Source organism: Kordiimonas lipolytica, from assembly GCF_042651265.1.
GTDB classification, from domain to species: Bacteria; Pseudomonadota; Alphaproteobacteria; order Sphingomonadales; family Kordiimonadaceae; genus Kordiimonas; species Kordiimonas lipolytica.
Genome location: NZ_JBHSCR010000013.1, coordinates 1 through 56,399 on the forward strand (window position 1 = coordinate 1; position 56,399 = coordinate 56,399).

At 57.3% G+C, this 56,399-nt stretch carries 53 protein-coding genes and 1 tRNA gene (1 of these 54 running past the window's edge); 28 read left to right on the forward strand and 26 right to left on the reverse strand.

What is annotated here, in order from left to right:
• Positions 1–339 precede the first annotated feature (339 nt).
• Positions 340–1,515 (reverse strand): BaiN/RdsA family NAD(P)/FAD-dependent oxidoreductase, encoded by a 1,176-nt coding sequence (locus ACFO5Q_RS11740; RefSeq protein ID WP_068148734.1) that lies wholly within the window; start codon positions 1,513–1,515, stop codon positions 340–342.
• Positions 1,516–1,760: 245 nt separating this feature from the next.
• Here ACFO5Q_RS11740 and ACFO5Q_RS11745 point away from each other — a divergent pair, with 245 nt between their 5' ends.
• Positions 1,761–4,073, forward strand: coding sequence for a methyl-accepting chemotaxis protein (locus ACFO5Q_RS11745; protein ID WP_068148738.1), 2,313 nt, complete (start codon positions 1,761–1,763; stop codon positions 4,071–4,073).
• Between the two features lie 371 nt (positions 4,074–4,444).
• Here the strand turns inward: ACFO5Q_RS11745 and ACFO5Q_RS11750 are convergent, their stop codons facing one another.
• The gene (locus ACFO5Q_RS11750; RefSeq protein ID WP_068148741.1) at positions 4,445–4,840 is read right to left on the reverse strand and encodes an energy transducer TonB family protein; all 396 of its coding nucleotides are present in this window, start codon (positions 4,838–4,840) and stop codon (positions 4,445–4,447) included.
• 297 nt (positions 4,841–5,137) lie between these two features.
• Between ACFO5Q_RS11750 and ACFO5Q_RS11755 the strand changes: the two genes are divergently transcribed.
• Positions 5,138–5,227, forward strand: a tRNA-Ser gene (locus ACFO5Q_RS11755).
• A 163-nt stretch (positions 5,228–5,390) separates the two neighbouring features.
• Here ACFO5Q_RS11755 and ACFO5Q_RS11760 read toward each other — a convergent pair.
• From ACFO5Q_RS11760 to ACFO5Q_RS11770, 3 genes are all read right to left on the reverse strand, one after another.
• Entirely contained in the window at positions 5,391–7,661 is a 2,271-nt protein-coding gene (locus ACFO5Q_RS11760; RefSeq protein WP_068148744.1) for a GumC family protein, read from the reverse strand.
• Positions 7,662–7,688: 27 nt separating this feature from the next.
• The gene (locus ACFO5Q_RS11765) at positions 7,689–8,240 is read right to left on the reverse strand and encodes a polysaccharide biosynthesis/export family protein (RefSeq protein WP_231727268.1); all 552 of its coding nucleotides are present in this window, start codon (positions 8,238–8,240) and stop codon (positions 7,689–7,691) included.
• 77 nt (positions 8,241–8,317) lie between these two features.
• Positions 8,318–9,610, reverse strand: a complete 1,293-nt coding sequence (locus ACFO5Q_RS11770; protein ID WP_068148750.1) for an outer membrane beta-barrel protein — start codon at positions 9,608–9,610, stop codon at positions 8,318–8,320.
• A gap of 313 nt (positions 9,611–9,923) precedes the next feature.
• On the opposite strand from ACFO5Q_RS11770, the gene ACFO5Q_RS11775 reads away from it, so the two are divergent.
• From ACFO5Q_RS11775 to ACFO5Q_RS11800, 6 genes are all read left to right on the forward strand, one after another.
• Positions 9,924–10,679, forward strand: a complete 756-nt coding sequence (locus ACFO5Q_RS11775; RefSeq protein ID WP_068148753.1) for an SDR family NAD(P)-dependent oxidoreductase — start codon at positions 9,924–9,926, stop codon at positions 10,677–10,679.
• Positions 10,680–11,147, forward strand: coding sequence for a MarR family winged helix-turn-helix transcriptional regulator (locus ACFO5Q_RS11780; protein WP_068148756.1), 468 nt, complete (start codon positions 10,680–10,682; stop codon positions 11,145–11,147). It begins immediately after the preceding gene.
• A gap of 11 nt (positions 11,148–11,158) precedes the next feature.
• Entirely contained in the window at positions 11,159–11,968 is an 810-nt protein-coding gene (locus ACFO5Q_RS11785) for an enoyl-CoA hydratase family protein (protein WP_068148759.1), read from the forward strand.
• Complete coding sequence (locus ACFO5Q_RS11790) at positions 11,968–13,152, forward strand: acyl-CoA dehydrogenase family protein (protein ID WP_068148761.1); 1,185 nt, start codon at positions 11,968–11,970, stop codon at positions 13,150–13,152. The genes ACFO5Q_RS11785 and ACFO5Q_RS11790 overlap by 1 nt, the downstream gene beginning before the upstream one ends.
• Before the next feature lie 34 nt (positions 13,153–13,186).
• Positions 13,187–14,785: an AMP-binding protein gene (locus ACFO5Q_RS11795; RefSeq protein WP_231727269.1), complete on the forward strand. Its 1,599-nt coding sequence runs from the start codon at positions 13,187–13,189 to the stop codon at positions 14,783–14,785.
• Positions 14,786–14,922: 137 nt separating this feature from the next.
• Positions 14,923–15,234, forward strand: coding sequence for a GIY-YIG nuclease family protein (locus ACFO5Q_RS11800; protein ID WP_068148764.1), 312 nt, complete (start codon positions 14,923–14,925; stop codon positions 15,232–15,234).
• A gap of 242 nt (positions 15,235–15,476) precedes the next feature.
• Here ACFO5Q_RS11800 and ACFO5Q_RS11805 read toward each other — a convergent pair whose 3' ends face one another.
• The 3 genes from ACFO5Q_RS11805 to ACFO5Q_RS11815 all read right to left on the reverse strand — a co-directional run bounded on the left by ACFO5Q_RS11805 (position 15,477) and on the right by ACFO5Q_RS11815 (position 18,136).
• Positions 15,477–16,235, reverse strand: a complete 759-nt coding sequence (locus tag ACFO5Q_RS11805) for a hypothetical protein (protein ID WP_068148766.1) — start codon at positions 16,233–16,235, stop codon at positions 15,477–15,479.
• A 299-nt stretch (positions 16,236–16,534) separates the two neighbouring features.
• The gene (locus ACFO5Q_RS11810) at positions 16,535–17,233 is read right to left on the reverse strand and encodes a hypothetical protein (RefSeq protein WP_068148769.1); all 699 of its coding nucleotides are present in this window, start codon (positions 17,231–17,233) and stop codon (positions 16,535–16,537) included.
• A gap of 297 nt (positions 17,234–17,530) precedes the next feature.
• Complete coding sequence (locus tag ACFO5Q_RS11815; RefSeq protein ID WP_068148772.1) at positions 17,531–18,136, reverse strand: hypothetical protein; 606 nt, start codon at positions 18,134–18,136, stop codon at positions 17,531–17,533.
• Between the two features lie 310 nt (positions 18,137–18,446).
• Between ACFO5Q_RS11815 and ACFO5Q_RS11820 the strand changes: the two genes are divergently transcribed.
• The 4 genes from ACFO5Q_RS11820 to ACFO5Q_RS11835 all read left to right on the forward strand — a co-directional run bounded on the left by ACFO5Q_RS11820 (position 18,447) and on the right by ACFO5Q_RS11835 (position 22,713).
• Positions 18,447–18,875 (forward strand): acyl-CoA thioesterase, encoded by a 429-nt coding sequence (locus ACFO5Q_RS11820; protein WP_068148775.1) that lies wholly within the window; start codon positions 18,447–18,449, stop codon positions 18,873–18,875.
• Positions 18,872–19,273, forward strand: coding sequence for a RidA family protein (locus ACFO5Q_RS11825; RefSeq protein WP_068148779.1), 402 nt, complete (start codon positions 18,872–18,874; stop codon positions 19,271–19,273). The genes ACFO5Q_RS11820 and ACFO5Q_RS11825 overlap by 4 nt, the downstream gene beginning before the upstream one ends.
• A 3-nt stretch (positions 19,274–19,276) precedes the next feature.
• Entirely contained in the window at positions 19,277–21,616 is a 2,340-nt protein-coding gene (locus tag ACFO5Q_RS11830; RefSeq protein WP_068148782.1) for an oxidoreductase, read from the forward strand.
• An 83-nt stretch (positions 21,617–21,699) separates the two neighbouring features.
• Positions 21,700–22,713, forward strand: a complete 1,014-nt coding sequence (locus tag ACFO5Q_RS11835) for an NAD-dependent epimerase (RefSeq protein WP_068148786.1) — start codon at positions 21,700–21,702, stop codon at positions 22,711–22,713.
• On the opposite strand, the gene ACFO5Q_RS11840 is transcribed toward ACFO5Q_RS11835, so the two are convergent.
• A complete protein-coding gene (locus tag ACFO5Q_RS11840; protein ID WP_068148788.1) occupies positions 22,701–23,792 on the reverse strand; it encodes a glycosyltransferase family 4 protein in 1,092 nt (363 codons plus the stop codon). The two genes, ACFO5Q_RS11835 and ACFO5Q_RS11840, sit on opposite strands and share 13 nt — an antisense overlap.
• Positions 23,793–23,798: 6 nt before the next feature.
• Positions 23,799–24,779 carry a UDP-2,3-diacylglucosamine diphosphatase gene (locus ACFO5Q_RS11845; RefSeq protein ID WP_082719935.1) on the reverse strand — a complete coding sequence of 327 codons (981 nt, stop codon included), beginning with the start codon at positions 24,777–24,779 and terminating at the stop codon, positions 23,799–23,801.
• A gap of 202 nt (positions 24,780–24,981) precedes the next feature.
• On the opposite strand from ACFO5Q_RS11845, the gene ACFO5Q_RS11850 reads away from it, so the two are divergent.
• Positions 24,982–25,419 (forward strand): hypothetical protein, encoded by a 438-nt coding sequence (locus ACFO5Q_RS11850; protein ID WP_156431982.1) that lies wholly within the window; start codon positions 24,982–24,984, stop codon positions 25,417–25,419.
• 150 nt (positions 25,420–25,569) lie between these two features.
• Here ACFO5Q_RS11850 and ACFO5Q_RS11855 read toward each other — a convergent pair whose 3' ends face one another.
• Both ACFO5Q_RS11855 and aceB read right to left on the reverse strand, forming a co-directional pair.
• The gene (locus tag ACFO5Q_RS11855; RefSeq protein WP_068148795.1) at positions 25,570–25,803 is read right to left on the reverse strand and encodes a hypothetical protein; all 234 of its coding nucleotides are present in this window, start codon (positions 25,801–25,803) and stop codon (positions 25,570–25,572) included.
• A 140-nt stretch (positions 25,804–25,943) separates the two neighbouring features.
• Positions 25,944–27,590 carry a malate synthase A gene (gene aceB / locus ACFO5Q_RS11860; RefSeq protein WP_068148799.1) on the reverse strand — a complete coding sequence of 549 codons (1,647 nt, stop codon included), beginning with the start codon at positions 27,588–27,590 and terminating at the stop codon, positions 25,944–25,946.
• A 180-nt stretch (positions 27,591–27,770) separates the two neighbouring features.
• On the opposite strand from aceB, the gene ACFO5Q_RS11865 reads away from it, so the two are divergent.
• From ACFO5Q_RS11865 to ACFO5Q_RS11900, 8 genes are all read left to right on the forward strand, one after another.
• Positions 27,771–29,207 carry a helix-turn-helix domain-containing protein gene (locus ACFO5Q_RS11865; protein ID WP_068148802.1) on the forward strand — a complete coding sequence of 479 codons (1,437 nt, stop codon included), beginning with the start codon at positions 27,771–27,773 and terminating at the stop codon, positions 29,205–29,207.
• Between the two features lie 52 nt (positions 29,208–29,259).
• Positions 29,260–29,736 (forward strand): hypothetical protein, encoded by a 477-nt coding sequence (locus ACFO5Q_RS11870; protein WP_156431983.1) that lies wholly within the window; start codon positions 29,260–29,262, stop codon positions 29,734–29,736.
• 216 nt (positions 29,737–29,952) lie between these two features.
• Positions 29,953–30,318: a DUF4870 family protein gene (locus ACFO5Q_RS11875; protein WP_068148808.1), complete on the forward strand. Its 366-nt coding sequence runs from the start codon at positions 29,953–29,955 to the stop codon at positions 30,316–30,318.
• 212 nt (positions 30,319–30,530) lie between these two features.
• Positions 30,531–31,925 carry an L-serine ammonia-lyase gene (locus ACFO5Q_RS11880; RefSeq protein WP_068148811.1) on the forward strand — a complete coding sequence of 465 codons (1,395 nt, stop codon included), beginning with the start codon at positions 30,531–30,533 and terminating at the stop codon, positions 31,923–31,925.
• A 40-nt stretch (positions 31,926–31,965) separates the two neighbouring features.
• Positions 31,966–33,648, forward strand: coding sequence for an AMP-binding protein (locus tag ACFO5Q_RS11885; protein ID WP_068148815.1), 1,683 nt, complete (start codon positions 31,966–31,968; stop codon positions 33,646–33,648).
• 121 nt (positions 33,649–33,769) lie between these two features.
• A complete protein-coding gene (locus ACFO5Q_RS11890) occupies positions 33,770–35,923 on the forward strand; it encodes a calcium-binding protein (protein ID WP_068148818.1) in 2,154 nt (717 codons plus the stop codon).
• A gap of 38 nt (positions 35,924–35,961) precedes the next feature.
• Positions 35,962–38,316 carry a calcium-binding protein gene (locus ACFO5Q_RS11895; RefSeq protein ID WP_068148821.1) on the forward strand — a complete coding sequence of 785 codons (2,355 nt, stop codon included), beginning with the start codon at positions 35,962–35,964 and terminating at the stop codon, positions 38,314–38,316.
• A 70-nt stretch (positions 38,317–38,386) separates the two neighbouring features.
• Positions 38,387–38,767, forward strand: coding sequence for an MGMT family protein (locus tag ACFO5Q_RS11900; RefSeq protein ID WP_082719922.1), 381 nt, complete (start codon positions 38,387–38,389; stop codon positions 38,765–38,767).
• 71 nt (positions 38,768–38,838) lie between these two features.
• Here the strand turns inward: ACFO5Q_RS11900 and ACFO5Q_RS11905 are convergent, their stop codons facing one another.
• The 4 genes from ACFO5Q_RS11905 to ACFO5Q_RS11920 form a co-directional block, all read right to left on the reverse strand.
• Positions 38,839–40,950, reverse strand: coding sequence for a TonB-dependent receptor (locus ACFO5Q_RS11905; protein ID WP_068148824.1), 2,112 nt, complete (start codon positions 40,948–40,950; stop codon positions 38,839–38,841).
• Positions 40,951–41,009: 59 nt separating this feature from the next.
• Complete coding sequence (locus ACFO5Q_RS11910) at positions 41,010–41,402, reverse strand: DUF2946 family protein (protein WP_068148827.1); 393 nt, start codon at positions 41,400–41,402, stop codon at positions 41,010–41,012.
• Positions 41,403–41,510: 108 nt separating this feature from the next.
• A complete protein-coding gene (locus ACFO5Q_RS11915; RefSeq protein ID WP_082719923.1) occupies positions 41,511–44,714 on the reverse strand; it encodes an efflux RND transporter permease subunit in 3,204 nt (1,067 codons plus the stop codon).
• Positions 44,711–45,892 carry an efflux RND transporter periplasmic adaptor subunit gene (locus ACFO5Q_RS11920; protein WP_068148830.1) on the reverse strand — a complete coding sequence of 394 codons (1,182 nt, stop codon included), beginning with the start codon at positions 45,890–45,892 and terminating at the stop codon, positions 44,711–44,713. The genes ACFO5Q_RS11915 and ACFO5Q_RS11920 overlap by 4 nt, the downstream gene beginning before the upstream one ends.
• 299 nt (positions 45,893–46,191) lie before the next feature.
• On the opposite strand from ACFO5Q_RS11920, the gene ACFO5Q_RS11925 reads away from it, so the two are divergent.
• From ACFO5Q_RS11925 to ACFO5Q_RS11940, 4 genes are all read left to right on the forward strand, one after another.
• Positions 46,192–46,512 (forward strand): 2Fe-2S iron-sulfur cluster-binding protein, encoded by a 321-nt coding sequence (locus ACFO5Q_RS11925; protein ID WP_068148834.1) that lies wholly within the window; start codon positions 46,192–46,194, stop codon positions 46,510–46,512.
• A gap of 54 nt (positions 46,513–46,566) precedes the next feature.
• A complete protein-coding gene (locus ACFO5Q_RS11930) occupies positions 46,567–47,949 on the forward strand; it encodes a leucyl aminopeptidase family protein (RefSeq protein ID WP_068148838.1) in 1,383 nt (460 codons plus the stop codon).
• Between the two features lie 95 nt (positions 47,950–48,044).
• Entirely contained in the window at positions 48,045–48,386 is a 342-nt protein-coding gene (locus ACFO5Q_RS11935) for a MarR family transcriptional regulator (protein ID WP_068149142.1), read from the forward strand.
• Complete coding sequence (locus tag ACFO5Q_RS11940) at positions 48,379–49,239, forward strand: C40 family peptidase (protein WP_068148844.1); 861 nt, start codon at positions 48,379–48,381, stop codon at positions 49,237–49,239. The genes ACFO5Q_RS11935 and ACFO5Q_RS11940 overlap by 8 nt, the downstream gene beginning before the upstream one ends.
• Before the next feature lie 61 nt (positions 49,240–49,300).
• Here ACFO5Q_RS11940 and ACFO5Q_RS11945 read toward each other — a convergent pair whose 3' ends face one another.
• Positions 49,301–49,885 carry a c-type cytochrome gene (locus ACFO5Q_RS11945; protein WP_068148847.1) on the reverse strand — a complete coding sequence of 195 codons (585 nt, stop codon included), beginning with the start codon at positions 49,883–49,885 and terminating at the stop codon, positions 49,301–49,303.
• Between the two features lie 320 nt (positions 49,886–50,205).
• Here ACFO5Q_RS11945 and ACFO5Q_RS11950 point away from each other — a divergent pair, with 320 nt between their 5' ends.
• The 3 genes from ACFO5Q_RS11950 (at position 50,206) to ACFO5Q_RS11960 (ending at position 52,710) form a co-directional block, all read left to right on the forward strand.
• Positions 50,206–51,069, forward strand: coding sequence for a prephenate dehydratase (locus ACFO5Q_RS11950; RefSeq protein ID WP_068148851.1), 864 nt, complete (start codon positions 50,206–50,208; stop codon positions 51,067–51,069).
• 79 nt (positions 51,070–51,148) lie between these two features.
• Complete coding sequence (locus ACFO5Q_RS11955) at positions 51,149–51,979, forward strand: substrate-binding periplasmic protein (RefSeq protein ID WP_082719925.1); 831 nt, start codon at positions 51,149–51,151, stop codon at positions 51,977–51,979.
• A 38-nt stretch (positions 51,980–52,017) separates the two neighbouring features.
• Positions 52,018–52,710: an aspartate/glutamate racemase family protein gene (locus ACFO5Q_RS11960; RefSeq protein WP_068148857.1), complete on the forward strand. Its 693-nt coding sequence runs from the start codon at positions 52,018–52,020 to the stop codon at positions 52,708–52,710.
• Here ACFO5Q_RS11960 and ACFO5Q_RS11965 read toward each other — a convergent pair.
• From ACFO5Q_RS11965 to coaBC, 9 genes are all read right to left on the reverse strand, one after another.
• On the reverse strand, positions 52,707–53,096 hold the full coding sequence (locus tag ACFO5Q_RS11965) for a hypothetical protein (RefSeq protein ID WP_068148860.1): 390 nt from the start codon (positions 53,094–53,096) through the stop codon (positions 52,707–52,709). The genes ACFO5Q_RS11960 and ACFO5Q_RS11965 overlap by 4 nt on opposite strands.
• Positions 53,093–53,494, reverse strand: coding sequence for a hypothetical protein (locus ACFO5Q_RS11970; protein ID WP_068148862.1), 402 nt, complete (start codon positions 53,492–53,494; stop codon positions 53,093–53,095). Before ACFO5Q_RS11970 ends, ACFO5Q_RS11965 begins: the two co-directional genes overlap by 4 nt.
• 35 nt (positions 53,495–53,529) lie before the next feature.
• Positions 53,530–53,772: a hypothetical protein gene (locus ACFO5Q_RS11975; RefSeq protein ID WP_068148865.1), complete on the reverse strand. Its 243-nt coding sequence runs from the start codon at positions 53,770–53,772 to the stop codon at positions 53,530–53,532.
• Between the two features lie 108 nt (positions 53,773–53,880).
• Positions 53,881–54,303, reverse strand: a complete 423-nt coding sequence (locus tag ACFO5Q_RS11980) for a DsrE family protein (RefSeq protein WP_068148867.1) — start codon at positions 54,301–54,303, stop codon at positions 53,881–53,883.
• Positions 54,303–55,070 (reverse strand): HesA/MoeB/ThiF family protein, encoded by a 768-nt coding sequence (locus ACFO5Q_RS11985; protein WP_068148870.1) that lies wholly within the window; start codon positions 55,068–55,070, stop codon positions 54,303–54,305. The genes ACFO5Q_RS11980 and ACFO5Q_RS11985 overlap by 1 nt, the downstream gene beginning before the upstream one ends.
• 6 nt (positions 55,071–55,076) lie before the next feature.
• Entirely contained in the window at positions 55,077–55,544 is a 468-nt protein-coding gene (locus ACFO5Q_RS11990; protein ID WP_068148873.1) for a cytochrome c, read from the reverse strand.
• A gap of 23 nt (positions 55,545–55,567) precedes the next feature.
• Positions 55,568–55,831: a hypothetical protein gene (locus tag ACFO5Q_RS11995; protein ID WP_068148877.1), complete on the reverse strand. Its 264-nt coding sequence runs from the start codon at positions 55,829–55,831 to the stop codon at positions 55,568–55,570.
• Positions 55,832–55,834: 3 nt separating this feature from the next.
• Positions 55,835–56,299, reverse strand: a complete 465-nt coding sequence (gene dut, locus ACFO5Q_RS12000; protein WP_068148880.1) for a dUTP diphosphatase — start codon at positions 56,297–56,299, stop codon at positions 55,835–55,837.
• 5 nt (positions 56,300–56,304) lie between these two features.
• Positions 56,305–56,399: the final stretch of a bifunctional phosphopantothenoylcysteine decarboxylase/phosphopantothenate--cysteine ligase CoaBC gene (coaBC, locus tag ACFO5Q_RS12005; RefSeq protein WP_068148883.1), read on the reverse strand. The gene runs 1,108 nt beyond the window's last position; the window shows 95 of its 1,203 coding nt (coding positions 1,109–1,203); its start codon lies off the right edge, out of view; it ends in the stop codon at positions 56,305–56,307.

Genomic DNA, 56,399 nt, shown 5'->3' on the forward strand with positions numbered 1-56,399 from the left:
TTCCTTACGTCACTTCAAATGAAATCAAAATCCTCTCTTATGCAATTGCCTTCTTTGGCCCCATAAGCCCTGACGGGGAACAGTGACTTGAGTTGTCGGTAGCGCCCCATGATACCTGCCTCCTCCGCTTGGAAGAGTATCAGAAGCGACATTAATTTTCATTCTTTATTCTAAATATATGAATTTATTTTCAAACTATATTAATAATTTTCAAACTTTATTGTTCTTAAACAAAAGGGTTATACTTTTTACGCCAATCCAGAGACCAAAGCCTGTCCGTATTCGAACACAGTTTGTGTTCGTTTTCGGACAGTTTGACAGCGGTGAACCGCGCTATTCTCAAAGATACTGGGCCGCCGCCCAGCCGCTGGACCAGGCCCACTGGAAATTATAGCCGCCCAGCCAACCGGTCACATCCACGCATTCGCCTATGAAATAGAGCCCCGGTTGCTTTTTGGCTTCCATGGTTTTGGAGCTGAGCTCGCTGGTGCTGATGCCGCCACGTGTGACCTCGGCTTTCTTGAAGCCTTCAGTGCCGCTGGGCACCACGTGCCATCGACTGCAGCGGTCACTGATGGCCTGCAACTGTTTGTTCGACAGGCTGCCAAGCGGGCCTGGCCAGTCTAAAGCGATGGCCTCAGCGAGCCGCGACGGTAACTTCTCCGCCAAAAGCGTCTTGAGCGCCGTCTTCGGCCGACTGTCCCGCGCTGCACGCAGCCAGTCAAAGCTATCTCCAAGGTCGGGCAGCAGGTTGATGGTGACAGCCTCACCCGGATGCCAATAGCTGGAAATCTGCAGGATGGCAGGGCCTGACAGGCCCCTGTGAGTAAAAAGAAGGGCTTCGCGAAAGCTCGTCCGCCCGCACGACACGACAGCGTCTGCGGCCACACCTGCGAGCGGCTTCATGAAATCGAGGTCTGCATCCGAAAAGGTGAAAGGCACAAGCGCCGCTTCTGGGGCCTCTACTTCCAGCCCGAACTGCTTGGCAATATCATAGGCGAAACCTGTTGCGCCCATTTTGGGGATGGACAGCCCGCCTGTCGCGACCACAAGGCTTGGAGCCTCAAACTCTCCCGCTGTTGTGGCCACGCGGTACGTTCCGGCATCCAATGAAACTTTCTCAACTTTTGTTCCGGTGAGTATCTTTGCGCCGTTCTGGTGGCATTCATCTGTCAGCACCTTCAGGATACGGCCCGCGCCCTGGTCGCAAAAAAGCTGTCCCAGCGTCTTTTCATGCCAGGTCACACCATGAGTGGCGATCATGCTGATAAAATCCCATTGGGTATACCGGCTGAGCGCCGATTTGGCGAAATGTGGATTGTGACTGATGTAGGCGTTCGGACCCGCATCCTCATTGGTAAAATTACAGCGCCCGCCACCTGAAATCAGAATTTTTGCGCCAAGCGCCTTGTTGTGTTCCAGCAACACAACCCTGCGTTCACGGGACGCAGCCTCACGCGCGCACATCAGGCCCGCGGCACCACCACCAATGATTATGGCATCGAATCCGGTCATTCACGTCCGCCTTTGGGCATAAGAAGCGCTTAAATCCTTAAAATCTCCGCCTTTTTATCGAACGCAGCTATTGATAACAAGAATATTGGCGTTACTATCCGCATACGGGGGAAGGGTGAATTCATTTTTCATCCAAAACAGGCAAAGCCTTTAAGGTTCATTAACTGTGATATGCAATGAATCGGATTGGTTTAGCTTAAATTTTCATAGTCGGGTTCTCTGATTTGTAGAGGGGCAGTTTAAAAATGGCCGCGCAAGATTCCAGCAACGTGCTTCAAAGCCTTACCCAAGGCAAAGTTTTCAGCATTCGCAACCTTCTGTTGTTTGTGACCGCTATATTGATGGCGATGATCATCTGGCTGACGGTTGGGCGGATTTTTGATGCCTCGGACAACAGCGCTCGCGCAAAAAACGCGATGGAAGTGAACCAGTTGATCGACAGCATATCGACACTGAAGCTTGCCCTTGCGGATGAACGCAGCCTTGCAAATACGGCCTATGGCTTCAGAACCGAAGCCGATGACTTCTTCCCGACTCAGATTGCTGAACAACGTAAAGATATCGACAGTGCGTTCAGCGAAATCCAGACACGCCTGCCGGATGTTCCTGAATTTGACAACCCATCAGGCAACGAGACGATCTTCGCCTCCGTCAACCAGCGTTTTGGTGCGGCGAAGACGGCCTTTTTCAAAGCGCATGAAAGCTACATGGCAATGCGTCCTCAGCTGGATGCGGATTTGGACAGGATTTCCTCTGACCGAGAACTTCGGGGGCGCGATGTCACCAATGCCATCAACGATGTTATTGAGACGGCAGCCGATCTGCGCGCGATCCTTGAAAATAACTATGACTTTGGCGACGACCGGATTTCGAAAGTTATTCAGCTGAAGCATAATCTCTGGTCGATGATCGAGTATGCCACCCGCGAATCCGCAGCCCTTGGCGGCAGCATCGTCTCCGGCTCCCAAATCCGCGCAGCCATGCAAACACTGAATGCCCAATATGTGGGCCAGGGCAAGGAAGCATGGGAGCAGGTTCAAGGCATCGTTAACAGCCTTGCCGTCGCCGAAGAAGGCACCAAGGAAGCTGAAATCGAAGCGATGCTGAAAAAGATCGAGGATGTCTTCTTTGCAGAGTTTGAGGAAACACGTTTCGCTATCTATGACGCATCAGACGCAGCAGAAATGGACCTTGAAGGCAACGTAATCGCTGATTACGGTATTTCACCAAGCGATTGGATCAACCTGGCCCAAGACGCCATTGGCCCTGTAAGCGCCATGAGCCAATATGCCAGTGATCTGTCCCGGAGCCTGAATGAAGACGCAGTTTCCACCGCCACAGGTAACATGACGCTTTCCTGGATCGTACTTGCCATCGTTGCCGGTATCGGCGCACTGGCCTTCTGGGTTGTGATGTTCCGCGTAGTTCGCCCTGTAAACGCCCTTTCCGACACCATGATGGTGCTGGCCCAAGGCAAGCTTGAAGTTGAAGTGCCGAGCGCAGATGCGCAGGACGAAGTTGGCGACATGGCCCGCTCGGTACAGATCTTTAAGGAAAACGCCATTGAGCGTCAGCGCCTTGAAATTGAACAGCGGGAACGCGAAGAGCAAGAGCGTGCCCGGGCTGAAGAAGAAGAGCGCCGCAAGCGCGAGGAAGAAGAAGCCAATCGCAAACGCGAGCAGGAACGCGAAGAAAATGCCCGTAAGGAACGCCGCCAGGCCATGCTTGACCTGGCGGACAAGTTCGAAGCGTCTGTTATGGCCGTGGTGCAAGGTGTGTCCAACTCGGCAACTGAGATGGAAAATGCAGCACGCGGCATGGCTGAAACCGCTGATGATACTTCTAAGAAATCTGAAGTCGTATCCAACGCCGCCCAACAGGCAAGCTCCAACGCCCAGATGGTGGCCAGTGCGGCAGAAGAACTGTCAGCGTCGGTTCGTGAAATCACCGGCCAGACCAACCAGTCATCCGCTGCAGCGCGCGATGCGGTGTCTCGCACGGAAAACGCTGGCAAGGATGTCGCCGAGCTGGTGGATGCCGCACAGAAGATTGGCGACGTTGTGAAGCTGATTAACGACATCGCCGAACAGACCAACCTTCTGGCACTCAACGCGACGATCGAGGCGGCCCGTGCCGGCGATGCAGGCAAAGGCTTCGCGGTTGTGGCAAGCGAAGTGAAATCGCTTGCCAACCAGACCGCCAAAGCAACCCAGGAGATCAGCGAGCAAGTGGAAGGCATGCAACAGGCCACCAACCTTGCCGTGCGGGCAATGGACGAGATCAAAGGCATCATTGGCGAGATCGAGACCACATCCGTTTCCATCGCCAGCGCTGTGGAACAGCAAGACGCCTCCACGCAGGAAATCGCCCGCAACGTGGGCGAGGTGTCTACCGGTACCGAAGAAGTGACCTCAAACATTCATGCCGTGAATCAGGGCGCTACATCCACAGGCAGCGCCGCAACAGAGGTGCTTTCAGCGGCCCAGTTGCTGACGCAGCAGTCCGACGAGCTGCGCGGCCAGGTGGAATCTTTCCTGGCAACCATTCGCGCCGAATAAGAATTGGCTGCGGTCGGCACGTCGGCCGCGCCCAAGTGATCCTATTCAAAGAGCTCCTTCGGGAGCTCTTTTCTTTTTGGCTGCAGCCTGCCCCTCGTCATAGGCAGTCGGACAAGACTTTTTAGCATAGGCGGGGCCCAGCTGGCTCCCTCAGGCTCAAGACAGTGTTATATGGCCCACAAGCGCAGATAGTGGCCCTCGAAAGACCCATACAACATAGGGAACAAAGACGTGCGGCAACCGGGCTGAGAAAGGCATAGTGTGTAACATATATAGTGAGGAACACATGAGCCTCTACCCATGAGCCGATTTTCAATAGCCAACAAAAAAGGGGCCCAAAGGCCCCTTGTCTGCTCGATATACTCAAGCGCTTATTGCAAACGCCATGCAATCGGAATGGTGAATGTCAGGTTTCCATCCGGCAGGCTGTCTGGCGGCGCGGGCAGAGGGTCCATCTTTTCCATCATCTTTGGAATCACGTTATCAAGCTGGCTCTCGCCAGTTGGCTCCAGCACCTCAAAACCTGTGATCTTACCGCTGCGGTCAATCGTCACGCTGACCTTCGCGCGACCTTCAATTTCCCGTGCGATGGCAGAACGTGGATAGATGTGGGACTTCACGATCTTCTTGACAATCTCCCGTTGCCAGTCCTGAAGCTCATCCGCATATGCAGGCGTTGCCATTGCCATAAAGGCCCCCGCACACAAAAGCGCAAGAATCATCTTCACATGCTTTTCCACGCCCCCAACAAGCACCCCAAATACCATCCCGATCCTCCTTCAACTCTGTTGCTTTCTCCTACCATAAGCGAAAGCAGGTAAAAACAAAGATAAGATTTATGGTTAATAACGCGTTAAGGTTAAGACTTCAATCTTAGCGTTTCTGCGAGTTGGATCGCGCGGCACATAAAGAGTCTCAGCATAAGAATTCCTGGAACCGATTAGTTGCGTGTAGAGGTGAAATAAAGCTACGGATTTCCCCTTGCCTTTATGTTTCATATGGCTATAGTGCGCCCGCACACCCCATCTTATGGGGTGCTTTCTCTTCCAGCCTGCCTGGAAAACGGAGTCGTGGCCGAGCGGTTTAAGGCGCACGCCTGGAAAGCGTGTTGGGTGGCAACGCCCTCGAGGGTTCGAATCCCTCCGACTCCGCCATTATCTTTAATACCATATAGAAGATGTTACCGAAGCAGAACAACTGTCTCGAAGCTCGCTAGCGCCCTGCGCCAACCGCTCTCAGCCATCTGGCAACTCTGGCCGCGAGGCATAGGCACAAAAAAGGGCGCCAACAGCGCCCCTCTTAGTCCCTCAAGGACGATCAGTTGGTATAATAGGCGCTCTTGCCACCATAGTAATAGCCTTGGTCACCATAGCCATACCCGCGATGGCGTTTGATATTGACCTGGGTCAGCACTGCACCAGCAAGAGGAATCTGTGTTTGTGCCAGCTGTTTTACGGCAGTTTTTACAATACCCTTCGGCGTGTTTTCCCACTGGATCACAAACATCACGCTCTCGGCATGGCGAGCAATGATCATGGCATCCGCAACAGCCATGATTGGAGGGGTGTCCAGCAGTACCAGGTCATAGCGCTTACGTGCCTCTGACAGGAAGTGGCGGAACTCTGCGGACGTAAAGCGCTCCTGTGGGTCATCAACGCGCTCCGCCCAAAGAAGGTGAATCCCCGTTACATCGTCCTTGAAAATATCCTTGCCCGATTCCTGCGCCGTACCGGTCAGAATGTCGTTCACGCTCAAGTGTTTGTCCTTGGAAACACCCATCCGCTCACGGAATACAGGTCGGCGCAAATCGCCTTCTACCACAAGCACCTTCAGACCGGTTCGGCCCAAAATCTGCGCGAGACAGAGTGTCGCTGTCGTCTTGCCCTCTCCAGGTACAGACGATGTCACCGCCAGCACTTTTGGCGTGCTACCATCCTGCCCGCTGAACATCAGGGAGGCATGCACATTCCGGTGAGCTTCAGCAAACGAGGAATTCGGCTTCTGGGCGATATATTCTTCTGGCTTCATGTCCTTTAGAGCAGATTTATCCACCAGCGGAATCATGCCTAGAGCCCTGAGCTGAAGGTCCTGACGGAGCTGATCAAAGCTGCGATAACCGTTATCAAGGGCCTCAAGAAGGAAGGCCAGACCTACCCCTAGCGCTAGCCCCACAAAAGCGACAAGTGCCAGAATCATCTTCTTCTTGGGGAAAGACGGGTCGATAGGCGTGTCTGCCTTTGCGATGATACGGGCATCAGCCTGCTGCATGCCGTCCTGACTAGACGTTTCCTTGAAGCGTGTCAGGAATGTTTGGAGCAGAAGACGGTTGGCTTCCGCTTCGCGATCCAACTCACGCATCTGTACCTGCGCCCGACTAACCTGAAAGCTCTCCGCCTTCAGATTGTCCAGGTTCTGCTGCAGTGTCTGCACGCGGATGGCCGCCACTTCGGCTTCACCCCGTATGCCCGCCACGATCTTATCTATTTCATAGGAAATTTTTGAGCTGATGTCGGCGAGCTCAGCTTCAACATTCAACATCCTGGGGTGCTTTGGACCGTAGCGGGTGGCAAGTTCCGCCCGCTCCCGCTGAACTTCCGACTCCTGCTCCTTTAGTCGCTGGATAAGCGGGGACTGCAGTACTTCAATCAGGCCAGATTCCTCAATCTTACCATCGGCAACATTTTGCTCGATCTGGCGCTGGCGCGCCTCAATGCGGGCCAATTCGGTCTTTGCTGTTACCAATTGCGTATTGATTTGTGCCAACTGTTGTTCGTTCACCAAACCAGCAGACTGAGTCTGAACCAACTGGTGGCGCTCACGAAAACGCTGGGCTTCCTGTTCAGATTGGCGAACCTTGTCGCGCAGTTGTGCAACCCGTTCATTCAGCCATTCGTTGGCACGCTGAGTTGCTTCAAACTTCACTTCCAACTGATCAGTGAGGTAGAGGTCAGACAAGCGGTTAACGATCTGTGCTGCTTTTTTGGCGTTCCCGGATTCAAACGAAATATTGAGGGTGTAGGAACGAGGCGGGTTGGAAACAGAAAGACGCGCTGAAACAACATCAATGACTTTGGCCCTTGTCGCTTCCGCGATTTCCTCTTCCGTCCGGCTGTCAGGTTTACTTCCCAAAATGGCAGCCTTCCAGCTGTCCGACATATAGCTGAGCGGGTTGAGGTACGACAGCAGTGAACGGTCCGTCTTCAGGTCACTGTTGAACTCAGGATCGTTGGTCAGCCGCAAACTATCCACCAGTTTGCCGACAAGCCGTCTGGACTTCAGAACATCAATCTCTGTCTTGATTGCCGCCTGATCAGTGCCCAGCCCGGACATCACTGCCTCAAGATCAACGACACTGTTCTGTCGGCTTTCAATCGCCAACATGGCATTTGCAGTATAGCGTGGCGTCAACTGGAACACGACAATCGTAGCCAGCACAACCAGGAAAACGGCAGTGTTCAAAATCACCCATTTTCGGCGCCATAAGACCAGAGCCAACGCGCGGATATCGATCTCCTCGTCCTGCTGGCCATGTGGCGCACTTCCCGGCGCGTTAACTTCGTGCTGCTTCACATACTGATTGTCATACATTGTCTGTAACCTGCTGGAACGGCTAACTTAGAAGAAGCGTTCGGGAACTGTGATAATATCCCCCGGCAAAACCAGGGTTGCGTCAGTTACTTCGATGTCTTGTTCAATGCCATCGACTTTGCGTGTGATTGTAATCTTCTTTTTGGCTGCGCGGTAGGTGAAGCCTGAAGCAAGAGCCACGGCATTCAAAATTGTCATACCATTCACAAACGGATAGCTTCCCGGCTTTTTCACTTCGCCAAGAATGTAGAGCGGTCGATAATTCATGACCTCTACGCTGACCCGCGGGTTGATCAGATAACCGTCTGCAAGCTTTTCAGCAATCAGCTGCTCCGCTTTATCGAGGTCCATGCCGCCCACTTTGGTGGCGCCAATAAGCGGCATTGATATAACGCCAGTGCCGTCGAGCTCGAACTCGCCAGACAAATCTTCTTCGCCATAAACGGTGACCCGAATCTGATCACCTGAGCCCAACTGATACCGGACAGTAACATCCAGGCCATCAGCACGCGAAGCGTCCTGGGCTGACGCAGAAAAAGCGAGCCCCACGAGGCTCGCTATAAGAAACATTATTTTCATGACATTACGCATACATAAAAGCCTGATCTGCTACCTACAAAACAAGATGTAATACTAGCAAATCAGCTTAGCAAGCGCTACCACTGTGCCTTCACATTTACCATGAGGGCATGACGGGAATAGTCCTGACCCTGCACGTTCGTGTCACGGTAGCTATAGTCATAGCCGACATTCACGTTCACATTCGGGTTCAACAGATACTTCGCGCCGACACCAAAGTTGATCAGGTCGTCCTCACGAGTGGTAAGTGCGAAGCTCTGCTTGGTGAAGCTTCCTTGTGCATTCAGCAGTACATTCCGGCGAAGTTCGTGTTCAACACGACCGAAGACCAGGGTGGAAATAATACCAGATGCCGGAATGGCAACGCCGTTTTCGTTCTCACCAAAGACTGACGTCTCATCAATGGAACGCTTGATCGAACCGGTAAAGGAAGTCAGTCCGCTCACATTCCAGAGGAGTTCAGCACCAAACTTGAAGCCATCAATCTCACCCATGGTTTCAGAGTCAAACGTGCGCTTCATGTAACCGCCGTAGACCTCGCCACGGGCTTTACCCGTCAGATCGAAGGCCGCCCCACCAACGATTTCCATACCGTCGGAATTACGCTGTGGACCGCCGTCTTCTTTGGAATTGTCGTACTCCACCCGGTCAATGCTACCCCGAATGAAGGCTTCACGGCCATCAGCGAGCTCGTAACCCACACGACCTTCTACGGTTACCCGATCACGGTCACGGTCGTCGTTGTTGAGCGTGCCGCCGCCCTGCAGGGCCACATCGTCAAAATTCTGCTTCACGTAGCGGCCATCAAGGGCAACGGAGAGAATAGAAACATCACGCTTGAAACCGAGCGACGCCCGGAATGTGGATGTCTGTGCAGGCGCCACCTGATTGCCAACCGCATCGGCAGAACCACGGTCTTCATGGCCATCTTGGTACATGATGTCAGCGTGGATGTCCGTACCATGGGAAATATCTTTCCGGCCAGACGCGCCGATGTTGAAGTCTTCCCAGTCTTCACTGCTGTTGTCCGTATAGCGGGCAATATTCGCATCAGCAAACACCTGCAGGAAGTCTGTATTCCAGTCAGATACCAGCGCAAAGGAAGGCTTGATGAGCGCGATGAAATCATCGGTCACGCCACTTTCCTGCGCATAAATGTTCGAATCGTACTTACCTTCGGCTGCAATTGTTGGATAGAAAAGGAAGCTGCCGGAACGAATTCCTGGGGCATCATAATCCGGGCGATACCGCTCGTATACGGACGTCACTTCATCAGCCTCGGCGGCCTCATCCTGTGCAAAAGCAGCCGGTGCCAGCGCCGTTGATGCAAGCAGGCCGGTGGCTACATAAAAGGAAATCTGTTTTTTCATCTAACTTACCCCAGTTGGTAGATCGCCAGCACATCTATGGCCGACTAAAAAATCCACTTAATACGCGGTTTAATATACACATCTAACCTTTTGGTATGGCGAGACAAAGTGTAAAATAGGCCAATCTTAAAATTAATAGATCGACATGTTGCCAATTAGCAACATTCCCACCCAGAAACACTCACGCAAACATGGCTGATTCTAACCTGAAGTAGAAATATGTCGATCAGGCTACACAGAGAAGCAAACTTGATGCTTATTTAATTTAGTGCTAAAATAAATCAGTTCGAAAAACGAGGCGGGGGAGCCTGACGTGACGAGACGAATAGCCTTGATAACCGGCGGCGGCAGCGGCATCGGCCTTGCCATCGCCCATGCGTTTTCCCAGGCTGGCATCACCCCAGTACTGGCAGGACGCAGCAAAGCACGGCTGGAGGACGCTGCAGCCCGAATGGAGGGCACAGCCTTTGTCCCCATGGATGTCACGGATGAAGACAGTGTCGAAAAAGCCTTCAAGCAGCTGAAAACCGCCGGCTATGAGCCTAACATCCTGGTGAACAACGCAGGCTCTGCCGCAACCGCCCCTTTGGAAAAAACTGACACTGGCACCTGGCAGGCCATGCTGGACGTTAACTTAACCGGCGCCTTTCTATGCACTCGCTCCGCCTTGCCCATGATGAAAGAGCAAGGGTTTGGACGAATCATTACCGTCGCAAGCACCGCGGGGCTAAAGGGCTATGCCTACACCGCAGCTTATACTGCCGCAAAACACGGCGTTATCGGCATGACCCGGTCCCTTGCGCTTGAGCTTGCCGGCACGGGCGTCACCGCCAATACAGTATGTCCCGGTTTCACGGATACCGAGATCGTACAAGCCTCTGTCAGGAATATCGTCGAGAAAACCGGCCGCAGCGAAGAAGAAGCCCTGAAGGCACTGACCAAGCATAATCCGGAAAACCGACTGGTGACCCCCGAAGAAGTCGCCGATGCCGTCCTCTGGCTGGTAAGTGACGGCGCGAGTGCCATCAACGGCCAAGCCATTGCCGTTGCCTGCGGGGAGATTATGTAAATGACCAATCGCCCCGCCATTTCACCCAAGGAGCAGGACGCCCTGCGCACCTGGCTGAAGCTTTTGGGCACCAGCAACCTGGTGCGTAAAACTTTGCAGTCTCGCCTGCATGCGGGCTACGGCGTCTCGCTGTCGCGCTTTGATGTGCTCGCTAACCTTTACCGTGCGCCTGAAGGCGGTATTCGCCTCTCCGAACTTTCCAAACAGTTGATGGTCTCGAACGGAAATGTCACCCAGGTGATGACGCCGCTTGTAAAAGAAGGGCTGGTTGAGCGAAATCCCTGCGCGCAGGATGCTCGCGCGGCCACTGCACGGCTAACCGACAAGGGCAAAGCGCTTTTCGAAGACATGGCCACCGACCACGCCAAATGGGTAGGCGAGATTTTTGCCAATCTTTCATCTGACGAACACAAGCAGATCGCAAATCTACTGGACAAGCTGGACCAAACCAAGCTGAGCCAGGACTGAGAGGATCCGACATGAACCCCAATACTTTCAAACCCAAGCATTTCCTTTGGCAATTCGAGAATGGCGTCGGCACCGTAACGCTGAACCGGCCTGAGCGTATGAACCCACTGACGTTCGAAAGCTACGCTGAAATGCGGGACATGTTTCGCGAACTGGTTTATGTGCCGGAAGTGAAAGCTATTATCGTCACTGGCGCCGAAGGCAATTTCTCCTCTGGTGGTGATGTGCATGAAATCATCGGCCCGCTTGTGGAAATGGACATGCCGGGGCTCCTCAAATTCACCCGTATGACTGGCGATCTTGTGAAAGCCATGCGCGGTTGTCCGCAGCCAATCATCGCGGCGGTGGACGGCATCTGCGTTGGGGCTGGTGCCATCATGTCGATGGCGTCTGACCTTCGCATCGCCACCAAGGAAGCAAAAACAGCCTTCCTGTTTAACCGGGTAGGCCTTGCGGGGTGCGACATGGGGGCTTGTGCGATCCTGCCGCGCATCATCGGCCAGGGCCGGGCGTCGGAACTTCTGTTCACCGGCCGCACCATGAGCGCCGAAGAAGGCGAGCGTTGGGGCTTTTTCAACAAACTGAGCACCCGGGCGGACCTGATGAAGGACGCGCAGGACATGGCAAACAGACTTGCGGGCGGCCCAACCTTTGCGAACGGCATGACAAAGAACCAGCTGAACATGGAATGGGACATGAGCCTGGACACCGCGATTGAAGCCGAAGCCCAGGCGCAGGCCATCTGCATGCAAACCAAAGACTTCGAGCGCGCCTACCACGCGTTCGTGGCCAAACAGAAACCGGTATTCGAGGGCGACTGATGACAGATTCGACATCTGATCGCACATTCCTTTCCTGGCCGTTTTTTGACGACCATCACCGTACGCTTGCAGATAGGCTTGATGCCTGGGCCGCGGCCACCCTCCCCGACATTGTCGATGCACCAGGCGCGCACGAAGACGTAGACACCACCTGCCGCGCTCTGGTGAAAGCGCTTGGGGACGGGGGCTGGCTTCGCTATGCGGTGCCAAAGGCTTACGGCGGCATGTTCGACACGCTTGATGTGCGATCCCTGTGCATCATTCGCGAGACGCTGGCCCGCCATTCTGGCCTTGCGGACTTCGCCTTTGCCATGCAGGGCTTGGGTTCTGGCGCCATCACGCTGGCGGGCTCTGACGCCATCAAATCGGCGTACCTTCCAGCCGTGGCGGCGGGTGAAAAAATTGCGGCCTTCGCGCTGACGGAACCGGAAGCGGGCTCGGATGTGGCGTCTATCGCCAGCACGCTTAAGGATGCGGGCGGTGAGCTCAGCCTGTCGGGCGAGAAAACATACATCTCGAACGGCGGTATCGCCGACTTTTACTGTGTATTCGCACGAACGGGCGAGGCACCGGGTGCGCGTGGCCTGTCTGCAGTGGTGATAGACGCCGACACGCCTGGCCTTGAAATCGCTGAGCGAATCGAGGTGATCGCACCGCACCCGTTGGCGAAGCTTTTCTTCCAAGGCTGTCATGTGCCGAAGGAAAACCTGTTGGGCGCACGCGGTGCGGGCTTCAAGCTGGCGATGGCGACACTGGATATTTTCCGCTCTACCGTCGGCGCCGCCGCGCTTGGCTTTGCAAGACGTGCCCTTGAGGAAGCGCTCAAGCGCACCCGCGAGCGCGAGCTTTTCGGTGCCCCGCTTGCTGACCTGCCTATCACACAAGAACGCTTGGCCGAGATGGCGCTAGATATCGACGCAAGCGCGCTCCTTATATATAGAGCCGCCTGGACCAAAGATAGCGGCGCGCCCCGTGTAACGCGCGAAGCGGCCATGGCCAAGTTGTACGCCACGGACCAGGCGCAGCTTGTGATCGACAAGGCGGTGCAGATGTTCGGCGGCATGGGCGTGACAAAAGGCGTGAAAGTAGAAGAGCTTTACCGGGAAATAAGGGCGCTCAGGATCTATGAAGGCGCATCCGAAGTTCAGAAACTGGTGATCGCCCGGCAACTGCTGTCACAGTAAAAAATTCACACTATTGGGACTGGGGAGGCCCAAAATGATGTTTGATAGTGCCCATAGTGACCATTTTACCCGGGACAACCTGCCCAAAGAGGCAGACTGGCCGGAGCTGGCGTTTGACCTGCCGGATCTCAAGTACCCCGAACGGCTGAACGCGGCCGAGGCGCTTCTGGCAGGCGGCGCGCCTGATGCCCCGGCTGTGCTGTGGTCGGGTGGTGCCTGGACATACGCCGACCTGCGATTGACCGCCAGCCGCATCGCCAATGCGCTGACACACGACCTTGGCCTGGTACCCGGAAACCGGGTGCTCTTGCGCGGGCGCAACACACCGATGATGATCGCCGCCTGGTACGGCGTGCTCCTGGCGGGTGGTGTCGCGGTTTCCACCATGCCGCTCCTGCGCGCGCCCGAGCTTGTCACCATCTGCGACATGGCGCGCATCACCTTAGCGCTCAGCGAAAACGGCCTGATGGACGAGATGAAGGCCGCACAGAAAAGCACCCAAACGCCCCTGCGCACTGTTGGCTTCGGCGAGGAAAGCGCGGAGCTTGAGGCCCTGATGGCCCACGCCAGCGACCAGTTCACCGCAGTGGACACCGCGCAGGATGATGTGGCGCTTCTGGCCTTCACCTCCGGCACCACCGGCAAGCCCAAGGCCTGCATGCATTTCCACCGGGATGTGCTGGCCATGGCGGACGCCTATGCCCGGCATATCCTGTCGCCCACATCGGACGATGTTTTCTGCGGCTCGCCGCCGATCGCCTTCACCTTCGGGCTGGGCGGGCTGGTGGTATTCCCGGCGCGCTTCGGCGCGGCTGTGGCCCTGCCGGATGCGCCCACGCCAACAGCCATGCTGGACTGCGTCGAGAGGCACAAGGTGACCATGATGTTCACCGCCCCCACGGCATACCGCGCCATGCTTGGCGAACTTGAGAAGTTCGACATCTCCAGCCTGCGAGCGTGCGTTTCCGCCGGGGAAAGCCTGCCAAAGGCCACGTGGGATGACTGGTTCAAGGCCACAGGCCTCAAGCTGATGGACGGCATTGGCGCCACGGAAATGATCCATATTTTCATCTCCGCCCGCGAGGAAGACATCCGGCCCGGATGCACCGGCAAGGTGGTGCCCGGCTATCAGGCCTGCGTTCTGGACGAGAGCGGCAATATCCTGGCCCCACCCGCAGAAGGGCGGCTGGCTGTGAAGGGGCCGACCGGCTGCCGCTATATGGCGGATGACCGGCAGAAGACCTATGTACAGAACGGCTGGAACGTCACGGGCGACACTTATGCCCAAAGTGAGGACGGCTATTTCACCTTCATCGCGCGGTCTGACGATATGATCATCTCATCCGGCTACAATATCGGCGGGCCGGAAGTTGAGGCGGCGCTGCTGCTGCACGAAGCGGTGGCGGAATGCGCGGTGATCGGCGTGCCGGACGCGGACAGGGGCCAGATCGTGAAGGCCTTCGTCGTGCTGGCGGAAGGCACGCAAGCGTCAGGCGAGCTGGTGAAGGAACTTCAGGCGCATGTGAAAAACACCATCGCGCCTTATAAATACCCACGCGCTGTCGAGTTCATCGATGAGCTTCCCAAAACACAGACCGGCAAGGTCCAGCGGTTCAAGTTGCGCCAGGGATAGTTGGCTCCAGATACCGGCCTGCGCCGGTAGGACGAAAAACTGACCCGTCGTCCCGGCGAAGGCCGGGACCTTTGTTATCATAGCGCACGAGTAAAACCTTTTTGACCCCGTCTCCCGCCTGATAGGCCTGGCACACAATGCGCAGTTGGGGGAATGCTGCGCTGACCTACTATGTTTATATCCTGACCAACAGGCCGCACGGCACACTATATATCGGCGTTACCAACAATAATGCACGGCGGATAACAGAACACCGCGACGGTAAGGGATCACGCTTTGCCCACAAATATAACCTGCGTCGGCTGGTGTATGTTGAACCGTACGATACGGTGGAGGAGGCAATTGCCCGCGAAAAGGCCATGAAAGAATGGCAACGGGCCTGGAAGGTCAGGTTGATCGAAGAGCATAATCCCGAGTGGGACGACCTTTATGGGCGACTTAACTGGTGAGGCTCTTTCTGATAGAGATACCGGCCTGCGCCGGTATGACGCGAGGGGCCGGAATGACGATTGATGTTCAGTTGTCATCCCGGACAAGCGAAGCGTGATCCGGGATCTTTGTCAGAATAGAGTCCTTACCTGAAACAGATACCGGTTTTCACCGACATAGGAATACCGGCTTGCGCCGGTATAAACGAAAAAGGCCGGGGAAAACCCGGCCTTCCTGAGAATTCTGAAATGTCACGCCCGCCCTAGGTTGGGCTGCCCGCCTGCTGTGGGTTTGGCTCGATAATGATCGGCACAACAGTGTTGCGCGGGATGCGGGGGCGTGGTGGGGCACTAACCCGGTTCCGCGTGGTGTGGCGTACGGTCGGCGTTGTCGTCGTGGTGCCGCCAAACTGTTGGTTGTTCCCTGGCCTATTGCTATCTAATGCTTTCTTCCCGCCAGCTGGCGCATTTGTATAGACTGTATTCCGGAAACTCCTGTTGCTGGACGAATTGACGGCTCTCACGATTGAATTCATGGCCGCAAGCGTTGCCGGGTTGCCGGACATAACTTCTGTACCATTCTGAGTAGACCTCACAGTGGCCCCAGAATCGTCCCACATCCTTGACACTGCAGCACCCGCTGCTAAAGCCACTGCATTGGTAACCGTGCTGTCCGCCGCAGTCACTGCCGGATCGCCTGCGATCATAATCGCTGCATTCACCAAGGCTGCGGCATTGTTCGGGTCAGTACCTGCGAGTTGGGCACCCATATTGGCAACGGCTTTGGCAACCTTGGCAACCATTGCGCCTTTGCCCTGGGCAATCTTGATTTGGATCAGCTGCTGGATGCCCGCGGTATTACCAGCCTGGGCGAGCGCAACCAGTTGCGCCTGCAGGGTTCGTTCTTCGGCTAATGCCGTCGTGTCGGACTGCGCTTCAGCCTTGTTCATCACGCTTGTCGGCGCAACAATTGGCGCCCCCATCACCAGCCCTACGGCTACTACCATCATTGCAAAACGCATGATCCCACTCCAATAAATTCCTAGTCGTAACCGACTTATTCAGAAACTCTATCTCACTATTCTTAAACAAATACAAATATCAGAGTCAATTTTAGTGAAACAGTCCAATGGCTTGATAGCTATTCGGGGGGGGAGTTGGCGAGCGACAGCTTACCCCAGAAATGTATTGCAGGTCGAGCTGGGTAAAGGCCTATGGATGCCGTTCCCTCGCGCAGCAAGGCCCGCTCGCCCGGCATGACAAGAATGCAAAAAGGCCGGGGAAAACCCGGCCTTCTGGAATTCTGAATGTGTCGCCCGCCTTAGGTTGGGCTGCCCGCCTGCTGTGGGTTCGGCTCAACAATGACCGGTACGATCGGAGTCGTCGGAATGCGAGGCCGTGGCGGAATGACAGTCCGCGTCCGCGTGGTGCGGCGCACGACAGGCGTGGTGGTCGTGGAACCAGTCTGCTGCTGACCGCCTTGCTGCTGCTGGCCACCACCTGTATCACCGCCGGTGCCACCGCCGGTTTGCGGAATGTTACGACCCGCGCTGCCGCCCGCGTTCACGAAACCAAGGGCAACATCCGTGGAGCGCCCAATGGCAACCTTCGTGGTAATATCAGCCGAAAGGCGCGCGTCGCCACGGTTGATGGCTGTTGTCGCAATGGTGCTTGCCGCACCGCCAACAATGTTCGCCACATTGGTGTCATTAACACCTTGCGCAACGTCAACTGCCTTCTTCACCAGTTCACCGGCGCCGGCAAGGTCAGTTGCAGCAAGAGCCACCGACGCATTCGCAAGCGCTGTTGCCAGGTTCGCTGAATTACCAGCCGCCTGTTCGCGCGAGACGATCTGCTGGAGCAGCGTAGGATTACCAGCAGCTGCAATAAGCTCAGCCTGCAGCGTCGAAGTTGGGTCCGTTGTAGTGGCCTGCGCTTCCGCCTTGTTCATCACACTTGACGGCGCAATGGGCGCCCCCATCACCAGCGCAAGGGCCAGAAATATCATCGCAAAACGCATGATCCCACTCCAATAAATTCTTTGTCGCAATCGACGTGATCGGAAACACTATCTCACAATTCTTAAACAAATACAAATGTCAGAGTCAATTTTAGTGAAACAGTCCAATGGCTTGATAGCTATTCGGAGGGAGCTGGCGAGCGACAGCTTGCCCCAGAAATGTATTGCAGGTCGAGCCGGGTAAAGGCCTATGGATGCCGTTCCCTCGCGCGCCAAGGCCCGCTCGCCCGGCATGACAAGAATGCAAAAAGGCCGGGACATGCCCGGCCTTCTGGAATTCTGAATGTATCGCCCGCCTTAGGTTGGGCTGCCCGCCTGCTGTGGGTTCGGCTCTGGCACGATCGGCACAACTGGCGTGGTCGGAATGCGGGGGCGTGGTGGAACAACTGTCCGGCGTGTCACCGTGCGGCGCACGACAGGGGTCTGCGTATTGCCCGTCTGCTGGTTATTGCTGCCAAATGTCGACCGTGTCGTTGGCCCGTTGACATAGCCGATCTGGAAGTCTGCTGACGAGCTCATGGCAACCGTCACCTGAATGTTAGATGCCGTAGATGGATCCGTGCTTTGAAGGTTGGTAACAACCTGCATCAAACCGGCGCCAGTTGCTTGTATGATCGCCGTTGACAACCCAGGCGTACTGCTCACTTTGGCTGAAACGCGCTTGGCTGCGGCGGCAGGGTTGGACGAATTCTGCACAATGGTTGCGATCTGCTGCGTAACTTGATCTGCGGTCAGGGCGGTGTTTGCCAGCACCGCATCAATGGCCGCGTCAACGCTGGCTTGCTCAGCCGCAGGCAGCGTAGCAGTCGACTGCGCTTCCGCCTTGTTCATAAATGCAGTCGGCGCAACAACCGGTGCACCAAGCACCAGACCGAAAGCCGCGATAACAATTGCCAGACGCATAATCCGCTCCTTTAGGCAAGATCGTTCAGCAAAAACTGAATCGAATTAAATAATTAGGAGAATTGTTACATCCTTTTGAGGCCCGGGTCAAACGAGGAAAAACGAAAAACCCCCAATAGGTGTAATATGTTGCCTATATGTAACGACCTTGTCCCAAGGCGAGACAAATAGCCGCCCCCGATCACGTATTTAGACATGCCTGGAGCCGACTCACCCACCGCCCCGAAAGTGCCCTTGTCGGGAATTTAATTTAGTGCTAAAATAAATTTATCAAATGGCCCAGTTGGTAACTTTTTGTCGGGGACTTTTCATGGCGACCTTCAGCCGCACGCGGAAAATACGCTTCGCCCACACGGATGCGGCAGGCATTGCCTTTTACCCGCGCTATTTCGGCATGATGAATGACTTTATCGAAGACTGGTTCGGTGACGGGCTGGGCTTTGATTTCAAGCACCTGCACATCGATGAGAAGCGCGCTGTGCCCACCGTGCATATAGAGGCCGATTTCATCGGCGCGGGGCGCATGCATGACGAGCTGACGTTCGCGCTGACCGTCACAAAGATTGGCCGCAGCAGCGTGCACCTGCGCATCCGGGCAACATCAGGCGGGGAAGACCGCTTCCGCATGACATTTGTGATCGCCCATATGGCCATGGAAACAGGCAAAAGCCTGCCGTGGCCTGATGACATGCGCGCCGCCATGGAAAAATGGCTAGCACCAGAGGGAGAGAATTCATGAAGGCACTGTTGCCCGAGGGCTGGCCGCGCCCAAGCGGCTATTCAAACGGCGTGATGGCGGAAGGCCGCATGGTGTTTGTGGCGGGCCAGGTGGGCTGGACACCCGACATGAAATGGGAAGCCGAAGACTTCCTGGGCCAATACCGGCAAGTGCTGGAGAACACGCTGGCGGTGCTAGCGGAAGCCGGCGCGGGGCCGGAGCATATCGCGCGCATGACATGGTATGTCACCAGCCGCGATGAATATCTGGCGAACCTGCGCGGCATGGGCCAGGTGTGGCGCGAATGCATGGGCAAGAACTATCCCGCCATGGCGTGCGTAGAGGTTTCCGGCCTGATGGAAGAAAAAGCCAAGATCGAAATTGAGACCACGGCGGTGCTGCCGGCAAGTGAGGGATAAGCCATGAAAATCACAGTAATCGGCGGCGGCCCGGGTGGGCTTTATTTCGCGCTTCTGACCAAAAAGGCGCGGCCGGATTTCGACATTGAAATTTTTGAGCAGAACAAGGCGAACGACACCTTCGGCTTCGGCGTGGTGTTCTCCGACGAAACGCTGGACGAGTTTTTTGCCGCAGACCCGGAAAGCTATGACCTGATCCGCGACCAGTTCGCCTACTGGCAGGACATCGTGGTGGAAAAAGGCGGTGAGCGCACCATCATCGGCGGCAACGGCTTCGCCGGTTGTTCGCGCTTCACGCTTTTGGAAATCCTGCAGAAACGCTGCACCCAGGTGGGCGTGAAGCTGAACTTTGAGACGGCAGTCGATATCGACAATCTCGAAACGCAATTCGCAGACAGCGACATGATCATCGCCGCAGACGGCATCGGCAGCCGCATCCGCGAAAAATACGCCGACGGGTTCGAACGCTCGATTGAGAACCGCCGCAACCACTTTACCTGGATGGGCAGCACAAAGCCTTTGGACGCCTTCACCTTCTTCTTCAAGGAAACGCCCGAGGGGCATTTCTGCGCCCACACCTACCAGTATGAAGAAGGCCGCTCCACCTGGGTGATCGAATGCACGCCGGAAGCATTCGAGAACTGCGGCTTCGAGGGCATGAGCGAAGAAGAGAGCGCCCGGTACCTTGAAGGTGTGTTTGGGGATGAGCTCGCGGGCCACGGCCTGATCATCAACCGCTCCATCTGGCGGCAGTTCCCGCGCGTGCGCTGCGGCAAGTGGAATGTGGGCAAGATCGCCATCCTGGGCGACGCCAAGGCCAGCGCGCATTGGTCTATTGGCTCAGGCACCAAGCTGGCGATGGAATGCGCCATCGGGCTCAGTGAAGCCGTGCTGGAGAACGCGGGCGATGTGCCTGCGGTGATGGCGGCTTACGAGGACAAGCGCCGCACGCCGGTGGAGATTATCCAGCATGCAGCGGATGTGAGCCTCAGGTGGTTTGAAAATATGCCGCGCCACTGGAAACTCAGGCGCTATGAATTCGCCTTCTCGCTGATGAGCCGGTCAAAAAGCATTACGTGGGACAATGTGGGCCTGCGGGACCCTGAGTTCCTGGCGCGCGTTGAAGACGAATATTACGCCAGCCTGCCTGAAGGCGCGCAGCCAAACGCGGGCAAGCGCCCAACGCCCATGTTCACGCCCTTCACCCTTCGCGGGATGACGCTTTCGAACCGGGTGGTGGTGGCGCCGATGGCGCAATATTCCGCGGCGGACGGCATGCCCACCGACTGGCACATGATGCATTATGGCGCGCGCGGCGTGGGCGGCGCTGGCCTTGTGTTCACGGAAATGACCTGCCCCGCGCCCGACGCCCGCATCACAGACCATTGTCCCGGCATCTGGAATGACGCCCAGGAAGCGGCCTGGAAGGACATCGTGGATTTCATCCATGAAAATTCGGGCGCCAAGGTATGTATGCAGATCGGCCATGCGGGCCGGAAAGGCTCCACAAAGCACCCCAAACACGGCTCCGACCTGCCGAAAGACAATGACAACTGGCCGCTTGTGAGCGCCTCTGCCATTCCGTTCAAGGAAGGCGTGAGCGCAGTGCCTGAAGCGCTGGACCGGGTGGGCATGGACCGGGTCAAGGCCGAGTTTGTTGAGGCGACCGAACGTGCCGCGCGCGCGGGCTTCGACATGGTTGAGCTTCACGGTGCCCACGGCTATCTGATCGCAAGCTTCCTGTCGCCGCTGACGAACACGCGTACGGACGAATACGGCGGCTCGGCTGAAAATCGCGCTCGCTATCCGGTCGAGGTATTTGAAGCCATGCGTGCCGCCTGGCCTTCGGACCGCCCCATGTCCGTGCGCCTTTCCGCGTGGGACTGGGCTGAGGGCGGCATCAGCTGGGATGACCTGCGCGTAATCTCGCAGGCATTCAAGGACGCAGGCGTGGACCTGATCAACGCCTCAACCGGCCAGACGGTGCCTGGGCAGAAACCGGTGTATGGCCGCATGTATCAGGTGCCCTTCTCCGAATTTATCCGGCATGAAGTAGGTATCCCCACCATGACGGTTGGCGCCATCACCCTGCCGGAACAGATCAATATGATTTTGGGCGCAGGCCGCGCGGACCTTGTGGCACTTGCGCGCCCGCACCTGAATGACCCGGCCTTCACGCGCATGGCGGCTGCGCATTACGGTGTGACCGACCCGCATTGGCCGATCCAATATTCAACTGGTGTCGGGCAGATGCTGCGCGAAGCGGAAAAAGAGAATGACAAGGCGCTGGAGACAGCGCTGAAGCTGCGGCCAGCGCGGCGACACTATGTGAGGGCCAAGTAAAGGCTTGTAAGGCCTGTCAAATTCCATACACAATAGGATGCTAACGATAGCGCCTTATTGTTGCCTGAAGGATTGATGTCGCCATGAAAGTTCTCGTCACCGGTGCCGCCGGGTTCATCGGAAGCCATGTTTCAAAAGCTCTTTTGGCGCGGGGCGATGAGGTCGTTGGGCTTGATAACCTCAATGATTATTATGATGTGGCGCTCAAGGAAGCGCGGCTGGCGCGGGTGACCGAAGCGGGCGGCGACGCCTTCCGCTTCGTCAGGATGAATTTGGAAGACCGCGAGGGTATGGCTGCGCTGTTTGAGGCGGAAAAGTTCGACGGCGTGATCAACCTGGCGGCCCAGGCCGGCGTGCGCCATTCGCTTGATGCGCCGTTCGACTATATCGACAGCAACATCACCGGCTTCCTGACGGTTCTTGAGGGCTGCCGCCACAACGCGGTGAAGCATCTGGTCTATGCGTCGACAAGCTCGGTTTACGGCGCCAACACCAACATGCCCTTTTCCGTGAAGAACCCGGCGGATCACCAGGTTGCGCTTTATGGCGCAACCAAGCGCGCCAACGAGCTGATGGCCCACAGCTATAGCCACCTGTTTGGCATTCCAACCACGGGGCTCAGGTTCTTCACGGTTTATGGCCCATGGGGCCGCCCGGACATGGCGCTGTTCCTCTTCACCAAGGCCATCCTTGAAGGCAAGCCGATCGATGTCTTCAATGGCGGCCACCACAAGCGGGATTTCACCTATATCGACGATATTGTACGCGGCGTTGTGGGCACGCTGGATACTCCTGCCGCACCCGACCCCGATTGGAACAGCGCGAACCCATCGCCCCAGTCGTCGAACGTACCGTGGCGCATCCATAATATCGGCGGCGGCCAGCCGGTTGAGCTGATGCGCTATATTGAGGTGATCGAGGAATGCCTGGGCAAAAAGGCCGAAAAGAACTTCCTGCCAATGCAGCCGGGCGATGTGCCGGAGACCAGTGCGTCGGTCGAAACCCTCGTTGCCGCGACAGGCTACAAGCCGGACACGCCGGTTGAAGAAGGCGTAAAGAATTTCGTCGACTGGTACCGCAACTTTTATGGGGTGTAGGTTTCGGCCTGCACTTCAGGCGCTTCAGCACCCTCATCCTGCCACTGTAGCGCGGCCTCAAACTGGCGCGCGACTTCATCCCAGTCATATTTTTTAGCAAATTCCGCGCAGGCCTTGCGGTCACGCGTGAGTGCCGTGTTGATCGCTGCTGTCAGGTCCTCAGAGAGGGCCGCAATGGGTTCATGCCAGTCTGTGAACGGGCCGGTGCCGTCTGGCCCCAGCACATCCAGCGGGCCCTGCACCGGATAAGCCGCGACCGGTGTACCGCAGGCGAGCGCTTCAATCATCACCAGGCCGAACGTGTCCGTCTTGCTGGGGAACACGAACACATCGGCTGACGCATAGGCCTTCGCGAGTGCCTCGCCAAACAGGGGGCCGAGGAATTTCACATCCGGGTAAGCCGCCTGCAGTTTTGCCATGGCCGGACCGTCCCCCACTACCACCTTGGTGCCGGGCGTGTCGGCCTCCAGGAAAGCCTCAATGTTTTTCTCCACCGCCACGCGGCCGACATACAGCTGGACAGGGCCTTCGAAACCCCACTCGGCATCGCCGACATCCGCATGGAACTGGGCCGTATCAACCCCGCGCGTCCAGTCCACGATATTGGTGAAGCCTTTGGCCCGAAGCAGGTCACGCACTGTGGCAGTCGCGACCAGAACCCCACTGCCTGCAGCGTGGAAGCGCCGGAAAATAGGATACAGAAGATCTGCGCTCAAGGGTGTGCGCGCCTCTACATATTCGGGGAAAGCTGTGTGGTAGGCCGTGGTGAAAGGCACGCCGTTGTGCACGCACCAGCGCCGCGCCGCCCAGCCGAGCGGCCCCTCGGTGGCGATATGCACTGCATCGGCGTCGATGCGCGACATCAGCTTGGGGAGTTTCCAGCGTGCGTCAAGCGCAAGCGGGATTTCAGGATAGGTCGGGCACGGCATGGTACGAAACCACTTGGGCGTCACCATATAAACCCTGTACCCCCGTGCTTTCAGCTTTGACCGGAGTGTTTCAAGCGTGCGCACTACGCCATTGACCTGGGGCGCCCAGGCGTCAGAGACAATGCAAATCTTGCGCCCGAACTCAGCCACGACCCGCTATTCCGCCGCCACTGGAACCGGGGCACCGGGCTTGCGGCGGCCCTTGCGGCCTGTGCTCGGCTTGTCTGATTTTTCATGACGGGCCCGAACTTCATCGGCCCAATGCAAAATCTCAAACGCGCCGTCCATACGCTCCACAAGCGCTGTGCAGCTTTCAACCCAGTCGCCGTCGTTCATATATTCGGTTTTGCCGAAGAAACGCCGTTCCGCATGGTGGATATGGCCGCAGATCACGCCGTCCACGCCCATGCGCTCGGCCTCAAGCGCCACGGCCTCTTCATACTTGCCGATATATTCAACCGCGTTCTTGACCTTGTGTTTCAGGTAGGACGAAAGCGACCAGTAGGGATAGCCCATCTTGTGGCGCGCCCAATTGACCATGGTATTCAGGCGAAGCAGCATCACATAGGCATGGTCGCCCAGATGCGCGAGCCACTTGGCGTATTTCACGACGCCATCGAATTTGTCGCCGTGCAGCACCCAGTAGCGTTTGCCCGAAAGCGCTTCGTAAATGGTTTCTTCCGCGATCTGCACACCCGCCATGTTATAGCCTTCAAAGCCGCGCAGGCCCTCGTCATGGTTGCCGGGAATATAGATTACTTCCGTACCGTGCTTGGCCATTTTCAGTACCCGGCGGATCACGTCATTGTGGGTCGTGTCCCAGTACCAGCGGGACTTGAGCTGCCAGCCGTCGATGATGTCACCCACAAGGAAAAGCTTGTCGCAGGTCATGGACTTGAGGAAATCCAACAATAGGTCAGCCCGCGCGGCGCGCGTGCCCAGATGCGTGTCGGATACGAAGACCGCGCGATAATGCGGTTTCTTGGATCTTGGGGATTGAACGCCCCCGGCGAAGGGATCGGGTTGGGAGGAAGGGACATCGCCGGAGGGTTCAACGTGCTTGGGGTTCGGCTCCGAAAGCTTTTCGAGAGCTCCGGACACCAGAGGAAAAAGAAGTGTCTGTTCAGTCTTTTTCATGGGCGCTTTATGCGGGGGCTGCATGACAATCATGTTGCAGCCATGTGACCGTTTCTTTGTAATTTCAGCCCTGAGGATTTTTCAGACTCTGAACAGACTCAGCGAGTCGCCGCGTTTAGACTTTTGGTTTAGCCATGGCGTTAAACGCATGACACCGCATGCAGGCAGTGCCATAAGCAACAAGACTTCAATGATGGGGGATATGATGAAGCCACTTTTCGCAAAACTATGCCTGATGATCTGCCTGCTCGCGCCCGCAGCCTTTGCCGAAGGCGACGCCAGCCCGGACCAAGCCAAGGCGCTGGCGCTTGAATACAACAAGCGCATGAACAAGATGCTGAGCGCCGGCTCAACGGTTGCGGATGTGGATAACCTGTTCGCGCTCTATGCCAAGGATTTCGTCTATAACCACCCGGGCCAGGGTGATGTGTATGACACCCAGTATCTTTACAATAATTCGGTGAAATATGTGAAAGCAGGCCACTTTGACGGCAGCTATCAGCAGAAGATCACCAATATGATCGTTGGCAAGAACGGCGTGATGCTTGAGTGGACCGTGCCAGGCGGCGACGGCAGCAAGCGGGTGACGCTCATTGAAACGCGCGGCGACAAGATCATCCACATCAAGGAATTCTGGTAAGCGGTCTGCCGCTTTCTCTAATTCGTCACTCGCCGACTTGATCGGCGAGTCCACAGCACCCTTTCGCCAAACATAGATTCGCCGATCAAGTCGGCGAATGACGATTAGGCGTTACCCATCTTCTAATAATAACGCTCCGGCTCGAGGCGCTTAGAACGGCAGGCTCCAGACCTCAGACAGGATCCGGACGTACAATTTCGTCTGTCTCAGCCAAGCCTGGATGAAGTCCAAAGCCAACAAGGCAACCCAACCGGCGAGCGCCCAGGGACCCCAGCTTACGCCGCTGCCTGTAATCACGGCGAACACAATAGCGACCAACACCCACGTAATCAGACCACCAACGATACTACCAGTATCTTCAATTTCGCTTTCTTGCTCTGACATAATCCCTCCCGCACGTTTAACATCTATATAAGTGCGTTTCTGAATGCCGCAATAGTCGGCCAATCCCAATAAAAAGGGCCGGCCCCAAGCGGGACCGGCCAAGAAACACCTGCGGATAAGGCAGATGTGAGGGACAAACTTTACTCAGCAGCCTTGACCACAATCGTCTCGGCGCTTGGTTGCGTAATCATTTCATAGGCCGGGGCCGTCAGGAACTCTGCGAGCTCCTCCTTGAAAACAAGGTCGAGGAACAGCCGACCGGCCTCAGCAAGTCGTCCGTCCTCGAAGTTGGCAGGGCCTAAAGTCTCTCTCAGCTTCACCATCTCGTCTGCATAGAGATCGTGAACCAATTCTTTGGTAACGGGGCGCCCGTCATCCAGCTGTGCCTTCAGTTTCAGCTGTTGCCAGATCTGTGTGCGGCTGATCTCGGCTGTGGCGGCATCTTCCATCAGGTTATACAAGGGCACCGCGCCGCGGCCGGTAAGCCACGCGCCCAGATACTGGATGCCAACGCGGATGTTTTCGCGCACGCCTTCTTCCGTGATCGTGCCGCTGTGTGGCGCGAGCAACTGTTCCCGGCCTATCTCGATATCAAGGCGGGTGCGGTGAAGCTGGTTCGCCTGCGGCATAAGCCGGTCGAAAACATCCTTCGCCACGGGCACCAGCGCCGGGTGCGCCACCCAGGTGCCGTCATGACCGAAGCTGGCCTCGCGGTCTTTGTCGGCGCGGACTTTCTCGAATGCGGCAGCGTTCAAAGCCTCATCCCCCTTGACGGGGATTTGAGCGGCCATGCCACCCATGGCGTGAGCCCCTCGCCGGTGGCAGGTTTTGATAAGTAAAAGCGAGTAGGCTTTCAGGAAGGCCTCACCCATCGTCACCTGCGACCGGTCCGGCAAGAGGTATTCGGCATGTTTGCCGATCCTCTTGATATAGCTGAAGATATAATCCCAGCGGCCACAATTTAGGCCGACAATATGATCCTTCAAGGCGTAGAGGATTTCATCCATCTCAAAAGCGGCTGGCAGCGTCTCAATAAGGACGGTCGCCTTGATCGTGCCGTGCTCAAGCCCCAGGACTTCTTCAGTATAGGTGAACACGTCATCCCACAGCTTGGCCTCAAGGTGGCTTTCCATCTTCGGCAGATAAAAATAGGGGCCGGTGCCACGCGCAAGAAGCGCCTTGGCGTTGTGGAACATATAAAGACCGAAATCGAACAGACTGGCGGAGATAGGCTGGCCACGCAGTTCGGCATGCGCCTCTGTCATGTGAAGGCCGCGCGGGCGAACCTTCAGCGTCGCCGTTTTTTCATCCATGCGATATCGCTTACCGGATTTCGGGTCCGTATATTCAAGCGTGCTTTGAGCATAATCCATCAGGTTGATCTGGCCATCGATCATATTCTCCCAAGTTGGGGAGGATGCATCTTCAAAGTCGGTCATGAAAACATTGGCGCCGGAATTGAAGGCGTTGATCATCATCTTGCGGTCAACCGGGCCGGTGATTTCCACGCGGCGGTCCTTAAGCTCCTCGGGCGTGCCCAGGATCTTCCAGTCGCTCTCGCGAATATCTTTTGTCTCGGCCAAGAAATCCGGCAGCTCGCCAGCGTCGAACCTTTTCTGGCGTTCCGCACGCGCTTCAATAAGCTCCCTGCGGCGCTCGCCGAAGCGTTCTTCCAAGTCAGCGACGAACGCCAGCGCGTCACCAGTGAGGACGCGGGCATACAGGTCCTTCATGGGCGCGATGATATCGAGCGATGGCTCATCTGTGCGTTCAACTGCTGCTGACATTTCAAATCCTCTCAACGGTTGTCGGTCGCCCTTTTAGGCAACTTTCTTGCGTCCAGCAGCTTTCATATTTCATTTTATTTCAATATTTCAAACAACAATTGATACAAAAAGTGTTCGAATGTATGTATATGTAAATGTCAAAATGTTGATTTGTAAATTTTGTAAACAGTGGAATGCGCCATGGCAGAGAACGCCACCAAGAAGATTTTCGCTGGCCCCCGCATCCGCCGCCTGAGGCGGGAACGCGGCCTGAGCCAGGGCCAGATGGCAGCTGAGCTGGGCTTTTCGACCAGCTATCTTAACCTGGTGGAACGCAATCAACGTCCTGTTTCCGCGCAGTTTTTGCTGCGCCTGGCAGAAGTGTATGACGTGGAGCTGACAGCTTTCGCCGGCACAGATGAAGCCCGCGCCTTCGCCGACCTTTCCGAGATCCTCGCGGACCCGATGTTCAAGGGCATTGGCCTGTCGCGCGGGGAAATGCAGGACATGGCGGACGCCGCCCCCAAAGCTGTGGAGGCCTTTACACTAATTTACAAATCATTCCAGCAGGCCCGACAGAATGCGACGGAGCTTTCAAGCCAGGTGGTGGAGCGCGAGGGCGCGACGCCGGAATCCATCTTCCCTGTTGATGAAGTGCGCGACTTTATCCACGACCGGAAGAACTATTTCCCGGAGCTTGATGAGGCAGCCGAGACCATGCACGAAGAGCTGGGCCTGGAGCGCGACGACGCCTTCATGGTGCTGACCGGGCGGCTGGACGAAGAGCACGGCATTCGCGTGCGCATCATGCCCCATGAGGTGATGCCCGAAACGCTGAGGCATTTTGACTTCCACCGCCGCCAGCTTCTGATTTCCGAAATGCTGGACCAAAGCGCGCGCATCTTCCAACTTGCGTTCCAATTGGCGATGCTGGAGTTCAAGCCGATGATCCAGCGGATCGGCGATACCCACACATGGCAGACGGAAGAGGCCCGGCGATTGGTGCGCATATCGCTCGCCAACTATTTCGCAGGCGCCCTCCTGATGCCCTACACGCGGTTCCTTTCTGACGCCAAGACGCTCAAGTATGATATTGAACATCTGGGCCACCGCTACAACACCAGCTTCGAACAGGTCTGCCACCGGTTGACAACCCTGCAGCGACCGGGCGAACGGGGCGTGCCCTTCTTCTTCATCCGGGTGGACAAGGCAGGGAATGTCTCCAAGCGCTTCTCAGCCGGGCGCTTCCACTTCTCGCGCTTTGGCGGTACTTGCCCCTTGTGGAACGTACATGACACTTTCGCCTACCCCGGTCGGATCGCCACCCAAATCATCCAGATGCCGGATGAGACCACCTATTTTTCGGTCGCGCGCACGGTTAGGCGCGTGGGTGCAATCTATGGCCAGGTGGATCAGCAGCTCGCGATCGGCCTTGGTTGCGATATCGCCTATGCGCGGGAGCTGATTTACGCCAAGGGCCGCGACTTGGAAAACCTGGACGCCACGCCGGTGGGCCCCAACTGCCGCCTGTGCGAACGCCCCGCCTGCCCGCAGCGCGCAAACCCGCCGCTGACCAAAGCGCTGGTGCTCGATGAACGCTCCCGCGGCATCTCCGCCTACCGCTTTGCCCAAGAGTGACCTGAAGTTTTTCTAGGTAGAAATCCACCATCCAGTGCCGATATGAAACTGCATGCACCGGCCCAAAGATGAAAGCCCGTTTTTGCCCTCTGCTCCGCCAACACCCAAGGCGCTGAGAGAACGCAACACTGTTCTCGTTCGGTATTTCTGCGCCACCTTGGGGCTGGGATTGAACCTGATGGTTCCACAAGTCGGCCTGTTGATCCTGATTGGCGCGTGCGCCAGCGCCTATATTCCGCCCTTGCCGGAAACAGGGACTTGGAGGAGCCATATGCGCAACCTGCGGCGCACCTGCATACTGGCAATATCCATGCTGTCGTTTTGGAGCTTGTATATCTTTCTATTCGACGCAGGCATTCTTTGGCCCAACATGGATCGCAACGCTGGCGACGAGAACCTCTTCTATTACCTGATTGTGATCTGGGGCATTTATGCCTGCCAGTTCTGGCTCGGCATTCGACTATTACGCGGCGTCTGGCATGCGAGCCGAAATCGAGCGCACCCAAGATATGCAGAGCCTGCCCCTTAGCCCCGCTGAGCTCTCCCCTTTTTCCCGCCTGAAGTTTTTATAGCTGCACGAGGGCGCGGTTCCCGCCATGATGGTTTGCAATATGGAAAAGCCGGCATAATGTCATAATTCCGTAACGTCAATTGGCGGAAAAAGTGCGACCTAATGCTGCATTGCGCTTGCCGCTATAGGTGCATTATGCAATTATAAAGACTGACCGACAGAATGGAGACGGATATGACAGACACTGCTTCCCCGCACCGGTTGCGCCACGACACTGATCGGCGCTCTGTCGTCCTTGTCTATATCCTGTATCTGATTGGGCTTGCGACCGGTGGTCTTGCCTCTGTCGCGGGCGTGATCATCGCCCACACCAAAAGCCACCATGTCGGCGGCATATATCGAAGCCATCTGGATTTTCAGATCCGCACCTTCTGGCTGGGCCTTGTGATCGGGCTGATTGGCGTGCTTTTGACTGTTGTTCTTGTCGGCTTCCTGATCCTTGCAGGCCTCTTTGTCTGGATGCTGGTCAGGAGCATCAAGGGGCTGATGGCCGCCAACGATGGCCAGCCCATCGATAACCCGCAAACCCTGCTGTGGTAGAAGGCACTTCCTGCCGACAGAACGATTATTTCAAAGCGTTGAAATAAAATTACAAACAACCGACCCTTGGAAAAGCTGGACTTTTTCAAGGCGTGTAATTTTATTGCGCGTGTCGCTTTTTAGCAAAATCCCATTGCAAGCCGCTTCGACTATGCGTAGCGTGTGGCCGATTTTATACAATTTCGCCACCGGATAACTGTGAGCACCGCGTTATGAGCATCAGCGTTCTTGATCTTTTCAATATCGGCATCGGCCCTTCCTCCAGCCACACGGTTGGACCGATGAAGGCCGCCACAGAGTTCGTCGAGGAACTGGAAAGCGCCGGCAAGCTGAAAGACGTCACGCGCCTCGCCGTAAAGCTTTATGGCTCCCTTGGTGCCACCGGGCGCGGTCACGGGTCTGACACCGCAGTGATGCTGGGACTGATGGGCGAATGCCCGCGCGGCGTGGACGTGGAAGCCATCCCGGCTATGGTTGAGGCTGTCCGCAAATATAGCAAGATCAAGCTGATGGGCCATCACACCATCGATTTCCATGAAGACGACGACCTGCAGTTGCTGCCACGCGAACAGCTGGAGTTTCATCCCAACGGCATGGAGTTCTGGGCCTATGACAAAGATAGCAACGAGCTGAACCGGTCGATCTATTATTCCATCGGTGGCGGCTTCATTGTCCATGAAAAGGAAGCCGAAAAAGACAAGTTCGTCGAGGACAAGATCAAACAGCCCTACCCATTCAAGACAGCGGAAGAACTGCTGGCACATTGCGAGCGCACCGGCAAACCCATCAGCGCCATCATGATGGCGAATGAGAAGGTCCTCAGGTCGAGCCAGCAAATCAGGGCGGAACTGCTGGAAATCTGGTCCGTAATGCAGGAATGCGTTGAGCGTGGCTGCTCAAGGGGCGGTGACATGCCGGGCCTCAAGATCAAACGCCGCGCCCAAAAGCTTTATGACCAGCTCAAGTCCCGTCCCGAAAGCGCGCTGACAGACCCGCTGACGATCCTGGACTGGGTGAACCTTTATGCGCTCGCAGTGAATGAGGAAAACGCTGTGGGCGGGCGAGTGGTGACCGCGCCCACAAACGGCGCCGCCGGCATCGTGCCTGCCGTGCTGCACTATTATATGCGCTTCATCCCACATGCCAACGAAGAGGGCGTGATCAAATTCCTGCTGACAGCCGGGGCCGTGGGCCTTTTGTTCAAAATGAATGCGTCTATTTCGGGCGCGGAAGTGGGCTGCCAGGGTGAAGTGGGCAGCGCCTGCTCCATGGCCGCAGCGGGCCTCACCGAAGTGCTGGGCGGTACGCCAAGCCAGGTGGAGAATGCCGCGGAAATCGGCATGGAACACAACCTGGGCCTGACGTGCGACCCGATCGGCGGGCTGGTGCAGGTGCCCTGCATTGAGCGCAACGCCATGGCAGCCATCAAGGCCATCAACGCGGCACGGCTGGCGATGCGCGGCGACGGCACCCATTTCGTGACGCTGGATAAAGTAATTCGCACCATGCGCATAACAGGGCGTGACATGCAGTCCAAATATAAGGAAACTGCAGAAGGCGGTCTGGCGGTCACAGTACCAATCGCCGCCAACGTGGTAGACTGTTAAGCCGGGCGGGCCTCTGCCTCCCGGTATTGGGGGAGGACATATGGAAAGTCACGTTATCGGGCCTACAGACGAGCCGCTGCTGGAAAAAACCATCGGCGATATGTTTGCGGAAACTGCAGCCCGCTTCCCGGACAATGAATTCGTTGTATTTGCGGAAGACGGTATCCGCCTGACTTACGAAGAATTCCTGCATGACGTGGAAGCCTTCGCCGCCGGTTTCCTGGCGCTTGGGCTTGAGCCGGGCGACCGGGTGGGCGTGTGGGCGCCGAACCGCGTCGAATGGGTGCTGACCCAGTTCGCCACCGCGAAAGTCGGGCTTATCCAGGTGAACATCAACCCGGCCTACCGGACCCATGAGCTTGAATTTGCGCTTAACAAGGTCGGCTGCAAGGCACTGGTGCTGGCCGACCGGTTCAAAACGTCCGACTATGAAGCCATGCTGATAGAACTGGCGCCCGAACTGGCCACAAGCCCCCACGGCAAGCTGAGCTCCGAGCGCCTGCCCCACCTTCGCGCCGCCATCACCATGGGCGAAGAGGCGCCCGCAGGCTTCTTCCAGTTCGCCGATATCGTCGAGCTGGCGGAAGAAGACCATTACGCGCGCATGTATGAAATCGCGCGGTCTCTTGGGCCCCATGATGATATCAACATCCAGTTCACCAGTGGCACCACGGGAAGCCCCAAGGGCGCCACGCTGAGCCACTATAATATCCTCAACAACGCAAAGTTCGTCGGCGCAGCGATGAATCTCTCAAGCGAGGACCGGTTGTGTGTGCCCATCCCGCTTTATCACTGTTTCGGCATGGTGATGTCTGTGCTGGCCTGCGCCCTTGTCGGCGCCACGCTGGTGTTCCCGGCCGAAGCGTTTGAGCCCAAAAGCGTGCTGAAGGCCGTTCAGGACGAGCGCTGCACCGGGCTTCAGGGTGTGCCCACCATGTTCATCGGTGAGCTCAATGAACCTGACTTCGCGAGTTACGACCTTTCAAGCCTGCGTACCGGCACCATGGCGGGATCACCCTGCCCCGTGGAAGTGATGAAGCGGGTCATTGGCGACATGCATATGAGTGAGTGCACCATCGCATACGGCATGACGGAAACAAGCCCCGTCAGTTTCCAAACAGGGCGTGGCGACAGCCTTGAGCGCCGCACATCCACCGTCGGCCGGATCCATCCGCACGCGGAGGTGAAAATCATCGACGAGGACGGCAACACTGTTCCCCGCGGCACCCAGGGCGAACTGTGCACCCGTGGCTATCTGGTGATGCGCGGCTATTGGGACGACCCGGAGCGCACGGCGGAAGCGATCGACGCGGAAGGCTGGATGCACACCGGCGATCTGGCGGTGATCGACGCAGAGGGTTACTGCAAAATCACAGGCCGGGTGAAAGACATGGTGATCCGGGGCGGGGAGAACATCTACCCCCGCGAGGTAGAGGAATTCCTATACACCCACCCGGACATCCGTGACGCCCAGGTGTTCGGCATTCCGGACGAGAAGTTCGGCGAGGAACTGTGCGCCTGGGTGCAACTCAAGGACGGGGCGGCACTGGATGCAGACAGCCTGAAAGCCTTCTGCAAAGACCAGATCGCCCACTATAAAATCCCACGCCATATACGCTTCGTGGACGACTATCCCATGACGGTCACCGGCAAGATCCAGAAATTTAAAATGCGTGAAGCCATGATGGATGAGCTTGGCCTTAAGGAAATCGAGACAGCGTAAAGCAGGGTAAGGCCGCACTATGCCGATGAACCACCTGCATTTATGAGACATGTAAGTTGACTAACCCACCCTACCATGCAATTTGCAGAGCTTGTGTAATTTTCACGCAATGGGGGCCATGATGATCCAAGCAACCGGACGGACAAAGCCTGAGGCGATGACCTCAAACAGAGAAGTGCGACAGGAAGCAGAAGAAGAGAGTTTTCTGCCAACAAAATCTGGAGACCCCATCACCGTTAATGAAACCGACGGGAACATTTACGGTGGATCAAAAATCACAGCTTTGGAAAGCGGAAACGCTGTTGTCATTTGGACCATAGACGGCGACAGCTTCGGACAAATTGTTTCCGCCGACGGGGAACCGATTGGCAGCAATTTTGAACTCCCTTCCCATGAAAGCATTGCCGCCCTCAGCTCCGGTGGGTTTGTAATCGCCTGGGGGGAGGATGGCGCTATCTATACCCAGACCTTCGACAATGAAGGGGCTGCGGTAAGTGCAATAGAAACCGTTACCAACCACTCGCACTCCAGTGCTGCAACGGTTCACGCCCTGTCTGACGGAGGCTTCCTCGTCGGCTGGACCAGTAACGTCTATTATATTGGCCTGGGCAATACGCTTGGCAGCATGGGCCGCATCTACAACCAATATGCACAAGTCCAATCGAACGAGATTCAGCTCAGTGCGTTTACTGATGGCTATCACACGGCCCCCGAAATAGCCCCTAGTGCAGATGGGGGATTTGCCGTTGTCTATTCCGCCGACGAAAGCGGCGCCGACGAAAAGGACGTCTTCCTGCGCTTTTTTGACTCAAACGGGAATGTTATCGAGATCGATAGCGAACTGTCGGACAACCGCATCCGCGTCAATTCGGTGACAGAGGGCGAACAATTTGATCCAGATATTGCCTTGCTGAACGATGGGTTATACGTCGTTACCTGGACTACGGACCAAAGCGAACTCGGCTACAATAACACCGACGTCATGGGCAGAATAATCAGCTCGGACGGGTCCTTTGTCAGCGATCCGTTTGTACTGAATACCGAACTGAACAATAACCAGTCAGATACAAGCGTTTATGCTTTAGGCGACGGCGGCTTTATCGCCGGCTGGTCTGGGTTTTACTGGAGAGGGCAGCGCTTCGATTCCGAGGGCAACAAGCTGGGCGAGGAAATCCTTGGCAGTAACGACAATCTGGCGATTTTCGATGGCAGATACCTGTCGAACTGGAGCCATGAGGGCATCCATGTTCAAGCCTATGACTTTGTTTTCCAAACGGTTCAAATGTCCGGATCCGACGCTGACGACCGCCTGACCGGCACAACCGGGGCTGATGTCATTCTAGCCGACAGTGGTAACGATACCGTCAGCGGTGGTGCTGGCGCAGATTCCATTCTGGGCGGCGACGGTGCTGATGTCCTGCGCGGAAATGCTGGCGGCGACACCATCAATGGCGGAGACGGCAATGACGTTATCTGGGCAGGTGCCGGCGATAATGGGCATGACCGCTTCTGGGGCGGAAACGGCGCTGATACCATTGGCGGCGGAGCAGGCAGCGACCTGATCGTAGGCGAAGCCGGCCCCGACGTGTTGTTTGGCGGAACCGGATATGACACGCTGGTCGGCGGAGAGTGGGACGGCAGCGCTGGCTTTGCCGATACTTCCTCAAATTCCATCTGGGCGGGTGAAGGCAACGATGTCGTATACGGGGCATCTGCCGCGGACCAACTGGGCGGCGGTGACGGTGACGACTATATCGCAGGCGCGGGCGGCAATGACATCATTTATGCCGGGCGAACAGGTGATGACACCCTGGATGGCGGCGCAGGCGACGACATCATTTTCGGTGGCAGGGACGATGATGTTGTCCGCGGTGGCGATGGCGATGATGAACTTTATGGCGGTCGGCTGCATGATGTTGTGGAAGGTGGCGCGGGCAACGATTCCATCTATGGCGGAACCGGCAATGACACCCTTACGGGCGGCGAAGGCGACGACATCATTCTTCCCGGCAATAACTCTTTGTCCGGCGCAGTTGATTACGATCTGCTGATTTTCGCCGCGGGCCACGGCAGCGATATCGTTTCAGGGTTCAGCCTTGATGAAGACCAGCTTGATCTTTCTGCGACCAGTACGGAATTCATTGACCTTGCGGCCGTACAAGCCGCAGCCACAGATACCGATGAAGGTGTCCTGATTGATACCGGCGGTGGCAACAGCATCCTGCTGACCGGCATAACCGCAGCCGATCTTATTGATCTGCAGGTTGTCCTGTAGCCATCAGATATAACACTGGACTTCTTGGGGGGAAGCGCATGACCGACATAACCATTGCGGAAGACTCGTCGACTGCCATTGATCTGAATGACGATCAGTCCGACACAATCACAATTAACGCGACCCTGTCGAATTATATTGATGCCGGCGGCGGTGAGCGTGACACGCTGACCAACAACGGCATAATCGACTATCAAAGCGATGCTGCCATCAAAAACGCCGCCTTCTACAGCGGTGCTACACTGGTGGACGTCACAAATGCCGGTACTATTTCAACTCTGACCTACCCTTCTCCAGAAGACGAGCCCGAGTGGACCCAAGGGAACGGCATACAGGTTGGGACTGGCACGCTGACCCTCACCAACCTCGCGTCTGGTGAAATCAGAAGTGGCAAACACGGTGTTTATGTAGCTGGCGATGGTACGACCGCCTCTTCCGATACCGACATTTCCAACCAGGGCCTGATCCATAGTGCCGCCCACGCCATCTTGATCTACGGTGGTACTGTCACCAATTCCGGGACCTTGGAGGCCGTTGGTGGATCGTTGGTTGGCGGCGACCCCCTTTATGCGCCTAACGGAATCTATTCCGGTTACCTGAGCACCCAAGACAGCAATGATTATCAGGCGGCGCACACTTCGATCACCAATACCGCCTCAGGTACCATTAGCGGCATGGCGACAGGTATTTACCTTGAAAATGGCGGGGGAAGTATAACGAATGCCGGATCCATTTCAGGTGGTGCCGCAGGCATTATCGTCAGGGGCAGCGATCTCTCGCTTGACCTCACCAACAGCGGCACCATTGTAACCGACGGCAGTGAAGCGGCCACATTCAGTGTTCTGGGCGCCTTTGGCATAATGGTTCATAAGGAAAGCAGCCTCAACCTTACGCTGACAGGGACCGTTTCAAGCAGCGAAACGGGCATCTACGCCGGCCAGGCCGATATTACGGTTTCAGGCAGCGGCAGAATTCTTGCCAACACGGCCACAGGCAACAGCGGCTATGCTATTGAAACGGCAGATGCGGAAGACTTCGCCGCAATTGCAAGCCGAGTTTATACCAGCAGCTATTCACCCTTGCTGCCTGATGATTTCTGGTCCTTTGCTACAAACGCCCAGGTGGAGGCCTTTGCCGTTAGGCTGGGGCTGATCGACGGCACCGATTCCAACTACGCTTTCTATTTTCACTATGAGTATGAAAAGGGTGAATCTGAATACTATCGCTCTACCGGTGAGCTTCAATCCTATGAGAACGAGTTTGGCACATTCACGCTTGAGCTTGTCAACGGCCAGTATGCCCTTCACCTGAATGGAGAATTGGTCACCGAGGTTCCAGACAATCATTCGTTTGCCGACACAATCACCAATGCCGGCTTTATCGATGGCGACATCTCGCTTGGGATGGGCGACGATACACTGACCAACACCGGCACCATTGATGGCCGGGTTTACCTGGGCGACGGCGCTGACACATTCATTGCGACCAACGGTGGCGCCAATGTATTTGGCGGCAGCGGCCATGACCATATCACAGGTAGTAGCGAGGCGGATATTTTGCGCGGCGACGGGGGTGCCGACACCATCCATGGCGGTGCAGGCAATGACCAGATATGGGCCGGCGCTGATGATATCGGCGGCGACCATTTTTTTGGTGGCGACGGCAATGATATTATAGGCGGCGGTAATGGGAATGACCTGCTGGTCGGCGGCAGTGGAGCCGATGCGCTCTTTGGCGGCAATGGCCAGGATACATTGGTTGGTGGCGATTGGAACGAAGGAACCGTCACCGCCGGTAAAAACGCCGAGCAGCTTTGGGCTGGCGGCGGCAATGACCTGATTTATGGGTCCGACGTTGCAGACCAACTGGGCGGCGGAACGGGCGACGATACCATTCACGGCAATGGCGGCGCCGACACGATATACGCTGGCAAAGCGGGTAACGATATCCTGTATGGCGGCGGAGGAAACGACCTCGTGTTCGCCGGATCGGAAAACGACCAGGTCGACGGCGGCGAGGGCAACGACGAACTGTATGGCGGGGCCGGTGACGACTCTCTCACCGGCGGTGACGGTTCAGACACGCTCTATGGCGGCGCCGATGCCGACACACTGGTTGGCGGTGCAGGGGCCGATATCCTTCGCCCTGGCGGGGGCGCAGACGTGCTGGTCTTCCAGGCGGGAAGCGAGTCAGACACGGTCGAAGGCTTTGATCTGGCAGAAGACAGACTGAATCTCGAGGCAACCTCAACTGATTTCATCAGCGTCGACGACGTTATCGCTGCGGCCACAGAAACAGCGGACGGCGTGTTGATCGACTTGGGCGGCGGCGACAGCCTCCTGCTCACAGACCTCGCACTCGCAGACCTCAATACGGTGACATTCGACCTATAGCCTGTTGCAGACTTTCGGGAATGGCGCGTATGCTGCGCGCCTCAACCCCTGTTCTCCGGATTGCCGCCCTATGACCCGCACCTATGCAAGCTTCCCCGCAATCTATGATCTGGTGCGCGAAATCCCGAAAGGCCAGGTCGCGAGCTACGGCATGGTGGCAAGCTTGCTGCCTGGCGTGACGCCGCGGATCGTGGGGTTCGCCATGGCCGCCACACCAGCCGAACAGGGCATCCCGTGGCAGCGGGTGATCAACAGCGCCGGAAAGATAAGCGAGCGCGACGGGGCGACGCGGCAGCGCGACCGGCTGGTGGCAGAAGGTATCAGCTTCAGGAAAAACGGCGCTGTGGACTGGAAAACCTGCCGCTGGCAGGGCCCATCGGAAGCCTGGCTTGATCGAAACGGCGTCGACTTCATGGATTTCCTGACCATCCAGAGCGGCTGGCCGGGCTGAAAACCGCCTGAATTTACCCACTTCAAAAAGAGCGAGGTGCCAAAAGGCACCCCGCAGAGGTGGGAACGTGCCTAGAAACGATAATCCAGGCGGAGGAAAGCGTTGGTGCCCACGCCCGGCAGGCGCGAACCAAGGGGAACATCTGAATCCGATATGCGGTTATAGCCGGCCAGATGATCCTGATAGAAACGGTCGAACAGGTTCTCCACGCCCGCAGTCAAGCTGACGCTGTCGCTCAGCCAATAGCCCGCGTAGATATCGGCAAGCGCATATCCGTCTGTCGCCACTTCGCTGTTGGTGGCAGACACCTTGTTCTGGGCAGCCACAAGGCGGGTCGCGGCGGTCACATACCAGTCACCCCCCTCATACGTCAGGGCAATGGTGCCGCGTGCCGGTGCGATGCGGTAAAGGTTATCGCTAATGTCATCGCGCTTTGCGCGGACATAGCTGAAGCTGCCGTCCAGATGCAGCCGGTCGCTGATTGTCACGCCCATATCAAGGTCAATACCGTAAAGCGTGGCGTCCACATTGCCGAAGCGAAGCGGCGTCGGGTCACCGTTCATGGCGGAAATCATCTCAACCGGCGTGTTCACAACACCCGGCGTGTCGTCATAGGCCACACCCTGGATAAAATCGTCCACCTTGCGGTAAAAGACTGTCGGGCGCGCATAGAAGCGATCACCGGCATAGTCCACGCCCAGTTCCGCGATCAGGGCTGTTTCGGCCTTAAGCGCCACATCACCCACATAGGTGTTGCCGTCAGCCAGCCCCCCGCTCGCGGGTGTCGGCAGCCAGGCATATTGTTCAACATAACCCGGCGCCCGGTTCTTGCGGGCAAGCGTGGCGCGCAGGGTTGCCTGTTCGCTCAGCGCATACCAGCCCTGGAACACGATATCCACCAGATCATGCGTCACATCCGTGTCTGCATTGGTGAAGGCCATCGCCAGCATAGCCGGCCCCATTGGCACGGCGCTGCCGACGCTCGCGCCCTCTGTTGTACTTGAATAATGGTCATAGCGCACGCCGATCTCATAGCCGCTACCGCCCTCTTCCATGCGCCATTCACCAAAGCCGCCAATGCGCTCCATCTCGATACCCTTGAAGCTTTGGAGGAAGAAATCCGCATTATTCGGGTTGGTAATCTTCAGGTCATGGGTGCTGCTTTCATAGTCACCCCCCACCTTCAGCTTGCCGCCCGCGAAATCCGTGGTGGCCATCAGGTCAGCCGTCCAGGTTTCGGCCCAGGCGAGGCTGCGGCGCTGCATCATCGGCATTGGCGCCGGGCGCGAGAGATAGTTGGTCATGGCGTGCGAGATATCGGCATACCCCACGTTGGCCTCAACATTCATCCCGTCATACTTGCCGCGATATTTGGCCTGAACGAAGTCACCGTTGAAGAATTCGATGTCCATGGCGAACGGCGGGTTGCCCGTGTCGTCCACCTTCTGGTGGCGGTAATCAAGGCCCAGTTCGTGCTTGCCGTCCTGGCTGCGCCAACCCATGCCGACACCTGCGACCGACCGCTCATGGAAAGTGTTTGTGATATCGCCGCGTCCGGACCTCAGATCATCGCCTTCCTCATAGGACGCCAGCACATGTATGCGCCATGTGTCTGTGGATGCGCCAACCACGCCGCCCAGGGCCATGCTTTCATCGGCGCTGCGCACCGTGGCGGAAAGGCTGCCGCTCAGGTCAGCGCTGCTGCTACCGGAAAAATCCACTTTCTTCAGCGTGGCGTTTACATTCCCGGCAAGACCCGGCCCTTTGGACACGGACCCCACACTGCGGGAAACCTCAAGGCTTTCCACAAGCGGCAGGGGCGCATACTGAAGCGGCGGGTCCATCAGGTTCGGGCCACCTGAGCCGAAACGCTGACCATCGATGGAAACGCCGACACGTGCGCCCATCAGGCCACGGAACTGCACCTGGCCAGAAAGCGCACCGTTATTGATCAGGGCCCCACCGGGAACGGCTGTGGCGAGCGCGGCTGCGTCGGCCTTGGCTACGCGCACCGGCTTCACCTCGCTGGTGGTCAGGGTTGTCTGGTCGCGGCGAGCACCAACAACCAGGATTTCTGTCAGGGTGTCGCTGTCTGCATTTGCGGATTCAGCGGCAGCAGGCATGGACAGCATGGTGGAAGACGCCAACGCTACAAGCGCGAGGCGTGAATGATTGAAAATCATGAATATCACTCCGAATGGCCGGTGAAAATCAATCCGGCACAACAAAAACAAAAAATGGTTTAAGTGCGGAGTGTGGTTGGCGGTCCCCTGCCTTCATAAGGCACCACCACAAGGCTGCGCGTGGGGGCAATGACAGGGGTAATGGTAACGGGATCGTTCGGCACAGCCACAAGGACGACACGGTCCAGATCAGCCGCCATGACGGCAGGCTGGCCGGTACACTGGCGACAGTCGCTGCAGTCAGCAGTATGGCTTTCGCCGCTATCCGCCTGACTTGACGCCGAGGCATCGGTTTTGTCGATGCTGCACCAGCTTAAAGGATCGGAAAGGGAAAGGCCGTCTGCGGCAGAGGCCGGCGCCATGCAACAGCCAAGCTGCAGGAAGACGTTCAGAAGCACCGCGACAAGCGCGATATCCCATGCAGCACCGTCTTTCCTGAATTTACGCAGCATCAAAGGCGTTCCCGGACGTTTCCAATTGGCCGTCCGGTACCCCATGGCCGCCGACTATTCAAGTCATTTCAATCCAAGTGGACACTTTGCCGCGCCCTTACCGAGGCATCACTTGGCCTGTTCAGGAGCCTCGCCAGAGGGGTCCAGCCCTTTCGCCATCATACGGTGCTCGTGCGAGAAGAAGCCGCGGATATCCTCAATCACCAGAATGAGCGCAGGCAGAGCGAACAGCATCACGAAGCTTGAGAAAACAAGCCCTGTCGCCAGGCTGACCGCCATCGGAATCAGGAACCGCGCCTGTGGGCTTGTTTCCGAAATAATCGGCAAAAGCCCGAGCGCCGTTGTGATGGTTGTCAGCGCGATCGGGCGGAAACGCCTGAGCGTGGCACGCACAGCAGCATCAAGCGCGGTCGCACCCGGCTCCTGCAGTTCAAGATTATAGCGGTCAATCAGCACGACAGAAGCGTTCACCACCACGCCCGCAAGCGCCACGACACCAAAAAGCGACACGAACGAAAGGTCAAACCCCAGTGTCATGTGGCCATAAATGGCTCCGGCAATCCCAAGCGGGATAGACACCAGAATGATCGCCGGCTGGATATAGCTTTTGAGCTGGGTAGCCACCAGCGCATAGATGATGATCACTGCCAGCATGAAGCCCCGGAAGAGCGACGCGAAGTCTTCGCTCTGTTCGCGCGAGCCGCCTTCAAGCTGCCAGCGAAGGCCCGGGTGCTTTTCCATCAGCCCAGGCAGGATTTCAGCCTGAATCATATCATTGACCACATTGGGCGTTGTGATGGCTTCATCCACATCGGCTGTTACCGTGAGCACCCGGCGGCCGTTCACCCGCTCAATCGAGGTGGGGCTGCGGCCTTCACCAATATCCGCCACAAGCGCCAGCGGCACACCGCTTCCGTCCGGCAACCGGATACGGACATCCTGCAAATTCTCAAGGCTGTGGCGCATTTCTGCCGGGTACCGCACATAAACCTTCACTTCCTCGCGCCCGCGCTGGATGCGCTGTACTTCCTCACCGAAATAGGCCTGCCTGAGCTGGCGCGCGAGGTCTGTCGGTTTGACACCGGACGCGAGCCCAAGGTCCGTCAGGGTAAATTCGAACTGGCGCTTGCCAAGATCAAGCCCGGCGTCAATCTGGCTGACACCGCCAATGAGCGCCAGCTGGTCTGCAAGGTCACCAGCCGCGGCTTCAAGTTCGTGTTGGTCGTCGTGCGCGAGCTCATAGCCCACATCGACGCTTTGCGGCCCGATGGTGGAAGCAAAAGAAAGCGTTTCGGCACCGGGAATTTGGCCCACCGCCTGTTCCCAGCGTCGCCCAATTTCGCGAGCGCTATAGCTACGGGCATCGGTCGGCACCAGTTCAACAGACATCTGCCCCAAATGGCTGGCTGTCAGCGCGCTTGAAAAGCTGCCAGGCCCCGTGGCCTGGTTATAGCGCGCGCCTATGGTCACGGACGTGGCGTTGATCACCGTCTCGCCCGATTCGGCTTTGATCTCTGCCGCCACTTTATCAAGTGCCGCCTGCAGCTGATCCATCGCGCCCACGGTGGCTTCAAACGGTGCGCCGTTCGGCAGCGCCAGTCTGGCAGAGATTTCCGTACCCTCGATGTTGGGGAAGAAGACAACCCGCACAATGCCCGCGCCCACCAGTGAAAATCCGACCATCATCAGCGAGATGGTCGCCGCAACGGTTACGTAGCGGTACTGGCTTGCGCGCACGATCAAGCGCTGCAAGGGGCCGATGGCGAAGGCATCAAGCCCCCGCGCCACCTTCTGCTGGATGGTGCGAAGAAGGCCCTTAGACCAGCGGTTCTCGTGCCGGAGGTGCATCGGCAGAATGAAGAAGGCTTCAATCAAAGACACTGCCAGGATCGCGATCACCGCCACGGGTATGGGCCGCGTAATCTTGGCGAAGGTCCCTGTCTGGAACAAAAGCGGCGCGAAGGCCGCCATGGTGGTGAGCACGCCCACAAGTACCGGCGCATAGATATTTTTCACACCCTCAAAGGCGGCGCGGCTTTCATGGAAACCGTGCTGTTGTTCGGCATAGATATTTTCGCCCACCACGATGGCGTCATCCACCACGATACCGATCACGACGATAAGCGCGAACAGCGTCACCATATTGAGCGTGATACCGATACTGCCGAAAATCAGGAAGCCGCCAAGGAAGCTGATGGGGATGCCCATCGCCACCCAGAAAGCCAGCTTGAAATCAAGGGTGGCCACAAGAAGCAGGAAAACAAGCGCAAAGCCAAGAAGCGCGTTGCTCGTCAGCAAGCTGATCCGGTCCGCGAGGATTTCCGTCTGATCCCGGAACACCAGCACCTCAAGGCCTTCCTCAAGCGGAACGGTATCCACATAGGAGACCACCTTTTCCTTCACATCCAGGATATCAGCGCTTTCGTTTCTCAGGACATCAAGAAAGATCGCGGGTGAACCGTTATATTCATTGATCAGCGGCTCATCGGCGAAGCCGTCGGTCACGGTGGCGATGTCGCTCAGGCGCACAATGTCACCGGAACTGGATGAGCGGATCATGATGCGTTCGAATTCGTCGCCCACCCGCGCCTTGGCATCCGTGCGCAAGAGGACTTCCCCATCACCCGATTTGATGGCTCCGCCAGAGAGTTCAATCGAGGAATTGCGGATCGCGTCTGCCACTTCCTTGAAGGTGAGGTCATATTTCCTGAGCGTATCTTCCGAAAGCTCGATAGAGATTTCCTTGGCGCGCGCACCCCGGATCGTGATGGCGGAAACGGCATCAAGCGCCAGCAGGTCCCGTTCCAGAAGCTCAGCTGTCGCGCGCATCTCTCTTTCACCAACCTGGCCCACCAGCACCAGCGTCAGCACGTTCGACAGCGACTGGGTCACGGTAACAATGGGTTGTTCGGCATTGCCGGGCGGGAAATCCACAAGGCTGTCGATCGCCGCCTCAACCTCATCCTTCACCCGGTAGGCATCGACAAAATCTTCAAGTTCCAGCGTCAGCGCGCCGCGGTTCTCGTAAGCATAGGAGCGCACACGTTCCACGCCGTTCACGCCCAGAACCGCTTCTTCGATCCGCCGGGTGATGCTGTCTTCCACTTCCAGAGGCGTCGCACCGGGATACTGCACAGCCACGGAAATGGTGCCAACATCAACGGTCGGGAACACCTCGGACCGCATGGTCACAGCCGTCATCAATCCGCCGATGATAAGGAACACCATCAAAAGGTTGGTCATCACCGGGTTTTCAAGGAACCGGGCGACAAGCCCAAGAATACCTGAAGCCTCGATGCGCTTTTCGCTCATGACGCATCCCCTGCAGTCGCCTCGGCACGGATAGACTTGCGGATGGTCACAGCGCGCGACACGAAGCTGGTGGGCACTTCAGAAATTACGACACCATCGGCGACATCGAAGGCACGGACATACACATGATCATTGTCCATATCGACGATATCGACCGGCGTGTCCTCAAGCTTCCCATCCTTCACGCGCCAAACGCTGTTCGCTGTCGCCAGCGCGCTGATCGGCAAGGTGTAGATATTGGCCTGCTCATGGCCTGAAAGCTCAACGGTTGCGAAGGTACCGGGTACCAGGCTGCTGCTCGCGGGCAGCGCGATGATCACGTCCTGAAGGCGGGTGCGGCTGTCCAGCACCCCGCCAAGTTGGGTAACGGGCGCAGGGATAACCGCGCCGGCACCAAACTCGTCCCGGATATGCGCCACGTCACCCACTTCAAGCGCCAGTCGCGAAAGGTCCTTTGGCGCGATCCCTGCCGTGATGCGCAGACTGTCTGTGGCATAAAGGCTGCCATAGCTGATACCAGTGTTCACCAGTTGGCCACGCTCGACGCTGCTGGCCACAATCCGCGCCGGGTAACCAACGCTGAAGCGCGTGCGCGCCAAGTTCAGCTCCGCTCTCGCGGCTGCCGCTTTCGCAGCCTTCAGACGCGCTTCAAGCGCCCGCACCTGGGGTTCCTTGGCCACCAGTGCTGGCGCCGGCTTGTCAGGGAACACGCGCTTCCAGTCGCGGATGAAGTTTTCCGCGTTCGCGCGAGCCTGCAACAGATCAGACTCAGCGGCTGCGACTTCGGCCTCGGCTTGCTCAAGCGCCAGTTCATAATCGCGCCGTTCAATTTCAAACAGCACCTCACCCGCACCAACAAGCGCGCCGGGTTCCAGTTGCTTATTCACGCTGACCACGCGGCCGCTCACCTGGGGGCTGATCGCCACACCTGCACGCGCTGAGACTTCACCCGTGATCTCCAGCTTTGGCGTATGAGCGGTAGGCCGCGGCTGGAACACATCCACCACCAGGGCAGACTGGCTTGCCGAATATCCGGGGCCATTATCACCTGTGATGCGGATAATCTTTGTGATGGCAACCGTGCCCACCACAACGGCGACAACCAGGGCGACCTGGATAAGGCCAGCCGCCTTTTCGCTGCCCTTGGCAACATGGAAAGCCTCAACTACCCGCTTCATAAAAACCTCTCTGACGTGCCCGGCACAAATATGCCGCATCGGAATCGAATTATTAGACGCCCCCGTCCATCAATTGTGGGATACCACACCAAGCACGCCAAGCCGTCAAGCGAAAGGATTGTCGCAGCACCGGCTTCCCGGGATGATACGCATCAAATTTACGTGTCCTGCGTATGTGCAGATCACCAGCTTGAGATCATGGCTTTTATCCGGGCGGGAAAATGCTATATGAAAGCGAACGCTTTCCCTAGGCTCCACGCGCAGCCCCGGGAAAAACCGGAACAATATAGGAAGATCTGATGGTAAAAGTTTCTGTGACCAACCTGGCCGGCCAAACCCGCGATATCGAGGCCGAAGAAGGCCTGTCGCTGATGGAAAACATCCGCAACAATGATTTCGACGATCTGGCCGCTATCTGCGGCGGCTGCTGCAGCTGCTGCACCTGCCACGTCTATGTGGACGGCGAGAACTTCGGCCAACTGCCTGCCATGGAAGATGACGAGCATTATCTTCTGGAAGACAGCGAGCATTATAAAGAAGGCGCGTCCCGCCTGTCCTGCCAGATTGAAGTTGATGGCTCGATGGACGGCCTGAAAGTCACCATCGCCCCAGAAGCCTAAGTTTCAGAAGCTTAAGATAAAGAAGCTTAAGCGCCCCAAAGGAAACACACTGCCATGACCACCGCATTCCTGACGACCGACACGTCCAAGCCTGCCACGCCGCTCCGCCTTGTGCGCGCGGATGACTGGCAATCCGGCCTTTCAAAAGACCAGTTGGCCTGGGCTGAAAAGGTTGAGTTTGAAGGCGAGGCCAACACCTGTGTGTTGTTACCCGGTGAAGGCGGCGGTTTGGCGCTTGCGGGTGTGGCAGACGGCGCCGTGACTGTATGGTCGCTTGCAACCGCTGCTATAACCCTTCCGAAAGGGGCATACCGGCTTGAAGACCTGGGCGCGGCAGACGCCCAAACAGTGGCGCTGGGCTGGACGCTGGCGCAGTATCGGTTCGATCGCTACCTGACCGAAAAACCCGAAGGTGGGCGCGTGCTTGTGCTGCCTGAAGGCACCGATGCAGCGACTGTGGCCAAAGAGGCCGAAGCCGTGTGCCTGGCGCGCGATCTGGTGAACACCCCAACGGAAGACATGGGGCCTGCCCACCTGCAGGATGTGGCAGAGGCGCTGGCGGAAGAATTTGGCGGCACCTGCTCTACCATCGTGGGCGAAGACCTGCTGGATGAGAACTTCCCAGCCATTCACGCCGTCGGGCGTGCAGCGGGCATGGGCCGTGAGCCGCGCCTGATTGACCTCCAGTGGGGCGATAAAGGCCCGAAGGTCACCCTTGTGGGCAAGGGCGTGTGCTTCGACACCGGCGGGCTCGACCTGAAGCCCGCGGCCGGCATGCTCCTCATGAAGAAAGACATGGGCGGGGCTGCCCATGTGCTGGCGCTCGCGCGGCTGATCATGTCCATGGACACAAAAGTGCAGCTACGCGTGCTCATTCCGGCGGTTGAAAACGCCGTGGACGGCAATGCCTTCCGTCCCGGCGACGTACTTTCTACCCGCAAGGGCATTTCGGTTGAAGTGGGCAACACTGACGCTGAAGGCCGCCTGGTGCTGTGTGACGCGCTGGCACTCGCGTGCGAGGACAAGCCCGACCTTCTGGTCGATTTCGCCACTCTCACCGGGGCGGCGCGTGTGGCGCTTGGGCCAGACCTGCCGGCCACCTATGCCAACAATGAAACCCTCTGGGCCGCCATCGACCGCGCCGCAAGCACACTGACCGACCCTGTCTGGCGTATGCCCCTTTGGGCACCCTATGACGAAACACTGAGAAGCGACGTGGCCGACATGAGCAATATCTCCGACGGCGGCGGATTCGCGGGCTCCATCACGGCGGCGCTCTACCTGCAGCGCTTCGTTGAAGAAGGCACGCCCTGGGTGCATCTGGATGTTTTCGCCTGGGTACCAAAACCCAAGCCTGGCCGCCCGAAAGGCGGCGACGCACAAGCCGTCCGAGCCATGCACACAGCGATGAAAGACTTCTTGTCGCTTGACGGATAAGCAAAAATCGGGTCACCTTAGGGGCTGAAGTTCTGTGTCACCTTTGATCATTCCGGCTGAGGAACGAGCCTGTGACCGAAAAAACAAATCCCCGGATGCTGAAAATTTGGCACACCGCCAATCTTGATGTCGTGCGCGCCGACGTCCCTGACCTGACGCTCAGGCAGATGACGCTGCTGTTGACGGTCTATATGACCAAAGACCCGCATACCGTCCGGGGGCTTGCTGCCAAAATGAATGTGACCAAGCCGGTTATCACCCGGGCGCTTGATACATTAGGGCAGCTTGGGTTCCTGAAACGCAAGCGCGATGAAAAAGACCGCCGCAATGTGCTGGTGCAGCGCACCGTCAAGGGCGCCGTGTATCTGAGCGAACTATCCGACCGCATTGTCGCCGCCGAGAAACAGGTGGACGACGGAGAAGGCGGCTATGAGTGACCTGCTGCATGGCTTTGGCCTGCCGCCGCTCTATGACCCCAACGACCTCCTGAAAAGCAGCAAGAGCCTCCTTGGGGGCAGCATTATCGACGGACTTGGCGCCCGACCGATTGCGGCCGTCAAGGCAGAGCCTGATCAAGGCGCTGAAACCGTAAATGAGCTACTGTACAGCGAGCCAGTGCAGATCCTGGCGGAAGTGCCTGGCTGGTGGTTTATCGTTAACCTGATCGACGGCTATATGGGCTGGGTACCAGATAGTGCCGTCGACGAATTCGATGTTCTGCCAAGTCACCGAATATCGGCGCCCCTGTCGCACGTGTACCGCGAGCCGGACCTGAAATCCGCGCCTGAGGTTGTGCTTCCCATGGGGGCATTCGTCAGCCTGCCGGGGGTATCGGAAAACGGTTTTTCGGAGCTGCATGTGGGCGGCTGGATTTTCAATAAGCACGTCACCCCTGTGGGCCACGGCAAGGCCGACCCCGTGGATACCGCTGAAAGCTTCATCGGCTCGCCGTACCTGTGGGGTGGGCGGTCCAAGCTGGGTATCGACTGTAGCGGACTGGTGCAGACAGCACTTGCCGCCGCCGGATACCGCGTGCACCGCGACAGCGGCGCGCAATATGCAAGCCTCGGGCGCGCACTTGAGGTGGGAGAGACACCCGCGCGCGGGGACCTGGCTTTCTTCCCCGGGCACGTGGGCTTCATGATCGACGGCGTGCATCTGCTGCATGCCAACGCCACCCACATGATGGTCACCATCGATCCGCTTGAGGACGTGAAGGGCTGGGTCGCAAAGGAAATGGCGGACAAGGGCCGCACCGGGCCCGCCTTCCTGGGCTTCAGAAGGCTTTAAAATCAAAAACGGCGACCCAGATGGATCGCCGCTCTTAGAAATCTGTTCAGCTGAAGCTGGCTTATTCGCCAGCTGTTTCTGCTGCTTCCATGGCTTCACCCGCAGCTTCTTCAGCCGCTTCAACAGCTGGCAGCTCCAGTGGGCTGTCAGAGAAGCTGTTCAGGTACGCCATCAGGTCAGCGCGCTGGTCTTCCTTGCGGATACCGGCGAAGGACATGCTGGTGCCTGCGAAAGTGTTTTTCGGGCTCATGAGCCACGCATCCATCTGTTCCCAAGTCCAGGTACCTTCCTGACCGGAAAGAGCGCTGGAATAGCCGAAGCCCGCATGACCACCGATCTGACGGCCCATCACACCATAAAGGTTCGGACCAGTGCGGTCGCCTTCGCCTTTGCCAATCGTGTGGCAGGCTTTACATTTAGCGAACTGACGCTCGCCTTTGCCAGCGTCTGCAACAGCCAGCAGCTCAGCCAGCGATGGACCTTCTTCAACAACAGCGTCGGTTGCTTCCTCAGACGCCACTTCGATGGTGTAGGCTGGTTTGGTTTCTTCTTCGTGGAACACGGTTTCGGAAACAGTCGTGATCACCATGATCAGCAGTGCCGCAGAAAGGACAGCTGCAAAGACTTTGTTTGATTCTAATGACACAGGCTCTTCTCCTTGCAGGCGAGCAAGCTTAAATTCTCTCCCAGCCAGTCCATTACCCCTGACAGATAGATGACCGGCTAATTCGCGCGCGACAATAGCCGCTGATGGGCATCTTATTCAAGTCGTCATTTGCACGATTTTGCCAGCTTAGGCCAAAAAATCGCGTTTTTTGGCACCTTTTTCGTGCGACAAAGCGGCGCACCACCTGAATCAGCCGCAGGAATCAGGCCTTTGCGCCGTTCCTGCATTGACTCGCGCAAACCAGCTTGGCACTAATCTCAACCGCACACTTTTATTCAGCCAAGAAAGAAATCTCCGTTATGGCAAGCCAAAGAGCACAGGACACAGACAACCTGATCGCCTTCCAGGGCGAACTTGGGGCCTATTCCCATATGGCGTGCCAGGCGAAATTTCCGACCATGGAGCCCTTATCGACACCAAGTTTCGAGGATGCCCTGGCCGCCGTGCAGCAGGGGCGCGCGCGCCTTGCCATGATCCCGATTGAGAATTCTACCGCCGGACGGGTGGCTGATATCCATATCCTGCTGCCTGGCAGTGGCCTCTATATCATCGGCGAGCATTTCGAGACCATCCGGCACTGTCTGTTGGGTGTCAAAGGCACGGATGCGTCCATGCTGAAGACCGTGAAAAGCCACGTCCAGGCGCTTGGGCAATGCCGCAAGAACCTCCGCGCGCTTGGGCTGGAGCGCCTGCCCTTTGCCGACACGGCCGGGTCGGCAAAGCATGTGGCGGAACTGGGCGACGAAAGCGTCGGCGCCATCGCCAGCGAACTGGCGGCCGAGGTTTACGGCCTTGAGATCATTCAGAAAAACTTCCAGGACGAAGGCCACAACACCACCCGGTTTGTGGTGCTCTCGCGTGAGCCGCTTTCGGCCGAAGAGCTGTCCGGCCCGGTGATGACCAGCTTCACCTTCGAAGTGCGGAACATCCCGGCGGCACTTTATAAGGCACTGGGCGGCTTCGCCACCAACAGTGTCAATATGACCAAGCTGGAAAGCTATTACGAATCGGACAGCTTCACTGCGACCGAATTTTATGCAGACATCGAAGGCCATGAAGGCATGGAAAATGTCCACCGCGCGATGGAGGAGCTCAGGTTCCACACCAAGCGCGTGAATGTGCTTGGCACCTATGAGCAGGAACGCCGACGCGGGCTGACCTGATCCTGTTTCCATAGTTTCATTTGCCCCGGCACCGACTATCCATTACGCTTGGCGTGAGCTGAGATTGGTTGGGTGAACCGTGCGGATAAAGTCTCTACAGACCGTTGTGGCCCTATTGGTGCTGATAGGAATTGCATCACCGATATCGCATGCGCAGGACCAGGCCAGCGCAAAGCCTCTCAGCTTCTGCTATCAAGACATTGAGCTGTACCCGAATTACACCGGCGCGTCCGAAGCGGTGCCTGAAAAAGACCCGGGCATCCTTGTGGAACTGGTGCAGCTGGTCGCCGCAGACGCAGGCCTTGATGTCACCTTTGCCCGATACCCATGGAAGCGATGCCTGGCACTGATGAAGCTTGGAAGGATCGATAGCGTGATCGCCTCTTTCCGCCCGGAACGGCAGGAATCCATGGTTTATCCCATGCTGGACGGCAAGCCGGACAACCGCCGCATGATCGTGCTGAACGGGTATTATCTTTATCAGAAACGCGGGAAACCACCCTATTGGGACGGGCGCCAGATTCTGGAACCAAATATCGTGATCGGCGCACCGCTTGGTTATTCAATCACCGCTGCGTTGAAAGACCAAGGCCTGAACATTGTTGAGGCAGGCACTACCGAAGGGCTTATGCATATGCTTGCCTATGACCGCCTGCAGGCTGTCGCCGCACCCGGCGCTGCGGCAGACACCCTTTTGCGCCAGAACGCATCCGACTATGGCGGCATCATCAAGGTCTCTGATCCCCTGAAGGTCAATCACTATTTCATTGCCTTCAGCCACCAGTTTTTTGACAAGAACCCAAGCGCGGCAGATCAGCTGTGGCAAGCAAGCCCCATGGTTCATGCCACCCACTTCGAACGCCTGCAAACCAAATATGCCCTGCCGACGGGCGCGGCCGCCAATCCATAAATTTGGCCGCTCCAGCACCCCATAAAGGAACAATCAGCATGAAAACCATCGGCCTTCTGGGCGGCATGAGCTGGGAATCCACGGCCACCTATTACCGGCTGTTGAATGAGGGCGTCAAAGACGCGCTTGGTGGCCTGCATAGCGCAAAGGTCCTGCTGCACAGTGTCGACTTTGACGAGATCGCAACCATGCAGCGCGAGGGCGCATGGGACGCCGCTGGCGACCTTCTTGGAAAGGCAGCCGCCGGGCTTGAGGCGGCGGGCGCGGACATGACGCTTATCTGCACCAACACCATGCATCTGGTGGAAGGAGCCATCCGGGCGCACACTGGTATCCCGCTTCTGCATATCGCGGACGCCACAGCTGAGGCCGCGAGGGAAAAGGGATTCCAAAAGCTCGCGCTTCTGGGCACCAGCTTCACCATGGAGCAGGATTTCTACCGCGGGCGTATCGCCGACAGGTTCAGCATTGAGGTGATCACACCAGACGCTGCCGACCGCCAGATTGTGCATGACATCATCTATGACGAGCTCTGCCAGGGCGATATCAGGGATACGTCGCGTGCGGCATATCTTCGGATCATCGACAGCCTGCACGGCCAAGGCGCCGAGGCCATCATCCTCGGCTGCACCGAAATCGGTCTGCTTATAAAGGACGACCACACAGACGTGCCACTTCTGGATACCACTGCCATCCACTGCGCGGCGGCAGTAAAGGCCGCGCTCGCCTAATGCCCCGCGTCCGGCAGCAGGAAATGCTTGCGCGCCAGATCGCTCCCCAGCGTCTCGTCCTTATAGTAGTCCGCAAGGAACGGGGGTGATTTCCGCATCAGGTCAGGGTTCGCGGCAAGAAACTCATCAAACGACTTGGCCCCGCACGCCAGTTGCTTTTCATGGATAATGAACATGAATGCCCAGGTAACCGTTTCATGGTAGCGGTCCCCAAGGCCGTAGGCGATATCCCATGCCAGCAGTTCGCGCGCCATGGTATCGCACGCCTCGCCAAGCGGCAGCCGCGTCGCATATATCCAGCCCACCCGCAGGTGGGCTTCGTGGGTGAATTCCTCTCGCGTGAGACGGTGGCTTTCAAAGGCCTCAATCAGCTCATCGTCGGTCATGCGGCATCCTTCACCATGGCCCCATCAGGCAAAACATAATGGTACCGCGCCCGATCGCTCGCAAGCGTTTCCGCGCGGTAGTACCGAGTCAGGATCGACGGCTTCGCCACCAGATCGCGGTTCTTCCCAAGGAAGGCCGCAAAGGTTGCCGCAGGATGGGCGGCCTGCCGCTCTGCGATCAGCAGCATATAAAACCAGGTGATGGTCTCGTGGTATTTGGCTTCAGCCTCCAAGGCGCGCGTATAGGCACGAAGGGCACGCCCGAACTTCTCGATTGCCTCCGCGAGCGGGTAGCGCATCACATAGATCCAACCCATGCGGATATGGGCCTTATGGTCAAACAGTTTGGGGTCAAGGCTTGCATCCTCAAACGCTTTCAGAAATTCCTCGTCATTCATCGTCTATCCTTTCGTCGTGATCTCGGGCTTTTGCCTCATTGTTCGGTCAGCTTATGGCTGTGGCTGGCGTCAAGGTCACAGTCATAGACCTTTTTTAGCGCGGCAATCTTGGCGCGCGTCTCATCGGAAAAAGGCGGGGTCTTGCCATCAAACGCATGCAGCACGATGCCCTCGAGAAGGTCGCCGAGCGATATATCCAGATATTCCGCCGTACCCTTGAGCACCTTCACCAGCCGCTTTTCCATGCGTACGCCAGTTTGAACGCGTTCCACTTTCATCGACAATTCCTTCGCCTTATGTTGTTTTGTTACCCGTGTACCATGGTAACATAAAAAATACAATACGAGAGAATCCTGGGCATGCATCGCCAAAAATCAGGGATTAAATCAGAAGGTCAGCCAGTCGCCGCCCTGGCCTTTTTCAATAATTTCGGCAAGGCCCGCGATCTCCACCGCTGGGCGGGCGATCAAGGACGTGACATCAATGTCGTGTTCGCGGAGCGCGGCTTCGCACACCAGAAAGCGGGCATCAAGCGCTGCAAGGCCGTCCATCAGGATGCTGCTGTCGGCGACGCCCTTTTCCTCCAGCGCCGCGTCCATCTCAGGTCCCGTCGCACCGGCCTGTGTCTTCAGGCTGTCCCATCCGCCAGCCGTCAGGAACGGCGTCGCGGATTTGGAGAAAAAGAAGGTCACGGGCCTGCCCATGGCGGATGCCGTTGCGCCCATCATCAGCGCCATATGGATACGCTCAGGGTCGTTGCTGATCACCATCAGGGTCATGGGCCGCTTTAGATCAGATGATTTCGCCATCAGCTTTTCCCCTTCGCGCAGGCCTTGCAATTGGGGTCCTGCGGCAGGTTAACCTTGCGCATGCTCATATCGCGCGCATCCATGATCAGCATCTTGCCCGCAAGGCTTTCGCCCACGCCGGTGATCTCCTTCAAAACCTCCAGCGCCTGCATGGTGCCCACCATACCCGCGACCGCACCCAAAATGCCGTGGTCGGCACAGGTGCCGGTGCTGTTCGGCGGCGGCGTGTGCGGCAGGAAACAGCGATAGCACGGCAAGCCTTCCCCCGCATGCGGTTTGAAGGTGGCAAGCTGCCCCGTGTAGGACGACAGCGCGCCGGAGACGAGCGTGGTTTCCATTGCCACGCACATGTCGCTGATCAGGTGCCGAGTCCCGAAATTGTCCGTGCCGTCGGCCACGATGTCATAGTCGGCCATAATGCTGATCGCGTTGGCCTGCGTCAGGCGCTCGGGATGCACATTCACCGTCACATCGGGGTTGAGCACCCGAATTTTTTCGGCCGCGCTTTCGACCTTGGACCGGCCAACATCGGGCGTGGTGTGGATCACCTGCCGCTGCAGGTTCGAAAGCTCGACCGCGTCATCGTCCACGATGCCGATGGTGCCAACACCCGCCGCCGCCAGATAGAGAAGGAGCGGTGACCCAAGGCCGCCCGCGCCCACCACAAGGACCTTGGCATTCAGGAGAGCCACCTGCCCCGCGCCGCCTACTTCCTTGAGGATGATATGGCGCGAATAGCGCTCCAGCTGGTCGTCGGTGAAATCCATGAAAGTCTACTCAAGCACTGGTGCTTCAGGTGCGTAATCCTGGTGGCAGGCCGCACAGGCGCGCAGCATGTCATCAAAAATCTTGCGCTGGCCTACGATGTCTTCGGCCTTGGCTGCTGCCTCAAGCGCGCGGGCCATGGCGTGAAATTCCTTGTCGCGAGAGACGAACTCCTCACCCAGGACCGCTTCCAGCTCCCGAAGGTCCAGCGTGGTGACCTCCTTCTGCATGATGAAGGCCTTGTCCATGTGGGACGCGAATTCCTTGACGCGGGCATGGTCTTCAACCGCCAACGCGGCCTCAATGCCGCGGCCCGCATTGGCCAGCATCAGCATCTCATGCTTCAGGAAACCGCGCATATGGTCCGAAAGCTCAAGCGCCGGGGCGTCTTCGGGCCCACTGCTCGAAAGCACGGCGCCGCCTGTAACCGCGAGGCCGGAACCCAGGAAAATCAGTGCTGCGATTTTACGTTTCATAGGAATCCCTCTTCATCAGTTCTTTACAAGCATCGACCATAAAACATGCAGACTTCGCCCAAAATCAGGCCAAATGACAAAAATACATTTGGGACAAAGCTTAAAAGCGCAGCAACATAGTCCTTCTTCCAAATGGAAGCCGAAGAAATAGCTGGGAACGCACCGATCACTAGATAGTCATACTGCGCCCCAAATGAAAACAGTTCCTCATTGATAATTACCGAAATTGTGGTCATCAAAACATTCAACCCAAATGCTGCAGCCAGCCATTTGAAGAAGGATGCCACTTTCTATTTCACACCTGTTGAGCCGAAACCGCCCGCGCCGCGCGCGGTCTCATCCAGCTCCTCAACCTCTGCCCACGCGCCTTGCGTGACCGGGGCGATGATCATCTGGGCGATGCGCATGCCGCGCTCAATCGTAAAAGGCTCGTTCGACAGGTTCACCAAAATCACCTTCACTTCGCCGCGATAGTCGGCATCAACGGTGCCCGGCGTGTTCAGCACCGTCACACCGTTCTTGGCGGCTAGGCCGGAGCGTGGGCGCACCTGCGCTTCAAAACCCGCGGGCAGCGCCATGGCAAGGCCGGTTGGGATCATGGCACGCTCAAGCGCACCGAGCGTGATGCTTTCGCCTTCCGCCAGCGCGGCATACAGGTCCATCCCGGCGGATTGCTCAGTCTCATATTTCGGCAGCGGCAAGCCTTTGCCGTGCTCAAGCGTTTTGACCTCAATCACCACTTTACTGTCGCGCATTCGCGTTACCCCTTCAGTATCTCTGCAATCTTGAGCGCGAGCCTGTCGGCCACCGCACCTTTTTCCATTTTTGGCCAGCTTTCGGCACCCGCCGCGCTGA

Excerpts from the sequence above, each read along its gene's own strand:
- ACFO5Q_RS11740 (WP_068148734.1), bottom strand. The coding sequence starts at position 1,515 with ATGACCGGATTCGATGCCATAATCATTGGTGGTGGTGCCGCGGGCCTG.
- ACFO5Q_RS11745 (WP_068148738.1), top strand. The coding sequence starts at position 1,761 with ATGGCCGCGCAAGATTCCAGCAACGTGCTTCAAAGCCTTACCCAAGGC.
- ACFO5Q_RS11750 (WP_068148741.1), bottom strand. The coding sequence starts at position 4,840 with ATGGTATTTGGGGTGCTTGTTGGGGGCGTGGAAAAGCATGTGAAGATG.
- ACFO5Q_RS11760 (WP_068148744.1), bottom strand. The coding sequence starts at position 7,661 with ATGTATGACAATCAGTATGTGAAGCAGCACGAAGTTAACGCGCCGGGA.
- ACFO5Q_RS11765 (WP_231727268.1), bottom strand. The coding sequence starts at position 8,240 with ATGAAAATAATGTTTCTTATAGCGAGCCTCGTGGGGCTCGCTTTTTCT.
- ACFO5Q_RS11770 (WP_068148750.1), bottom strand. The coding sequence starts at position 9,610 with ATGAAAAAACAGATTTCCTTTTATGTAGCCACCGGCCTGCTTGCATCA.
- ACFO5Q_RS11780 (WP_068148756.1), top strand. The coding sequence starts at position 10,680 with ATGACCAATCGCCCCGCCATTTCACCCAAGGAGCAGGACGCCCTGCGC.
- ACFO5Q_RS11785 (WP_068148759.1), top strand. The coding sequence starts at position 11,159 with ATGAACCCCAATACTTTCAAACCCAAGCATTTCCTTTGGCAATTCGAG.
- ACFO5Q_RS11790 (WP_068148761.1), top strand. The coding sequence starts at position 11,968 with ATGACAGATTCGACATCTGATCGCACATTCCTTTCCTGGCCGTTTTTT.
- ACFO5Q_RS11795 (WP_231727269.1), top strand. The coding sequence starts at position 13,187 with ATGATGTTTGATAGTGCCCATAGTGACCATTTTACCCGGGACAACCTG.
- ACFO5Q_RS11800 (WP_068148764.1), top strand. The coding sequence starts at position 14,923 with ATGCGCAGTTGGGGGAATGCTGCGCTGACCTACTATGTTTATATCCTG.
- ACFO5Q_RS11805 (WP_068148766.1), bottom strand. The coding sequence starts at position 16,235 with ATGCGTTTTGCAATGATGGTAGTAGCCGTAGGGCTGGTGATGGGGGCG.
- ACFO5Q_RS11810 (WP_068148769.1), bottom strand. The coding sequence starts at position 17,233 with ATGCGTTTTGCGATGATATTTCTGGCCCTTGCGCTGGTGATGGGGGCG.
- ACFO5Q_RS11815 (WP_068148772.1), bottom strand. The coding sequence starts at position 18,136 with ATGCGTCTGGCAATTGTTATCGCGGCTTTCGGTCTGGTGCTTGGTGCA.
- ACFO5Q_RS11820 (WP_068148775.1), top strand. The coding sequence starts at position 18,447 with ATGGCGACCTTCAGCCGCACGCGGAAAATACGCTTCGCCCACACGGAT.
- ACFO5Q_RS11825 (WP_068148779.1), top strand. The coding sequence starts at position 18,872 with ATGAAGGCACTGTTGCCCGAGGGCTGGCCGCGCCCAAGCGGCTATTCA.
- ACFO5Q_RS11830 (WP_068148782.1), top strand. The coding sequence starts at position 19,277 with ATGAAAATCACAGTAATCGGCGGCGGCCCGGGTGGGCTTTATTTCGCG.
- ACFO5Q_RS11835 (WP_068148786.1), top strand. The coding sequence starts at position 21,700 with ATGAAAGTTCTCGTCACCGGTGCCGCCGGGTTCATCGGAAGCCATGTT.
- ACFO5Q_RS11845 (WP_082719935.1), bottom strand. The coding sequence starts at position 24,779 with ATGAAAAAGACTGAACAGACACTTCTTTTTCCTCTGGTGTCCGGAGCT.
- ACFO5Q_RS11850 (WP_156431982.1), top strand. The coding sequence starts at position 24,982 with ATGATGAAGCCACTTTTCGCAAAACTATGCCTGATGATCTGCCTGCTC.
- ACFO5Q_RS11855 (WP_068148795.1), bottom strand. The coding sequence starts at position 25,803 with ATGTCAGAGCAAGAAAGCGAAATTGAAGATACTGGTAGTATCGTTGGT.
- aceB (WP_068148799.1), bottom strand. The coding sequence starts at position 27,590 with ATGTCAGCAGCAGTTGAACGCACAGATGAGCCATCGCTCGATATCATC.
- ACFO5Q_RS11865 (WP_068148802.1), top strand. The coding sequence starts at position 27,771 with ATGGCAGAGAACGCCACCAAGAAGATTTTCGCTGGCCCCCGCATCCGC.
- ACFO5Q_RS11870 (WP_156431983.1), top strand. The coding sequence starts at position 29,260 with ATGCACCGGCCCAAAGATGAAAGCCCGTTTTTGCCCTCTGCTCCGCCA.
- ACFO5Q_RS11875 (WP_068148808.1), top strand. The coding sequence starts at position 29,953 with ATGACAGACACTGCTTCCCCGCACCGGTTGCGCCACGACACTGATCGG.
- ACFO5Q_RS11880 (WP_068148811.1), top strand. The coding sequence starts at position 30,531 with ATGAGCATCAGCGTTCTTGATCTTTTCAATATCGGCATCGGCCCTTCC.
- ACFO5Q_RS11885 (WP_068148815.1), top strand. The coding sequence starts at position 31,966 with ATGGAAAGTCACGTTATCGGGCCTACAGACGAGCCGCTGCTGGAAAAA.
- ACFO5Q_RS11890 (WP_068148818.1), top strand. The coding sequence starts at position 33,770 with ATGATCCAAGCAACCGGACGGACAAAGCCTGAGGCGATGACCTCAAAC.
- ACFO5Q_RS11895 (WP_068148821.1), top strand. The coding sequence starts at position 35,962 with ATGACCGACATAACCATTGCGGAAGACTCGTCGACTGCCATTGATCTG.
- ACFO5Q_RS11900 (WP_082719922.1), top strand. The coding sequence starts at position 38,387 with ATGACCCGCACCTATGCAAGCTTCCCCGCAATCTATGATCTGGTGCGC.
- ACFO5Q_RS11905 (WP_068148824.1), bottom strand. The coding sequence starts at position 40,950 with ATGATTTTCAATCATTCACGCCTCGCGCTTGTAGCGTTGGCGTCTTCC.
- ACFO5Q_RS11910 (WP_068148827.1), bottom strand. The coding sequence starts at position 41,402 with ATGCTGCGTAAATTCAGGAAAGACGGTGCTGCATGGGATATCGCGCTT.
- ACFO5Q_RS11915 (WP_082719923.1), bottom strand. The coding sequence starts at position 44,714 with ATGAGCGAAAAGCGCATCGAGGCTTCAGGTATTCTTGGGCTTGTCGCC.
- ACFO5Q_RS11920 (WP_068148830.1), bottom strand. The coding sequence starts at position 45,892 with ATGAAGCGGGTAGTTGAGGCTTTCCATGTTGCCAAGGGCAGCGAAAAG.
- ACFO5Q_RS11925 (WP_068148834.1), top strand. The coding sequence starts at position 46,192 with ATGGTAAAAGTTTCTGTGACCAACCTGGCCGGCCAAACCCGCGATATC.
- ACFO5Q_RS11930 (WP_068148838.1), top strand. The coding sequence starts at position 46,567 with ATGACCACCGCATTCCTGACGACCGACACGTCCAAGCCTGCCACGCCG.
- ACFO5Q_RS11935 (WP_068149142.1), top strand. The coding sequence starts at position 48,045 with ATGCTGAAAATTTGGCACACCGCCAATCTTGATGTCGTGCGCGCCGAC.
- ACFO5Q_RS11940 (WP_068148844.1), top strand. The coding sequence starts at position 48,379 with ATGAGTGACCTGCTGCATGGCTTTGGCCTGCCGCCGCTCTATGACCCC.
- ACFO5Q_RS11950 (WP_068148851.1), top strand. The coding sequence starts at position 50,206 with ATGGCAAGCCAAAGAGCACAGGACACAGACAACCTGATCGCCTTCCAG.
- ACFO5Q_RS11960 (WP_068148857.1), top strand. The coding sequence starts at position 52,018 with ATGAAAACCATCGGCCTTCTGGGCGGCATGAGCTGGGAATCCACGGCC.
- ACFO5Q_RS11965 (WP_068148860.1), bottom strand. The coding sequence starts at position 53,096 with ATGACCGACGATGAGCTGATTGAGGCCTTTGAAAGCCACCGTCTCACG.
- ACFO5Q_RS11970 (WP_068148862.1), bottom strand. The coding sequence starts at position 53,494 with ATGAATGACGAGGAATTTCTGAAAGCGTTTGAGGATGCAAGCCTTGAC.
- ACFO5Q_RS11975 (WP_068148865.1), bottom strand. The coding sequence starts at position 53,772 with ATGAAAGTGGAACGCGTTCAAACTGGCGTACGCATGGAAAAGCGGCTG.
- ACFO5Q_RS11980 (WP_068148867.1), bottom strand. The coding sequence starts at position 54,303 with ATGGCGAAATCATCTGATCTAAAGCGGCCCATGACCCTGATGGTGATC.
- ACFO5Q_RS11985 (WP_068148870.1), bottom strand. The coding sequence starts at position 55,070 with ATGGATTTCACCGACGACCAGCTGGAGCGCTATTCGCGCCATATCATC.
- ACFO5Q_RS11990 (WP_068148873.1), bottom strand. The coding sequence starts at position 55,544 with ATGAAACGTAAAATCGCAGCACTGATTTTCCTGGGTTCCGGCCTCGCG.
- dut (WP_068148880.1), bottom strand. The coding sequence starts at position 56,299 with ATGCGCGACAGTAAAGTGGTGATTGAGGTCAAAACGCTTGAGCACGGC.